At 66.3% G+C, this 54,326-nt stretch carries 57 protein-coding genes (1 of these 57 running past the window's edge); 35 read left to right on the plus strand and 22 right to left on the minus strand.

The window, feature by feature from the left end; all coding sequences use genetic code 11:
- The first annotated feature begins 460 nt into the window (after window positions 1-460).
- From mnmG to MGN01_RS06810, 7 genes are all read left to right on the plus strand, one after another.
- Window positions 461-2,395, plus strand: a complete 1,935-nt coding sequence (gene mnmG, locus MGN01_RS06780; protein ID WP_147045848.1) for a tRNA uridine-5-carboxymethylaminomethyl(34) synthesis enzyme MnmG — start codon at window positions 461-463, stop codon at window positions 2,393-2,395.
- A gap of 66 nt (window positions 2,396-2,461) precedes the next feature.
- A complete protein-coding gene (gene rsmG / locus MGN01_RS06785) occupies window positions 2,462-3,097 on the plus strand; it encodes a 16S rRNA (guanine(527)-N(7))-methyltransferase RsmG (protein WP_147045849.1) in 636 nt (211 codons plus the stop codon).
- Window positions 3,094-3,918, plus strand: coding sequence for a ParA family protein (locus MGN01_RS06790; protein WP_147045850.1), 825 nt, complete (start codon window positions 3,094-3,096; stop codon window positions 3,916-3,918). Before rsmG ends, MGN01_RS06790 begins: the two co-directional genes overlap by 4 nt.
- A 33-nt stretch (window positions 3,919-3,951) precedes the next feature.
- Window positions 3,952-4,842: a ParB/RepB/Spo0J family partition protein gene (locus MGN01_RS06795; RefSeq protein ID WP_147046031.1), complete on the plus strand. Its 891-nt coding sequence runs from the start codon at window positions 3,952-3,954 to the stop codon at window positions 4,840-4,842.
- A 399-nt stretch (window positions 4,843-5,241) separates the two neighbouring features.
- Window positions 5,242-7,587: an Orn/Lys/Arg family decarboxylase gene (locus MGN01_RS06800; RefSeq protein ID WP_147045851.1), complete on the plus strand. Its 2,346-nt coding sequence runs from the start codon at window positions 5,242-5,244 to the stop codon at window positions 7,585-7,587.
- Entirely contained in the window at window positions 7,584-8,216 is a 633-nt protein-coding gene (locus MGN01_RS06805) for a GNAT family N-acetyltransferase (protein WP_147045852.1), read from the plus strand. The genes MGN01_RS06800 and MGN01_RS06805 overlap by 4 nt, the downstream gene beginning before the upstream one ends.
- Window positions 8,216-8,689, plus strand: coding sequence for a hypothetical protein (locus tag MGN01_RS06810; RefSeq protein ID WP_147045853.1), 474 nt, complete (start codon window positions 8,216-8,218; stop codon window positions 8,687-8,689). The genes MGN01_RS06805 and MGN01_RS06810 overlap by 1 nt, the downstream gene beginning before the upstream one ends.
- 105 nt (window positions 8,690-8,794) lie before the next feature.
- Here the strand turns inward: MGN01_RS06810 and MGN01_RS06815 are convergent, their stop codons facing one another.
- The 6 genes from MGN01_RS06815 to MGN01_RS06840 all read right to left on the minus strand — a co-directional run bounded on the left by MGN01_RS06815 (window position 8,795) and on the right by MGN01_RS06840 (window position 12,819).
- The gene (locus MGN01_RS06815) at window positions 8,795-9,457 is read right to left on the minus strand and encodes an NrsF family protein (protein WP_147045854.1); all 663 of its coding nucleotides are present in this window, start codon (window positions 9,455-9,457) and stop codon (window positions 8,795-8,797) included.
- Complete coding sequence (locus tag MGN01_RS06820; RefSeq protein ID WP_373319195.1) at window positions 9,450-9,992, minus strand: RNA polymerase sigma factor; 543 nt, start codon at window positions 9,990-9,992, stop codon at window positions 9,450-9,452. Before MGN01_RS06820 ends, MGN01_RS06815 begins: the two co-directional genes overlap by 8 nt.
- Before the next feature lie 180 nt (window positions 9,993-10,172).
- Window positions 10,173-10,409, minus strand: coding sequence for a hypothetical protein (locus MGN01_RS06825; protein ID WP_147045855.1), 237 nt, complete (start codon window positions 10,407-10,409; stop codon window positions 10,173-10,175).
- A 97-nt stretch (window positions 10,410-10,506) separates the two neighbouring features.
- Window positions 10,507-11,196 (minus strand): DUF1223 domain-containing protein, encoded by a 690-nt coding sequence (locus tag MGN01_RS06830; RefSeq protein WP_147045856.1) that lies wholly within the window; start codon window positions 11,194-11,196, stop codon window positions 10,507-10,509.
- Between the two features lie 53 nt (window positions 11,197-11,249).
- A complete protein-coding gene (locus MGN01_RS06835; RefSeq protein WP_147045857.1) occupies window positions 11,250-11,468 on the minus strand; it encodes a hypothetical protein in 219 nt (72 codons plus the stop codon).
- Window positions 11,469-11,595: 127 nt separating this feature from the next.
- Window positions 11,596-12,819: a cytochrome P450 gene (locus tag MGN01_RS06840; protein WP_238258187.1), complete on the minus strand. Its 1,224-nt coding sequence runs from the start codon at window positions 12,817-12,819 to the stop codon at window positions 11,596-11,598.
- A 245-nt stretch (window positions 12,820-13,064) separates the two neighbouring features.
- Here MGN01_RS06840 and MGN01_RS06845 point away from each other — a divergent pair, with 245 nt between their 5' ends.
- Genes MGN01_RS06845 through MGN01_RS06855 form a run of 3 tightly spaced genes read left to right on the plus strand, consistent with a single transcriptional unit; the run spans window position 13,065 to window position 16,064 of the window.
- Window positions 13,065-13,994: a glycine--tRNA ligase subunit alpha gene (locus MGN01_RS06845; protein ID WP_147045859.1), complete on the plus strand. Its 930-nt coding sequence runs from the start codon at window positions 13,065-13,067 to the stop codon at window positions 13,992-13,994.
- Between the two features lie 10 nt (window positions 13,995-14,004).
- Complete coding sequence (gene chrA, locus MGN01_RS06850; protein ID WP_147045860.1) at window positions 14,005-15,369, plus strand: chromate efflux transporter; 1,365 nt, start codon at window positions 14,005-14,007, stop codon at window positions 15,367-15,369.
- 20 nt (window positions 15,370-15,389) lie between these two features.
- Window positions 15,390-16,064, plus strand: coding sequence for a haloacid dehalogenase type II (locus MGN01_RS06855; protein WP_147045861.1), 675 nt, complete (start codon window positions 15,390-15,392; stop codon window positions 16,062-16,064).
- Between the two features lie 78 nt (window positions 16,065-16,142).
- Here the strand turns inward: MGN01_RS06855 and MGN01_RS06860 are convergent, their stop codons facing one another.
- Window positions 16,143-17,378 carry a YncE family protein gene (locus tag MGN01_RS06860; RefSeq protein ID WP_238258185.1) on the minus strand — a complete coding sequence of 412 codons (1,236 nt, stop codon included), beginning with the start codon at window positions 17,376-17,378 and terminating at the stop codon, window positions 16,143-16,145.
- Between the two features lie 321 nt (window positions 17,379-17,699).
- Between MGN01_RS06860 and MGN01_RS06865 the strand changes: the two genes are divergently transcribed.
- A complete protein-coding gene (locus MGN01_RS06865; protein ID WP_147045862.1) occupies window positions 17,700-18,035 on the plus strand; it encodes a hypothetical protein in 336 nt (111 codons plus the stop codon).
- Between the two features lie 36 nt (window positions 18,036-18,071).
- On the opposite strand, the gene nhaA is transcribed toward MGN01_RS06865, so the two are convergent.
- Both nhaA and tlpA read right to left on the minus strand, forming a co-directional pair.
- Complete coding sequence (gene nhaA / locus MGN01_RS06870; protein ID WP_147045863.1) at window positions 18,072-19,259, minus strand: Na+/H+ antiporter NhaA; 1,188 nt, start codon at window positions 19,257-19,259, stop codon at window positions 18,072-18,074.
- Between the two features lie 324 nt (window positions 19,260-19,583).
- On the minus strand, window positions 19,584-20,219 hold the full coding sequence (tlpA, locus tag MGN01_RS06880) for a thiol:disulfide interchange protein TlpA (protein ID WP_170245858.1): 636 nt from the start codon (window positions 20,217-20,219) through the stop codon (window positions 19,584-19,586).
- A 33-nt stretch (window positions 20,220-20,252) separates the two neighbouring features.
- On the opposite strand from tlpA, the gene argH reads away from it, so the two are divergent.
- From argH to MGN01_RS06895, 3 genes are all read left to right on the plus strand, one after another.
- Window positions 20,253-21,635: an argininosuccinate lyase gene (gene argH, locus MGN01_RS06885; protein WP_147045865.1), complete on the plus strand. Its 1,383-nt coding sequence runs from the start codon at window positions 20,253-20,255 to the stop codon at window positions 21,633-21,635.
- Between the two features lie 97 nt (window positions 21,636-21,732).
- On the plus strand, window positions 21,733-22,023 hold the full coding sequence (locus MGN01_RS06890) for a hypothetical protein (protein ID WP_147045866.1): 291 nt from the start codon (window positions 21,733-21,735) through the stop codon (window positions 22,021-22,023).
- A gap of 149 nt (window positions 22,024-22,172) precedes the next feature.
- Window positions 22,173-22,889 carry an invasion associated locus B family protein gene (locus MGN01_RS06895; RefSeq protein WP_238258183.1) on the plus strand — a complete coding sequence of 239 codons (717 nt, stop codon included), beginning with the start codon at window positions 22,173-22,175 and terminating at the stop codon, window positions 22,887-22,889.
- A 97-nt stretch (window positions 22,890-22,986) separates the two neighbouring features.
- Here MGN01_RS06895 and MGN01_RS06900 read toward each other — a convergent pair whose 3' ends face one another.
- Both MGN01_RS06900 and MGN01_RS06905 read right to left on the minus strand, forming a co-directional pair.
- Entirely contained in the window at window positions 22,987-23,202 is a 216-nt protein-coding gene (locus MGN01_RS06900; RefSeq protein ID WP_147046034.1) for a hypothetical protein, read from the minus strand.
- A gap of 530 nt (window positions 23,203-23,732) precedes the next feature.
- A complete protein-coding gene (locus MGN01_RS06905) occupies window positions 23,733-24,437 on the minus strand; it encodes an HAD family hydrolase (RefSeq protein WP_147045867.1) in 705 nt (234 codons plus the stop codon).
- 187 nt (window positions 24,438-24,624) lie between these two features.
- Between MGN01_RS06905 and MGN01_RS06910 the strand changes: the two genes are divergently transcribed.
- Window positions 24,625-25,491 (plus strand): MBL fold metallo-hydrolase, encoded by an 867-nt coding sequence (locus MGN01_RS06910; protein WP_147045868.1) that lies wholly within the window; start codon window positions 24,625-24,627, stop codon window positions 25,489-25,491.
- 123 nt (window positions 25,492-25,614) lie between these two features.
- On the opposite strand, the gene MGN01_RS06915 is transcribed toward MGN01_RS06910, so the two are convergent.
- The gene (locus MGN01_RS06915) at window positions 25,615-28,572 is read right to left on the minus strand and encodes a phosphoenolpyruvate carboxylase (protein WP_373319194.1); all 2,958 of its coding nucleotides are present in this window, start codon (window positions 28,570-28,572) and stop codon (window positions 25,615-25,617) included.
- A gap of 161 nt (window positions 28,573-28,733) precedes the next feature.
- Between MGN01_RS06915 and MGN01_RS06920 the strand changes: the two genes are divergently transcribed.
- Genes MGN01_RS06920 through MGN01_RS06935 form a run of 4 tightly spaced genes read left to right on the plus strand, consistent with a single transcriptional unit; the run spans window position 28,734 to window position 31,994 of the window.
- Window positions 28,734-29,078, plus strand: coding sequence for a hypothetical protein (locus tag MGN01_RS06920; RefSeq protein ID WP_147045869.1), 345 nt, complete (start codon window positions 28,734-28,736; stop codon window positions 29,076-29,078).
- A 2-nt stretch (window positions 29,079-29,080) separates the two neighbouring features.
- On the plus strand, window positions 29,081-29,872 hold the full coding sequence (locus MGN01_RS06925) for a hypothetical protein (protein ID WP_238258181.1): 792 nt from the start codon (window positions 29,081-29,083) through the stop codon (window positions 29,870-29,872).
- On the plus strand, window positions 29,869-31,557 hold the full coding sequence (locus MGN01_RS06930) for a saccharopine dehydrogenase family protein (protein WP_238258178.1): 1,689 nt from the start codon (window positions 29,869-29,871) through the stop codon (window positions 31,555-31,557). The genes MGN01_RS06925 and MGN01_RS06930 overlap by 4 nt, the downstream gene beginning before the upstream one ends.
- Window positions 31,554-31,994 carry a cupin domain-containing protein gene (locus tag MGN01_RS06935; protein ID WP_147045870.1) on the plus strand — a complete coding sequence of 147 codons (441 nt, stop codon included), beginning with the start codon at window positions 31,554-31,556 and terminating at the stop codon, window positions 31,992-31,994. Before MGN01_RS06930 ends, MGN01_RS06935 begins: the two co-directional genes overlap by 4 nt.
- 11 nt (window positions 31,995-32,005) lie before the next feature.
- On the opposite strand, the gene MGN01_RS06940 is transcribed toward MGN01_RS06935, so the two are convergent.
- Window positions 32,006-33,001 carry an aldo/keto reductase gene (locus MGN01_RS06940; RefSeq protein ID WP_147045871.1) on the minus strand — a complete coding sequence of 332 codons (996 nt, stop codon included), beginning with the start codon at window positions 32,999-33,001 and terminating at the stop codon, window positions 32,006-32,008.
- Window positions 33,002-33,112: 111 nt separating this feature from the next.
- Between MGN01_RS06940 and MGN01_RS06945 the strand changes: the two genes are divergently transcribed.
- Entirely contained in the window at window positions 33,113-34,009 is an 897-nt protein-coding gene (locus MGN01_RS06945) for a LysR family transcriptional regulator (RefSeq protein WP_147045872.1), read from the plus strand.
- Window positions 34,010-34,207: 198 nt separating this feature from the next.
- Here the strand turns inward: MGN01_RS06945 and phbB are convergent, their stop codons facing one another.
- Both phbB and MGN01_RS06955 read right to left on the minus strand, forming a co-directional pair.
- On the minus strand, window positions 34,208-34,936 hold the full coding sequence (gene phbB / locus MGN01_RS06950) for an acetoacetyl-CoA reductase (protein WP_147045873.1): 729 nt from the start codon (window positions 34,934-34,936) through the stop codon (window positions 34,208-34,210).
- Window positions 34,937-35,127: 191 nt separating this feature from the next.
- On the minus strand, window positions 35,128-36,309 hold the full coding sequence (locus MGN01_RS06955; RefSeq protein WP_147045874.1) for an acetyl-CoA C-acetyltransferase: 1,182 nt from the start codon (window positions 36,307-36,309) through the stop codon (window positions 35,128-35,130).
- A gap of 300 nt (window positions 36,310-36,609) precedes the next feature.
- Between MGN01_RS06955 and phaR the strand changes: the two genes are divergently transcribed.
- Window positions 36,610-37,215 (plus strand): polyhydroxyalkanoate synthesis repressor PhaR, encoded by a 606-nt coding sequence (phaR, locus tag MGN01_RS06960; RefSeq protein WP_147046038.1) that lies wholly within the window; start codon window positions 36,610-36,612, stop codon window positions 37,213-37,215.
- Window positions 37,216-37,317: 102 nt separating this feature from the next.
- The gene (locus tag MGN01_RS06965) at window positions 37,318-37,572 is read left to right on the plus strand and encodes a hypothetical protein (protein WP_147045875.1); all 255 of its coding nucleotides are present in this window, start codon (window positions 37,318-37,320) and stop codon (window positions 37,570-37,572) included.
- A 22-nt stretch (window positions 37,573-37,594) separates the two neighbouring features.
- Here MGN01_RS06965 and rpmF read toward each other — a convergent pair whose 3' ends face one another.
- Window positions 37,595-37,783 (minus strand): 50S ribosomal protein L32, encoded by a 189-nt coding sequence (gene rpmF, locus MGN01_RS06970; RefSeq protein WP_003601373.1) that lies wholly within the window; start codon window positions 37,781-37,783, stop codon window positions 37,595-37,597.
- A gap of 240 nt (window positions 37,784-38,023) precedes the next feature.
- Between rpmF and MGN01_RS06975 the strand changes: the two genes are divergently transcribed.
- The 9 genes from MGN01_RS06975 to MGN01_RS07015 all read left to right on the plus strand — a co-directional run bounded on the left by MGN01_RS06975 (window position 38,024) and on the right by MGN01_RS07015 (window position 45,432).
- Window positions 38,024-38,365, plus strand: a complete 342-nt coding sequence (locus MGN01_RS06975) for a ComEA family DNA-binding protein (RefSeq protein ID WP_147045876.1) — start codon at window positions 38,024-38,026, stop codon at window positions 38,363-38,365.
- 127 nt (window positions 38,366-38,492) lie between these two features.
- The gene (locus tag MGN01_RS06980) at window positions 38,493-39,119 is read left to right on the plus strand and encodes a ribonuclease D (protein WP_147046039.1); all 627 of its coding nucleotides are present in this window, start codon (window positions 38,493-38,495) and stop codon (window positions 39,117-39,119) included.
- Between the two features lie 191 nt (window positions 39,120-39,310).
- Entirely contained in the window at window positions 39,311-40,063 is a 753-nt protein-coding gene (gene lptC / locus MGN01_RS06985) for an LPS export ABC transporter periplasmic protein LptC (protein ID WP_147045877.1), read from the plus strand.
- Window positions 40,060-40,788, plus strand: a complete 729-nt coding sequence (locus tag MGN01_RS06990) for an LptA/OstA family protein (protein ID WP_147045878.1) — start codon at window positions 40,060-40,062, stop codon at window positions 40,786-40,788. Before lptC ends, MGN01_RS06990 begins: the two co-directional genes overlap by 4 nt.
- 32 nt (window positions 40,789-40,820) lie before the next feature.
- Complete coding sequence (gene lptB, locus MGN01_RS06995) at window positions 40,821-41,690, plus strand: LPS export ABC transporter ATP-binding protein (RefSeq protein WP_174804571.1); 870 nt, start codon at window positions 40,821-40,823, stop codon at window positions 41,688-41,690.
- Window positions 41,691-42,223: 533 nt separating this feature from the next.
- Window positions 42,224-43,765, plus strand: a complete 1,542-nt coding sequence (rpoN, locus tag MGN01_RS07000; RefSeq protein WP_147045879.1) for an RNA polymerase factor sigma-54 — start codon at window positions 42,224-42,226, stop codon at window positions 43,763-43,765.
- Between the two features lie 89 nt (window positions 43,766-43,854).
- Window positions 43,855-44,463 carry a ribosome hibernation-promoting factor, HPF/YfiA family gene (gene hpf / locus MGN01_RS07005; RefSeq protein WP_147045880.1) on the plus strand — a complete coding sequence of 203 codons (609 nt, stop codon included), beginning with the start codon at window positions 43,855-43,857 and terminating at the stop codon, window positions 44,461-44,463.
- A 137-nt stretch (window positions 44,464-44,600) separates the two neighbouring features.
- Window positions 44,601-45,068, plus strand: a complete 468-nt coding sequence (gene ptsN / locus MGN01_RS07010; protein WP_147045881.1) for a PTS IIA-like nitrogen regulatory protein PtsN — start codon at window positions 44,601-44,603, stop codon at window positions 45,066-45,068.
- A 70-nt stretch (window positions 45,069-45,138) separates the two neighbouring features.
- On the plus strand, window positions 45,139-45,432 hold the full coding sequence (locus MGN01_RS07015; protein WP_147046041.1) for a hypothetical protein: 294 nt from the start codon (window positions 45,139-45,141) through the stop codon (window positions 45,430-45,432).
- 9 nt (window positions 45,433-45,441) lie between these two features.
- Here the strand turns inward: MGN01_RS07015 and MGN01_RS07020 are convergent, their stop codons facing one another.
- The 3 genes from MGN01_RS07020 to ftsE form a co-directional block, all read right to left on the minus strand.
- Window positions 45,442-46,290, minus strand: a complete 849-nt coding sequence (locus MGN01_RS07020; RefSeq protein WP_147045882.1) for a YdcF family protein — start codon at window positions 46,288-46,290, stop codon at window positions 45,442-45,444.
- Window positions 46,291-46,425: 135 nt separating this feature from the next.
- A complete protein-coding gene (locus MGN01_RS07025) occupies window positions 46,426-47,403 on the minus strand; it encodes a cell division protein FtsX (RefSeq protein WP_147045883.1) in 978 nt (325 codons plus the stop codon).
- Window positions 47,403-48,038 carry a cell division ATP-binding protein FtsE gene (gene ftsE / locus MGN01_RS07030; protein WP_238257666.1) on the minus strand — a complete coding sequence of 212 codons (636 nt, stop codon included), beginning with the start codon at window positions 48,036-48,038 and terminating at the stop codon, window positions 47,403-47,405. Before ftsE ends, MGN01_RS07025 begins: the two co-directional genes overlap by 1 nt.
- Window positions 48,039-48,280: 242 nt before the next feature.
- Here ftsE and MGN01_RS07035 point away from each other — a divergent pair, with 242 nt between their 5' ends.
- The 3 genes from MGN01_RS07035 to MGN01_RS07045 all read left to right on the plus strand — a co-directional run bounded on the left by MGN01_RS07035 (window position 48,281) and on the right by MGN01_RS07045 (window position 50,204).
- A complete protein-coding gene (locus tag MGN01_RS07035) occupies window positions 48,281-49,033 on the plus strand; it encodes a zinc-ribbon domain-containing protein (RefSeq protein WP_147045885.1) in 753 nt (250 codons plus the stop codon).
- A gap of 68 nt (window positions 49,034-49,101) precedes the next feature.
- On the plus strand, window positions 49,102-49,671 hold the full coding sequence (hpt, locus tag MGN01_RS07040) for a hypoxanthine phosphoribosyltransferase (protein WP_147045886.1): 570 nt from the start codon (window positions 49,102-49,104) through the stop codon (window positions 49,669-49,671).
- A 167-nt stretch (window positions 49,672-49,838) separates the two neighbouring features.
- Window positions 49,839-50,204 (plus strand): response regulator, encoded by a 366-nt coding sequence (locus MGN01_RS07045; protein ID WP_147045887.1) that lies wholly within the window; start codon window positions 49,839-49,841, stop codon window positions 50,202-50,204.
- 44 nt (window positions 50,205-50,248) lie between these two features.
- Here the strand turns inward: MGN01_RS07045 and ggt are convergent, their stop codons facing one another.
- Genes ggt through rlmN form a run of 3 tightly spaced genes read right to left on the minus strand, consistent with a single transcriptional unit; the run spans window position 50,249 to window position 53,844 of the window.
- Window positions 50,249-51,997, minus strand: a complete 1,749-nt coding sequence (gene ggt / locus MGN01_RS07050) for a gamma-glutamyltransferase (RefSeq protein ID WP_147045888.1) — start codon at window positions 51,995-51,997, stop codon at window positions 50,249-50,251.
- A gap of 48 nt (window positions 51,998-52,045) precedes the next feature.
- Complete coding sequence (locus tag MGN01_RS07055) at window positions 52,046-52,552, minus strand: hypothetical protein (protein WP_147045889.1); 507 nt, start codon at window positions 52,550-52,552, stop codon at window positions 52,046-52,048.
- Window positions 52,552-53,844: a dual-specificity RNA methyltransferase RlmN gene (rlmN, locus tag MGN01_RS07060; RefSeq protein WP_147045890.1), complete on the minus strand. Its 1,293-nt coding sequence runs from the start codon at window positions 53,842-53,844 to the stop codon at window positions 52,552-52,554. Before rlmN ends, MGN01_RS07055 begins: the two co-directional genes overlap by 1 nt.
- A 206-nt stretch (window positions 53,845-54,050) precedes the next feature.
- On the opposite strand from rlmN, the gene MGN01_RS07065 reads away from it, so the two are divergent.
- Window positions 54,051-54,326: the 5' portion of a GGDEF domain-containing protein gene (locus tag MGN01_RS07065; protein WP_147045891.1), read on the plus strand. The gene runs 951 nt beyond the window's last position; the window shows 276 of its 1,227 coding nt (coding positions 1-276); its start codon is at window positions 54,051-54,053; its stop codon lies beyond the right edge, outside the window.

The raw sequence follows: 54,326 nt of genomic DNA on the forward strand, positions 1-54,326 counted from the left end.
ACCACAGGTCCATAACAGCCTCTAGAAGTGACCCGAGCGGGTCACGAACAATCCGACGAGCAGGAAACAGAAACCGCCGAGTGCCAGCAGCGTTTCCTTGTGCTGTCTCTTCTTTGAGAAATGCGCCACGGCCCCGCTACCGCAAAGCATTGCTCCAATGCCCACTGTCACTGCGCCCATCTGGCCACTGCCCCGTCATTAACCCGAAAACAGATCCCTCAGGTCCTTGCCGAATGTTGGCAAAGAGCAGGGGACCGCCCGAATATCGTTAGGCAATGACGGTGCCAGACGCCGCTCATCTCGACTGCGATCGCATCGGATCAATCATGGGAAGCACCGGCGACGCTTGGCGTATTCATGATGGTTTGCTTTGCTGCGTCCGCGATCACAGCCGCGAGCAGAGCCAGCCGACGCGTGTCGTTCCGTTGACGATTCACCTGCAGCGCGCCTAATCACGAACATGTTCCCGAACATATCCCAACACTTCGACGTCATCGTCGTCGGAGGCGGTCATGCCGGCGCCGAGGCGGCCTCCGCCGCGGCACGAACAGGTGCACGCACAGCTTTGGTGACGCACAAGGCGGCCACCATCGGTGCGATGTCCTGCAACCCTGCCATTGGCGGTCTCGGCAAGGGGCACCTCGTGCGCGAGGTGGATGCGCTCGACGGTTTGATGGGCCGTGTCGCCGACGCAGCGGGCATCCAGTTCCGCTTGCTCAACCGACGCAAGGGACCGGCCGTACGCGGCCCTCGCACGCAGGCTGATCGCAAGCTCTACGCCGCCGCGATGCAGGCTGCCATCGCCGAGACCGAGAACCTTGAGGTGATTGAAGGCGAGGCCGACGACCTGATCCTGTCCGACCATGCCGTCGCAGGTATCGTGCTGACCGATGGCCGCGCGCTCAGTGCCCGCGCTGTTGTCCTGACCACGGGCACATTTCTGCGCGGACTCATACATATCGGTGAGCGGAAGATCCCGGCGGGCCGCGTAGGCGAGGGGCCGGCCGTTGGTCTAGCGCGGACGCTTGAGCGACACGCGTTCGGTCTTGGTCGCCTGAAGACCGGCACGCCGCCGCGGCTCGATGGTACGACGATCGATTGGGCTGCGTTGGAGATGCAGCACGCGGATGAGGACCCAGTGCCGTTCTCTTCGCTGACGGAAAAAATCACGAACCCACAGATCGCCTGCGGCGTGACACGCACTACCGTACACGTCCACGACATCATCCGTGAGAACCTGCAGCGCTCGCCAATGTATTCCGGCGGCATCAGCAGCCGCGGGCCGCGTTATTGTCCCTCCATTGAGGACAAAGTCGTACGCTTCGGCGACCGTGAGGGGCACCAGATTTTCCTCGAGCCCGAAGGTCTCGACGACAGCACAGTTTATCCGAACGGCATCTCGACAGCGTTGCCGGAAGAGGTTCAGGCAGCAATCATCGCGGCGATCCCCGGTCTAGAAAACACGCGGATCGTGCGACCGGGCTACGCCATCGAATATGACTATGTCGATCCGCGCGAACTCGATCCAATGCTACAGACTCGCCGCCTGCCGGGCTTGTTTCTCGCCGGCCAGATCAATGGGACGACGGGTTACGAGGAAGCGGCAGCGCAGGGGTTAGTCGCTGGATTAAACGCTGCGCGGCTCGCCGGCAGCTCGGACCTTGCGGTGTTCGATCGCGCCGAGTCATACCTAGGCGTTATGATCGATGATCTCGTCACGCATGGCGTGAGTGAGCCGTATCGAATGTTCACCTCGCGCTCGGAGTACCGGCTCTCACTCCGCATCGATAATGCCGACGATCGGCTAACTGGGAGGGGTCTCGCACTAGGTTGCATTGGCGCGCGCCGGAGCGCGCATTTCGCGCAATCGCAGGCCGCGCTGACGGAGGCACGCGAACGGCTCAATGCGCTGAGCCTGACGCCGAACGAGGCTGCTACACACGGCATTGCGCTCAATCGCGACGGCCTTCGTCGTAGTGCCTTCCAGCTCCTGTCCCATCCGGAGATCGATTGGGAGCAACTGGCGACAGTTTGGCCGGAACTGGCCAAGGTGCCGTGTCGGGTTGCTGAGCGGCTGACGACAGACGCAACCTACGCAGTCTATCTTGACCGGCAGAGCGCCGACATTGCTGCTTTTCGCCGCGATGAGGCGGTGAGGCTGCCGGCTCACCTGGCTTATGAGGCCATTGCTGGGCTTTCAAACGAGATGCGAGCGAAGCTGGAAGCTGTGCGCCCGGCCACGCTCGGACAGGCCGCACGCATTGAGGGTGTAACGCCGGCAGCGCTGACCCTACTCGTCGCACATGCCAAGCGGGTTAAGGGCGCTGGGGCCGAGCTTTCAGAAGACAGCACAAGAGAGGCAAGGAGAAGCGAGACGGTTCGAGCTATGCTATGAGGCTTGCGATCCGATCCATGCGCATGCTGAACAAGCGGCGTCGTTAACGAGTCTAGTCGAGAACCAATGGGAGCCGACGATCGCGATCGTATCCTTGCCGAGCATAATGTTTCACGTGAAACAGCTCGGCTGCTCGACATTTACGTCCAGCAGCTCACCCGCTGGCAAAGGGTAAAAAATCTCGTTGGTCCAGCGACTCTGTCTGAGGTGTGGACGCGCCATGTCGCCGATGCGCTGCAGCTACTCGCGATCATGCCGAATGCAACACGCTGGCTCGACCTCGGCTCGGGGGCAGGCATTCCTGGCCTGATCCTCGGTATCGCTGGCCGCGAGCGCGAAATGTTTCACGTGAAACTTATTGAGAGCAACGCACGGAAGTGCGCCTTTCTCACCGAGACTGCCCGGCTTACCGGCGCACCGGTGACTATCATAAACGCACGCATCGAAACCGTGATCGCCGAGCAGCGTGAAACCGATGTGATCTGCGCCCGCGCCCTAGCCTCCCTGAACCAACTTCTCGATTGGACTGAACCTTTGTTGAAAAGTGGGATAATGGGGCTGTTTCCCAAGGGACGTGATGCATCTGCGGAATTGACCGATGCTGTGCGTAAGTGGAGTCTGACTTACGATTCGATCCCGAGCCGGACGGACCCGCAGGCCCAGATTTTGCGCGTCACGGCCCTCTCTCGTGTGGACTCATGAACGATCCCAGACGGCCTTTGCGCATCCTGGCCCTTGCCAACCAGAAAGGCGGCGTCGGCAAGACGACGACGGCTATCAACCTCGGCACGGCTTTGGCAGCCATCGGCGAGACCGTGCTCGTTATCGACCTTGATCCGCAGGGCAACGCGTCGACAGGCCTAGGTATCGATCGTCGTAGTCGCGAGATCTCGACCTATCACGTCATGGCCGGCGAAGCCTCGCTTGCACAATCGGTCGTGCCGACGGCGGTGCCGCGTCTTTCAGTTGCGCCGTCAACGATGGACCTTCTCGGTCTCGAGTTGGAATTGGCGAATTTGCCGGACCGTGCCCACCGCCTCCGCAGCGTTCTCCAGGGCCTTCACACCCATCCGGCGACGCAGAACATCACCTACATTCTGATTGACTGCCCGCCTTCGTTAAACCTGCTCACCATCAATGCGCTGGCGGCAGCGGATGCTGTGCTGGTGCCACTACAATGCGAGTTCTTCGCACTGGAGGGCTTGAGCCAATTGCTGCGCACCGTCGATCAGGTGAAGACCGCGCTTAACCCGCGCCTGGAAATCCAAGGTGTGGTGCTCACCATGTACGACCCGCGCAACAACCTCTCGACCCAAGTCGAGGCAGACGTGCGCGGCTTCCTCGGCGACAAGGTCTACGGCACGACGATCCCGCGCAACGTGCGCGTCTCTGAGGCCCCCTCGCACGGCAAACCGGTGCTGCTCTACGATCTTAAATGTGCGGGTGCGCAGGCCTATCTGCGCCTGGCCTCCGAGGTCATCCAGCGTGAGGGCCGTATGCCACCGCCGGCTGCAGCTGCCTGACCCCTCGTAGCGTAACGGAGTTTCCCTATGGCAATGCCGGATGATGCGGCCCGCCCTCGTCTTGGACGCGGCCTCGCCGCCTTGATCGGTGACTTCCCGACCGAGCGCAGCAGCTATGATCGCGAGCAGCGCAAGGTGGCCGTAGAGTTCTTGCGGCCCAACCCGCGCAATCCGCGCCGCAGCTTCTCGGAAACCGAGCTGAAGGAACTCGCCGAGTCGATCCGCATGCGCGGTGTCATTCAGCCGGTGGTGGTGCGTCCGTTGCCGGGCGTGCCCGGCACCTACGAGATCGTCGCGGGAGAGCGCCGTTGGCGCGCCGCACAGATCGCGGGTCATACCGAGATCCCGATCGTCGTGCTCCATCTCGACGAGAAGGCCTCGCTCGAATACGCGATCCTTGAGAACGTTCAACGCTCGGACCTGAATGCCATCGAGGAGGCCTCGGGCTACGAGCGCCTGATGAACGAGTTCAAGTACACCCAGCGCGAGCTCGCCGAGATCTTGGGCAAGAGCCGCAGCCACCTCGCCAACACGCTGCGTCTTCTGCAGCTGCCACCAGCAATACAGGATCGCGTGATCAATGCTGAGATCAGCGCCGGTCATGCGCGTGCGCTACTCTCAGTGCGCAATCCTGAAGCCGTCGCCAAGCGCATTGTCACCGAGGGTCTATCGGTCCGCGAAATCGAGGCGATCGCTACTGCAGAGGCCGAAGCTAGCTCTGCCGAAAAACCGGAGTTGACCCGCACCCGCCGTGTCGTCGAGAAGAATGCCGAGATCCGCACCCTAGAGCAGACCCTGGCTCGCGTTCTTGGCTTCGGCGTTGCTGTAAAGGCCAAGCCGTCTGGAGAGGGCGAAATCCGTATCCGCTATAGCAACGCGGACGAGTTCGAGGCGCTGTGTAAGAAGCTCGACACCGCGGCGTGACGGTGGACGTCCAAGTCTACCGTCACTGCGGGCACAGCTACGATCAGACTGCTTTAAACCATTGATTTAAAACGTTTTTGTTCGTTTTCATTGGGCAGCAGGCGGGACTGTAGATCAGCATTTTCCCAAGACATGGGCGCGGCCGTCGCGACGTGGGGGGGACTGACTCGGCCAGGGACCGTGAGGCCGTAAGCAACGCAAGAAGGACACGCCATCCGGAGGCCGCTTGCATGGCACGTCATGAAACATTTCGATCCCGTTGGCTTCGTGATCGGGCCGATCACGTCCTTCGCTTTCCTCGGAAGTGAACCCTGGAAAGTATTCTTCGCTCCGTCATTGCATCGTCATCGTGAGACGGGCATCTGTCCGCCTCCCCAAAAAAGCGGAGCCGCCTCGTCCATGGACTTTCATCGCCGTTTCACGGTGCTGATGTGCACGCCGGCCTTCGATCCGGATGATCTTGAGGGCGCCCGCGTCGCGCAGATTGTCGCCGCCGTGGAGAAGCGCGGCTTTGAGGTGGTCCGTGCCCGTCGCGTCGAGGACGCCGCCATTGCGGTCCAGACCGACGCGGCGGTGGGCTGCCTCGTGGTGGACTGGGGCAAGCGCGGTCTTGATGGCAAGGCGGCAGCCCTCATCGACATGATGAGGAAGCGCGGCCTCGAAATGCCGATCGTCATCATGGTCCGCCGCAAGCGGCTCGAGGACATCCCGGTCGAGCTCCTGGACTTCATCGACGGCTATATCTTCCTGGCGGAAGAGACCCCGGAATTCATCGCCCGCGGCCTCGTCAGCCGCGTCACGCAATATGCCGAGACGCTGAAGACGCCGTTCTTCGGCGCGCTGGTCGATTACGCGGAGGAGGGCAACCAGCTCTGGACCTGCCCGGGGCACAATGGCGGCATCTTCTACAACCGCTCGCCCATCGGCCGGATCTTCGTCGAGCATCTCGGCGAAGCCGTCTTCCGCGATGACCTCGACAACTCCGTCCTCGATCTCGGCGACCTGCTGACCCACGAGGGTCCGGCGCTGAAGGCCCAGAAGGAAGCCGCGCAGATCTTCGGCGCGGAGAAGACCTACTTCGTCCTCAACGGCACCTCGGCCTCGAACAAGGTGGTGCTCGGCTCACTGGTGGCCGAGGGCGACCTCGTTCTGTTCGATCGCAACAACCACAAGGCCGCCCATCACGGCGCCCTGATGCTGGCCGGCGGCATCCCGATCTTTCTGGAGACCGACCGCAACGCCTACGGTCTGATCGGCCCGATCTTCCACGATGCCCTCGACGAGACCAAGATCCGCGAGAAGATCCGGAATAACCCGCTCGTGACGGACCCCGAGGCCTGGAGCCGCGAGCGCCCGTTCCGCGTCGCCGTCATCGAGCAGTGCACCTATGACGGCACGATCTACGACGCGCGGATGATCGTCGAGAAGATCGGTCACCTCTGCGACTACATCCTGTTCGACGAGGCCTGGGCGGGCTTCATGAAGTTCCACCCGCTCTTCGCCGGCCATTTCGCCATGGGCCTGACCGGGCTCGACGAGACCTCGCCCGGCATCATCGCCACGCAATCGACCCACAAGCAGCTCGCGAGCTTCTCCCAAGCTTCGCAGATCCACACCAAGGACAGCCACATCCGCGGCCAGACACGCCGCGTCGAGCATCGCCGGCTCAACGAGAGCTTCCTGGTCCACGCCTCGACCTCGCCCTTCTATCCGCTCTTCGCCTCGCTCGACGTCGGCGCGCAGATGATGAAGGGCCGCTCGGGCATGATCCTGTGGGACGACACGATCCGGCTCGGCATCGAGTGGCGCAAGAAGGTGCGCGCTATCCGCAAGGAGTTCGAGGAGAAGGAGGGCGACAAGAAGCGTCGCTGGTTCTTCGACGCCTTCGTGCCCGATGTCGCCATCGATGCCGATGGCCAGGAGGTGCCTTGGGAGAGCCTGCCGACCGACGTACTCGCCTCCGAGGTCAAGCATTGGGAGCTGAAGCCGGGCGCGCGCTGGCACGGCTTCACCAAGGTCGCCCCCGGCTACGCCATCACCGACCCGAACAAGCTCACCGTGCTCACCCCCGGCTTCGACCGGAAGACCGGCGAGTATGCCGAGCACGGCATTCCGGCGCCGATCGTCGCGCAGTACCTGCGCGAGAACCGCATCGTCGCCGAGAAGAACGATCTCAACTCGTTGCTCTTCCTGCTGACGCCGGGCGTCGAGTCATCGAAGGCCGGTACATTGATCTCGGGCCTCGTCGCCTTCAAGCGGCTGCACGACGACAACGTGCCGTTGGAGGAAGCCATGCCGGAATTCGTCCGGCGCCGGATGCAGCGCTACCAGGGTGTACGCCTGCGCGACCTCTGCGCGGACTTTCACGCCTTCCACCGCGAGCACGGCACTTCAACGCTCCAGCGCAGGCAATTCATGCCCGAGCACCTGCCCGAGATGGTGATGCCGCCCAAGGCCGCAGCCCAGATGCTCACGCGCAACAAGGTCGACTTCGTGCCGATTGCCGAAGCGGAAGGGCGTATCGCGACGACTTTTCTCCTGGTCTACCCGCCCGGAATCGGCACTGTGCTGCCGGGTGAGCGGATCGACGAGCGGGCCAAGCCGATGCTCGACTATTTCAAGATGTTCGAGCGCTCAGCGAACCTGTTCCCCGGCTTTGAGGCCGAGATCCAAGGCGTCTACCGCCAAGTTGAGCCGGACGGGCGCATCCGGTTCTTCACCTACGTGCTGCGCGAGGGGGCATGACGGCGGAAGCCTCGGCCGCGCGGCCGAAACCCGCCGCCTTGCCGAACATCGTGATCCGGCCCTCCACGGATGCCGACGTGACGGCAATGGTGGCGATCTATGAGCACCACATTCGCCGCGGCGTCGGCGATGTCGGCGACTTCGAGGAGGAGCGGCTGCTGCCGGATGACCTCAAGCGCCGGCGCAAGACCATGCGCAAGAAGCGCCTGCCGCACCTCGTCGCCGAGTGCGAAGGCTTGGTGGCCGGCTACGCCTACGCCGTGCCGTTCCGCAAGCGCCCGGCCTATCGCTACACGCTGAAGCACTCGATCTATGTGCATCCCGACTACCTGCATTCCGGCATCGGGCGCCGACTGTTGCCAGCGTTGATCGAAGCTTGCGCGGCTGGCGGCTACCGCCAGATGATCGGCTATATCGACGCCAAGAATGAGCCATCCCTGCGCCTTCACGAGGCCTGCGGCTTCGCGCGCGTCGGCCTGCTGCCGGCGATCGGCTACAAGTATGGGCGCTGGAGCGACAGCGTGATGGTCCAGTGCCCGCTGGGCACCGGATCGGACGATCAGCCCGGCGCCTGGTACCGGCCGCCGAAACCGGTGCTGATGACGGGTGATCCCTTCCAGGAACCCTGATGCGTTTCACGACGACAACACGCCGGTACGCCGTCTCGCTGCTGTTGGCGGCCTTCGCCCTATCCGCCTGTAGCGAGGCTCCTGCCGTCCTGCCGCCCGACGCCCCGGGGGTGACGATCGCCAAGGATGACGCCTTCACGGACGCGGTGCGCACGGCCGACAAGCAATCCCAGAAGGACGTTCTCGACCAGCTTGCCTCGCGCTTCGGACGGGACTTGCGCATCCTGCCCCGCCGGGTCGACAGCGATGCCGAGCCGCTTCCGATCAAGGAGCATTACGAAAAAGAGCTGGCAGGCGCGCGAGGCTGGAAAGAATTTCCGCTGACTGATTACGGCAGCACTTGGTCCTTCGCGTATATCAGCCCGGACAATCGCCAAGTATTCGCCGCCGTGGTGCTGAACCCGCGTTTCGCCCCGGAGGGCGGAGGAGACGTGCCGCTGACGATCCTGACGAATCTACCCGACGCGCGCTGAGCAGGGCCAGTCGACCATCTAGGCTTCACGACACACCACGTCCCGGATCACCTTCTGCGCCTCTCCGGGCGTCCGGGAAGGGGCGCCGCTTTCGATCGAGGTCTCTCAGCCGCCGGACACCCCACGATCGAGCAGGCGCCCGCCGGCGAGCCCATTCAGCCCGATGATCAGACCGACGGCGATCGCGTGCATCGCCAGATCACTCGCCGTGGCATCATGCGGATGGAAAGGCACCAGCAGGGCCGCGGCCGCGCCTGCTGCGGCGAGGCCGGCAAGAGCGGCGGTGAGGTTCGGACGCATCGGGGCGGCACGGCGCAGCATCAGCACGATCAGCACCGAGAGTGGCAGCGAGGCCCCGAGCAGGAAGTACAGGCAGCCGCGCATCTCCGCGCCGTCGGCGATATTGGAATCCGGCGCGATCCAGGCCCGCAGGCAGCCGAGACTGCTCGCACCGATCCAGAGCGCCAACGGCGGCAGCGGCAGCAACGCCCAGACCTGGGAGCGGCCGGGCACGCTGGTCTGGAAGGCTGCGATGGCGGCACAGAGTGCTGTCAGGACCGCGCCAACCGCAGCGACGCAGAGGTCAGGCACGTGCAGCCGCTCGGCCATTGCATGCCAGTCAGCGAAGGGCATCAGCAGCAGGCCGAGCCCCGGCAGCAGGCAGAACCAAGCAAGCGCCCGCAGCGACGGCGCGGGGAGGCGACGCACCGGCTCCAGATCGGTGGCGAGATGATCGACGAGACTGTCGAGACGACCGAATTCAGACATGGCCGTCCTTCCGATCCTGCGCGAGCGCCGCGCGAAGGGTCTTTAAAGCGCGGTGTAGGTTCACCTTGAGTGCGCCCGTGCTGCGTCCAGTGAGAACGGAGGCTTCCGCCAGAGAATTCTCACGCAATCCGAGCTGCTCGACAGCCTGGCGTTGGCCCTTGGGCAGCGTGGCGATCGCTTGAGCCAGCCGGGCCTCGCGCTCTCGCGTCATGAGTCCTTGGCCGGCCTCGGGAAGGCCATCATCCGCATGCGCCTCGTAGGCGATGGGATCATCCACCTCCTTCGGCCGTCGGCTCTGGCACCGCAGCAGGTCGATCGTGCGCCTCTGCGCGATGGCGCGTAGCCAAGGCAGGAACGGGCGTGCCGGATCGTAGCTCGCCCGTGCCCGGTGCATTGTCAGAAGGGTTTCCTGGACCACGTCTTCGACTGCATCGCCGCGTGCACCCTTTGCACGCGCCGCCGCCGCGATGACCGGCATGCAGTCGCGCAGCAGCCTCCGATAGGCCTCGGCATCGCCGGCCTGGGCCGCCGCCATAGTCGCGGAAAGCGTTTCTTCGAGCACGATCGCCGACCTGCCGTGCCTCTCCAATCCGGATACCCGGGACGCCCCGAGCCCGATGGACAGCGGCTTTGTGGCGGGACGGTAGCTGTCGCTACCAAATCCCGCAAAGGCCGTCGAGGCGAACGACATGTCGGCGCTCCGTTCCGCGAGCGGTCAGTGCTTGCTCATCGAATCCTTCTTCTCCATCGAGTCCTTCTTCATCATCGCACCGCCGTCCTTCTTCATTGCGCCGTCGCTCTTCATGGAATCGGTATGGCCCGAGCCGGACTTCATGTGGTCGGCTTTCATGCTCTCGGTGGCGGCGCCGGCCGGCTTGGCCTCTTCGGCGAAGGCCGGGGCGGAGAGGGCGAGGAACGCGGCGCAGGCGGCGGTGGCGAGGGAATGGCGCATGGTTGGACTCCTGGTTGGGCTGTTTCCGAAAAGGGTCGCCGTTCCGACGCCCTGCTGCTAATTCGCAGCACATCCGTCAGCGGTTACGTTCGCGCGTTCAGAGGCGGGCGGCGCCGAGGATGCGGCCGTCCGGCGCCTGGAGGATCAGGGCAGCGTCCTCCCCGGCCGGCGCGGCTTCGGCGAGCGTCAGCGCCGCGCCTCTCCAGGAGCCGACCTCGCGCAGTGAGCGCACGATGTTCGCTTCCGTGAGCCGACGGCCGCCGTTCTCGCCGCGGCCGATCGCAGTCGTATGCTCGCGATCAAAGCCGATGAGCAGCAGGCGGCCTTGGCCCGAGCCGGCGCCCACGGTGAGGTTCAACCCGGCACCCGCGCGGTGGATCGCGAGCGGCACGGCCGTCCTCACCTGAGATTTGGCTTCGGCGATCGCGGCATCGACCTCGCTGCGGCGCGAGCCGATGAGGCTGGTGCGCCCATCGACGATGGCCTGCGGCGTGAAGGACGTCTCGCCGAGGCGGGAGCCGTAGGCCGCCTGACGCTCGGTGGCGGCAGCGAGGGAGTAGGGATCACGCCAGCCGAGGCTGTTCCAGTAGGTCACGTGGAAGGCGAGCGGCAGCACGTCGCGCCGCTCTTGAGCCAGCTGCCGGAGATGGGCATCCGCCGGTGGGCAGGACGAGCAGCCCTGCGAGGTGAACAGTTCGACAACGACCGGACGTTCGGCGGCCTGAGCGGACGGGAGGCTGGTAAGGGGCGCCGCGAGAAGGGCGGCAGCAACGAGAAGCGTGCGCATGGAAGGCTCCTTGGATGGTCGTACATCCAGGTTCGCCACGGCACCCGTTTCCGTTACGGGCGCCCGGTGTCGCGCCCCTTCGCCAGCTTCTCCACGCGCCTCAGGACTTTCACACCGAAGCCAGTGTGGTGCTTACCCGGTCCACCGGCCAGCGCCTTGGCGACGACTGGAGCGTTGGCGCCGTGCCGCGCAATCAGCCTCCGGGCTTCGGCCTCAACGGAGGCCCGTTCGGTTCGTAGGTCGGAGATCCAGGTTCGCAGCGACATCACCATGGTGGGTCAATCGAACCCACCGCCGCTCGGTCCCGCCATCGACGATCAGACCGGGCAGCAGAGTTAACAAAGGGTATTATCGGCTGGCCTGTCAGCGATACGTCTTCGAAGCGAGGGTCTGCTGCGATCAGGTCGGTCTGACGTTGCTGACGACGAAGCCGCTGCGGGGACGGGCCGGGATGTTGCTGAGATCGATGGTCAGGTCCTGCTGCGGGACGTCATAGCGCATCGAGGCCGTCAGGAGCCGGGCAGCCGTGACCAGCAGTGTCTGAGTGATCCCCTCCCCCGGGCAGCGATGCCCGTCCGGCGCCGAACCGCCTCCGTGGGAAATCAGGTTGAAGGCTTCGATGGCCTCACCGCGGAGGCGGTAGCGATCGGGATCGAACCGCTCCGGTGCATGCCATAGGCGCGGATCGTGGTTCGTGCCGTAGAGATCCATGAGCACCCAATCACCTGCCTTGAAGTCATGGCCACGCCACGCGAAGGGCTCGCGCACCCGGCCACCGATGAAGGGGATGAACGGAAACACCCGCCGCACCTCCCAGGCAAAACGGTCGAGCGTGCTGTCATCTCCGCGACGTAAGGCTTCGGCCCATTGTGGGTGATCGTGGAGCGCCATGGCGGCGAAGACGATATAGCGGGCGTTGGCAACTGTCGGGCGCAGGATGTTGATGAGTTCGACCCCTGCCGTCCTGACGTCGAGAAGTTGGCCTTGACCGTCACGGTAGGTCGCTATGGTTCGAGCGGCACCCTCTGGTACCGCCCGCCGCCCTGCCCGAGTCTCCTCGATCACGCGCCGCGCCCAGCGTTCGGTACGGGCGCGAAGGAGATGGCCGCCCCAGTTCCGGGGTCCGATCGCGCCGGTGCCCGCGATCATCGCCGCGAACTCGGCCGCGCGTGCGTCGACCTCCCTCCCATCGAGAGGCAGGCCTACCCACTCGCATACCGCCGCCGTGATGACCCGATGGGCTTCGTCGAGGAGCACGCTGCTCTCCTGCCCGGCCCATCGCGTCACCGCCTCCTGCCAGTGGCGGGTGAATAGGTCGGCTAGGCGCCGGAGCGCGTCAGGACCGACAAGCGATAGAAACATTGCCTTGCGGTGGCGATGCGCCTCGCCATCCATCACCATCACGCTGCCATGGTCTTGAATCAGAGCGAAGCTCGTCCGCGGCAGGGCGTGCCGACGCGTGAAGCGATGGCGATCGTAGAACTGCTCGGCCGCCTCCCGGCCAGACATGCAGACGACACGGCTCAGCATCAGCCGCGCTGCGAAGACGTCCGATCCGTAGTGCCGGCAGCGGTTGGGGATAAATGCATACCCTTCCGAGAGAAGCGCCAGCGTCGCGTCCAACGAGTGATCCCGAGGGATGGCTGAGCCGGCTCCCCGCATCGCGTTCATCTCGGCTCTATCCCGAAAGCCGGCGGAACGCCTTCCGCCCAGTCCGGAGAACCGCCTCAGCACGACCTGGTTCACGTCTTGGCGGAGAGGCCGAGGGTCGCGCTGCCGTGCCGCTGCGCAGGACGGGGGCAGCCTTGCTTGACAGCCCCTGCCCTGCCCGTAAACCGGCGCCGTCTTCCGAAACACCCGGACCCCGCATGTCGAGCGACGCCGATCTCTCGCCCAAGACCTCGTTCCAGGGCCTGATCCTGACGCTCCAGCGCTTCTGGGCGGCGAAGGGCTGCGTGATCCTGCAACCCTACGACATGGAGGTCGGCGCCGGCACCTTCCATCCGGCGACAACCCTGCGCGCCCTCGGACCGCGTCCCTGGAAGGCGGCCTACGTTCAGCCCTCGCGCCGACCGAAGGACGGCCGCTACGGCGAGAACCCCAACCGGCTGCAGCACTATTACCAGTTCCAGGTCATCCTGAAGCCAAACCCGCCGAATCTGCAGGAGCTTTACCTCGGGTCGCTCGCCGCCATCGGCGTGGACCTCAAGCTCCACGACATCCGCTTCGTCGAGGACGACTGGGAGAGTCCAACGCTCGGCGCCTGGGGCCTCGGCTGGGAATGCTGGTGCGATGGGATGGAGGTGAGCCAATTCACCTACTTCCAGCAGGTCGCCGGCTTCGAATGCGCGCCGGTTGCCGGGGAGCTAACCTACGGCCTTGAGCGACTGGCCATGTACGTGCAGGGCGTCGAGAACGTCTACGATCTGAACTTCAACGGCGGCCAGGGCGACGACAAGGTCACCTACGGCGATGTCTTCCTGCAGGCCGAGCAGGAATATTCGCGTCACAATTTCGAGGCTGCCGACACGGCGATGCTGTTTCGGCAGTTCACGGACGCGGAGAAGGCCTGCCGCAGCTATCTTGAAGCCGGCGATCCCGGCGAAGGCCAGCGGCATAGAATGGCGCAGCCGGCCTACGACCAGTGCATCAAGGCGAGCCACGTCTTCAACCTGCTCGATGCACGCGGCGTGATTTCGGTGACCGAGCGCCAGAGCTACATCCTGCGGGTGCGCGAACTCGCAAAGGCCTGCGGTGCAGCCTTCCTCAGGACGGAAGCCGGCGGCCTGGCGGCCTGAGCCGCCCTCCATGCGCCCGCCCCACGGCGTTACGCTTGCTGAGGCGACCCGCATTTGGGCGCGGATCGCGCTCCTGAGCTTCGGCGGCCCAGCCGGTCAGATCGCTGTGATGCACCGCATCCTCGTCGACGAGCGGCGCTGGATCGGCGAGGCGCGCTTCCTCCACGCCCTTTCGTATTGCACGTTGCTGCCCGGCCCCGAGGCCCAGCAGCTCGCCACCTATATCGGCTGGCTGATGCACCGGACAGTGGGCGGCCTGATCGCCGGCAGCTTGTTCGTGCTGCCGGGCGCCGTCTCGATCATGGCGCTGAGTCTGATCTACGTCGCCTTCGGCCAGACCGGCGTGGTGGCTGGGCTCTTCTTCGGGCTGAAATGTGCAGTGCTCGCGGTCGTGCTGCAGGCGGTCGTCCGCGTTGGGTCGCGGGCGCTGCGCAACCGCGTGATGCAATCGATCGCCGCATTGGCGTTCGTCGCGATCTTCGTCCTGTCGGTACCGTTTCCGCTGATCGTGCTCGCCGCCGGCATCGCCGGCTATGCCGCCGTGCGCCTCGGCTCGGCTGCTTTTGGGTCTGCCAGCCATCGTGCAGCCGGCACTCAGGGAGCTTCCGACGCGGACAGCTTGCTCGCCGAGACCATTCCCGAGCATGCCCGGCCCGATGCCGCTTGGTCGCTACGTATCGCCGCCGTGCTCGCCCTGCTCTGGCTCGTGCCGGTAGCACTCCTCGTGATCTTCGCCTCCGGCAGCGCCTTCGCCGACATTGCCGTGTTCTTCTCGAAGATGGCGGTAGTAACCTTCGGGGGCGCCTATGCGGCCCTCGCCTATGTCGCACAGGCCGGAGTCGAGACCTATGGCTGGCTCAGGCCCGGCGAGATGCTCGATGGGCTCGGCATGGCCGAGACCACGCCCGGTCCGTTGATCATGGTCACGCAGTTCGTCGGCTTCCTCGGTGCCTTCCGCGCGCCGGGCGGCCTGAACCCGTATCTCGCTGGGGTGCTCGGTGGCCTGCTCACCACCTGGGTAACCTTCGTCCCCTGCTTCCTCTGGATCTTTGCCGGCGCTCCCTACGTCGAAGCCCTGCGTGGAAACCAGGCCTTGTCTGGAGCTCTCGCCGCGATCACCGCGGCGGTCGTCGGCGTCATCCTGAACCTCGCCGTCTGGTTTGCCCTGCACACGCTGTTCGCAGACGTGCAGACACTCCATCCCGGGATCGGCTTGGCGATCGAGTGGCCGGTGCTCGCGAGCGTGAACCTCCCCGCCCTGCTCCTGACGACGGCCGCGGTATTCGCGGTGTTCCGGCTCAATCTCGGCATGATCCCGACTTTGTTCGCCTGCTCCTGCGCCGGGATCGCGCTACATCTCGCCGGCATCGTTTGAGCGGCTACAGAGTGTGAACCATGCCCGACGCCATCTCATTCACCGGCAAATCTTGCGTGGTGTTTGACGCCTACGGCACACTCCTTGACGTGCATTCAGCTGTCCAGCGCCATGCGGACGGGATCGGCCCCGAGGCCAGCTCGCTGTCGGCGCTGTGGCGAGTGAAGCAGCTTGAATACAGCTGGGTGCTCTCACTGATCGGCGGCTATCAAACCTTCTGGTCGCTCACCGAGCAGGCGCTCGACTATGCTCTTGCCCGGCATCCGACGGTGGACCCGGCCCTGCGCCAGCCGCTGCTCGACGCCTATCGCGCGCTTGATGCCTATCCGGAGGTGCCGGACGTTCTCTTGCGGCTTCGCGAAGCGGGCCTGCGCACCGCGATCCTGTCCAACGGAAACCAAGACATGCTCGACATCGCGGTGGCCTCTGCCAGCCTCGCTGATCGGCTCGATGCGGTGCTCTCGGTCGATGCCGTGCAGGTCTTCAAAACCTCGCCCAAAGCCTACCAGCTCGTGCTCGATCGCTTCAGCGGCACCCCCGCAGAGGTCGTGTTCTGTTCCTCGAACCGCTGGGACATCGCGGGGGCAGCCGCCTTCGGCTTCACTGCGGTTTGGGTAAACCGCCAGGGGCTGCCCGACGAGTATCCCGACCTAGCGCCGACCGCGGTCGTAAAGGATCTCAGCGCGCTGCTGTGAAAAGCAACACTATACCCGCATTGGTCGGCGGCTTGGCCCTAAGCTGCTACGGCTTCGCCTCGCAAGGATGGTGGTGAGTCACCCCCGTGCGCGTCCGCGCAACGAGGCCGGCTGTCCCGGTAGCTGCAGCTTGATGCCTGTGGCGACGAGCGCATCGCTCTCAACGCGAAACACCTGCAGCGTCCGGTCGACGTAATTGCCGACATAGACGAACCGGCCCGAGGGCGAGAAGGCGACGCCCTGCGGCACCGCTCCGGCTTCGGCGGCACCGGTCACATGCACCGACCCATCGGAATCGATAGTGAGAAGCACCGTGAGCCCCTTCGGGCCGTAATTCGGGCTCGATTGCGGAGCGGCGGAGCCGCGCACCACCGCGAGGGCCGCATGGCGACCGTCCGGGGCGATGTCGATGGATTCCGGTGTGTCGCCGACGCCCAGCCAGTCCACCACCTTCGGCGTGCCGAGATTGGCGTCGATCACGCTGACGCTGTCGGCATTGCCGTCGGATGGCGTGGCGCCCGTATTAGCAGTGAGCGCGAGGCGGGCATCCGGCGTCACTTCGATGCCGTAGACGCCAGCCCCCACGGGCATGTCCTGCGCCGGATCGTAGGTCACCGTCGTGCCCTCGATCTTGAGCACGCCGATCTTGCCGGCCTTGTTCTTTGCGACGAAGGCCCGCTGGCCGTTCGGCGAGATCGCCACCGCGGCCGCCTCGTCGCCGACATCCACCGTGCCAATGGGCATCACCTTGTTGCCCGCAATCGAGAGCACGGTGACGCTCTTGCCCTCGCGATTGGCCACCAATGCGAGATCCCCGGCCCCGTTGATCGCAAGCCCCGAGGGCTGGCGTCCGACCGTGATGGTCTCGACGAGTTGAGGCGGATCGCTCGTCAGGTCGAGGACGTGCAGGCGGTCGTCGGGTTGCGCGTACCAAGGACGGTCCGAGCCCTCGCTGTCTTTGGCCTCGCCCTCCTTCGGCTCCTCCTGACGCATGGTCACCGAACTCGCCACAAGGCCGAGCCGGCCATCCGGTGTGATCTGCAGGTTGGTCGGCGGTCCGTAGACGGAGTTGTCGAGCAGCATCGTGGTGGCGACCTGCGGATGCGCCTCGTCACGCACGTCGATGAAGGCGATGGCATCGCCCCCGTTCGGGCCGTTGCGACCGCCGGCGGGGTCGAAGAAGGTCTTTCCGTCGAGGCCGACCAGCATGAAGGCCGGAGCCTGCGCTGCCCGAAGCGGGCTCACTCCCAGCAGCAGGACCGCGAGAAGCACGACACGACCGACCCCGAATCCCGTCATCGCGCGTCCTTCCATGGCGGACCTCTCCTCCCGTCGTGGCGACGAACCCGACGGGTCCAATCCCTCGCTCACCACATCGACCGCCCACACCTGCATCTTGAAGGTGTGGGCGGGACAACGCGGTGGGCATGACTGGGAGAAAGAAGAGCAATCCAATCAATGCTTGGCACTGCCTATGGCGCAAGCAGCGGCGGTTTCGCGTGCTGTCCGGCACACCGAGAACGTCATCGAGCCCCTTCCCAGCTTGATGAATTGGCGCTGCGAGCGGGTCTCGTTTTCCGATTTTTAAGGGCGATGCCGCTTAAGTCGGCGCTACGTCATCGGGAGATTGCGATCGTGCGAGCCTCTACATCCTTCGGACTCGTCCATCATGGATTCCGCGCCGCGATCGTCGGCGCGCTGACCCTCGTCGCCGTCGGTCATGCCGATGCGCGTGATAATACCGGGGCGGTGATCGGCGGCGCAGCCGCCGGCCTGCTCGGCGGCGTGGCGCTCGGCGCCATGCTCAACAACCCGCCTCCCCCGCGTCCGCGCCCGGTCTATGTCGAGGAAGAGGCTGCTCCGGTCTACGTCGCTCCGCGACGCCGCGACCCGATCTGCCACTACGAGCGCCGCAAGGTGTGGCTCGACGAGGGCGAGTTCACCTACAAGCGCGTCGAAGTCTGCGAGTAGGCGGCGGTCGCGAAGGACACCATCATCGGGCGCCCCTCACACGGGCGCCTTTTTTGTTCCGACTCCGCTTGCGAGCGCGAGCACCGCGGCGCCCGTCACCCCTGAGAGCAGCGAGCCGGCGAGCACGCCGAGCTTCACCTCGGTCTCGTGCGCCCCTTGGCCGAAGGCCAGGCCGCCGATGAACAGGCTCATGGTAAAGCCGATGCCGCAGAGCAGTGCGACACCGTAGATCTGACCCCAATTCGCGCCGCGGGGCTTTGCAGCGAGTCCTGTCACCACGGCGAGCCAAACGCTCGCGAGCACTCCCGTTTGCTTGCCGAGTAACAGCCCGAAAGCCACGCCGAGCGTCACCGGATCAACCCATGCATCGAGCGGCAGCCCAATCAGCCGGACGCCTGCATTGGCAAAGCCAAAGATCGGCACGATCAAAAAAGCGACCCAAGGCGCGAGGCTATGCTCGAGCCGGAGCAGCGGCGCGGTCTCGCCAGGCGCCGCGCGGATCGGAATGAACAGGGCCAACAGCACGCCGGCCACCGTGGCATGGATGCCTGAACGCAGCACCAGCCCCCACAGCAGAAGCCCGAGCGCAAGATAGGGCCAAAGAGCCCGCACGCCACGCCGGTTGAGCGCGAACAGCGCCAGCAGGACGGCGCCCGCACAGGTCAGCATCATCGCGTCGAGGCTGCCGGTATAGAACAGCGCGATCACCACCACCGCGCCGAGATCGTCCACGATGGCGACGGCGCTGAGGAAGATTTTGAGCGAGACCGGAACCCTCGGCCCGAGCAGCGCCAGCACGCCGAGCGCGAAGGCGATGTCGGTGGCGGCAGGGATTGCCCAACCCCGCGCCGTGCCGCCCCCGATGTTGAAGGCGAGATAGACGAGGGCCGGCACCGTCATGCCGGCCGCCGCCGCGAGACCGGGCAGTACCCGGTCCGGCCAGGTCCGCAGCTGACCTTTGAGCGCCTCGCGTTTGATTTCGAGGCCGACCAGCAGGAAGAACACGACCATCAAGCCATCGTTGATCCAGTGCTGCACGCTCAGCGGCCCGAGATGGACGTGCAGTGCGTGGGCATAGACCTCGCCCAACGTCGAGTTCGCCACGATCAGGGCCGCTGCGGCCGCCATCATCAGCGCGATCCCCCCAGCCGCCTCGCTGGCAAGGAAGGTGCGCAGAGCGGAGAAAGGTCGGCGGGCGCGGTCAGTCTGAGGCTGTGGCTTCATGATAGGACGACCTGCCGGCTGATCGTCCGGCGGACAAGCCCGCGAACCGCGAAATCGATGTCTCGCCGTCCTCTCGTCTCGTCTGAACCAATGACGAGGCCGTGAACGGCGCCGTCACCATCGTGACCTTCGCAGAAAAGGACGGCGGAAGCCGGCTGGTTCTGCGGGAGCCCTATCCGTCGAAGGAACCCCCTCGACGACTCTTACGTCGCGATGGAAGACGTGACGCCCGAGCAGTTCGAGCCGCTGGACGAACTTCTCGCTACTTCGAGTACGGAGCACGATGGCGCCTGCCTACGACGCAATCGACCCGTGGCAGGCGCCCTAGGTCGCGCCGCCGATCAACGCTCGGATCAGCGTCTTGCCATCGTCGCTCGCCCACTCCGCCGGCCCCTTCATCACGCCGACTTCGCAGCCGTCCGCATCGATCAGCATTGTCGTCGGCAGGCCAGTCGATCCGGTCTGTTGCTGGACAGCAGGGAGCACCTTGCCGGCCGGGTCACCGTAATAGGCCAGCGCCTTGATGCCATTGTCGGCAAGCCATTTCCGCGGCTTGTCAAGATTGCGGGTCTCGACGTTGATCGTCACGACCTGGAAGCGCGCTCCGCCGAACTCGGCCTGGAGCCGGTCGAGCGCCGGCATCTCGGCCTTGCAGGGGGCGCACCAGGTTGCCCAGAGATTCACCAGCAGCGCCTTGCCCTTGAGCGCAGCGAGGTCGGTGTCCGTCCCATCTGGCCGCTTAAAGTGTAGGGAGGCTGCCGTCTTCGGCTCGCCCTTGGTATCGAGAGCGGCGACCTCGCCGCGCGACAGCGGGGCGATGCGCGATACGGTCGAGCTCGCGCTCGCGCAGGGTTTGGTTGCCGCGAGGTTGCCGATCTTCGAGCCGGTCCCGTATAGGGCGAGCCCAGCGAGGATCGCGGCAGCGGCCGCACCGGCGGCGAGGAGCGTGCGGCTCGCCATCAGGTCCGCCCCGGCAGGAAGGTTTCGTCAGACATGAGCAACCGGATGTGGGGCGGGCGCTTTGCGAGCGGACCCGCCGAGATCATGGAGGAGATCAACGCCTCCATTGGATTCGACAAGCGGCTCGCCCCCCAGGACATTCGCGGCTCGCTGGCGCATGTCGCGATGTTGGGCGAGGCCGGGATCCTGCCGAAGGACGATGTGGCAGCGATCCAGGCCGGGCTCAAGACGGTGGAATCCGAGATCGAGCGCGGCGAATTCGTCTTTGACCGTGCGCTCGAGGACATTCACATGGCGGTGGAAAACCGCCTGACACAGATCGTCGGCCCTGCCGCCGGCCGCCTGCATACCGCCCGCTCGCGCAACGACCAGGTCGCCACCGACATGCGGCTCTGGGTGCGCGACACCCTCGACGCCCTCGACCTCCAGGCCGCCGACCTGCAGCGCGCGCTCGCCGAGACTGCGCTGAAGCATGCCGGCACGGTGATGCCCGGCTTCACGCATCTGCAATCGGCCCAGCCGGTGACCTTCGGCCACCATTGCCTCGCCTATGTCGAGATGCTGGGCCGCGACCGCGGCCGTTTTCGCGATGCCCGCGCGCGGCTGAACGAATGCCCGCTCGGCGCCGCGGCGCTCGCCGGAACGTCCTTCCCGATCGACCGGCACGCGACGGCGGCGGCGCTCGGTTTCGACCGGCCGACGGCGAACTCGCTCGATTCCGTCGCCGATCGTGACTTCGCGCTGGAATCGCTCTCCTCGGCCTCGATCTGCGCGATTCACTTGTCGCGTCTCGCAGAGGAGTTGGTGGTCTGGACCTCGGCCCAGTTCAACTTCGTGAAGCTCTCGGACGGCTACACGACCGGTTCCTCGATCATGCCGCAGAAGCGCAACCCGGATGCAGCGGAGCTGATCCGCGCCAAGTCCGGCCGCATCATCGGTGCACTCACCGGCCTGATGATCGTGATGAAGGGGCTGCCGCTCGCCTATTCGAAGGACATGCAGGAGGACAAGGAGGGCACATTCGATGCCCTGCAGTCGCTCTCGCTCTGCCTCGCCGCCATGGCCGGCATGGTCCGCGACCTTGAGCCGGTGGCGGAGGTGATGAAGCGTGCGGCCGGCTCCGGCTACGCCACGGCGACCGATCTCGCCGATTGGCTGGTACGAGAACTGAACATGCCGTTTCGCGAGGCGCACCACGTCACGGGCCGTCTCGTCGGGTTGGCGTCGGGGCAGGGCATCGGGCTCGAAGAGCTCTCGCTTTCCGCGATGCAGGAGGTCGAGCCGCGTCTCACCGATGCGATCTACGGCGTGCTCGGCGTTGAGAACTCGGTGAGGAGCCGCACCAGCTACGGCGGCACCTCGCCGGTCAACGTGCAGGCTCAGGCCGAGCGCTGGCTGAAGGAGCTTGGCATTTAAAAAATTGGCGCGGGCAACCGGTGAGCCGTGTGCGCGTTCATGGTTCAGCTAACTGACGCTTCGTATGGGTGGCGAAAGCGTAGCGGAGACCATGTCCATGGCCATCGAGAGTTGGATCACCCCTGAAGAGACCCCGGCTCTCGCCGAAGCTGCCATGGCCGTCATCGAGGGCCGACTGAGCCGGTTCTCGGCCTTGGAGCGTGAGGCCTATTGGGCCTCGATCCGCAAGGCATACAACACGCCCTACAACCCTCCGGTCAGCAAGCGCACGGCCAAGGCCGCTCAGGTCCCGGTGATCGCGATCTCGACCCATGCCCTGCCTGCGATCGAGCTGCAGGCTGCGGCCCTGGTCTCCGGCGCCCTCGCGGCCGAGATGCACACGGTCTGAAGGCTGCCGTCTCGCAGCTCGAGATCTGGCCATCCTGACGGCCGACTTGGATAATTTCCCCGTGACGAACACAGTCCGGCGTTTCGCCGTAAAATCGTACGGTTGCGCAGGTTCCGCTGCGTGATCGTTCGCGTTCCGGGATTGTGCCGATGTCTCTTCTTCACCACCGCGTGACTGCCAGCCTTCTCGGGCTCGCCCTGCCGGGCCTGCTCGCCGTCGCCGGTCTCGGTGCGACCGCGCCGATCGAGGGCGCACGGGCACAGGAGGCGGCTCCCGCAGCAGCTGAGGACGCACCGAGCCGCGGCCAGCGTCGCGGGCGCGGCCGGCACAGCCGGACCGAGAAGCCAGAGGCTGCTGCGAAGAGCACCGCCCTGCCGCCGGGCATGCAGCAGGCTACCCCGGTGGTGACCTTTGGCGACTGGAATGTCTTCACCAACGGCCAGCAGGGCAAGGCTCGCGTCTGCTACGCCATCGCCCAGCCGCAGACCCGCTCCCCCAAAACTCTTGCGCGTGACACGGCCTACCTCTTCGTCACGATCCGCAAGGGCGAGAACATCCAGAATGAGATTGCGGTGATGTTCGGCTTCAAGCCGAAGCCGGCTGCGGCCCAAATGAAACCGGGGGCGAGCGCGGCCAAGACCGATCCCTATATCGCGTTCGGCAACACCCGCTTCGGCCTGGTCGTCAAGGACGAGAATGCATGGGTGCAGAATCAGGCCGAGGAGGCCCGCATCGTCAGCGAGATGGGTAAGTCCCAGACCGCTACGGTGCGGACGATCTCGATGCGCGGCAAGCCGACGAACGATGAATACGCCCTGGGCGGCTTCGCCGACGCGGTGAAACGTGCTCGCGAGGAGTGCAAGTAGACGCAGCGGACACGCGCGCAAAAAGGAGGCCGCCGGACCCGATGGACAGGTCTGGCGGCCTCTTTCGTTTCAGCCTGCCATTGCAGGAGGCTCCAGCTCACACCGCGGCGAGGCGCGGTGCCTGCTGGCGAAGGGAACGGGCGCCGGGCCGCGACCGTTCGCGGGCGGCACGGGTGGCCTGCTCGAAGCTGCGGAACAAGGTGCCGTCGAGCGCGTCGAAGCTGCGCTCGGACGAATAGAAGCGCACGCCGCCATGCTCTGGCACGGCGATGCCGGCGGTGGTCTCGCCGACTTCAATGACGCGCGCGGTCATGCGGTCGTGCGGGGTCGGATCGGTGATGGCTTCTAAGGCAGGCTTGAGGGGAGTTGTAGCAAACGCTGTCATCGGATCAGAAATCTCCGGCGGCCGAGTCTTGGCCGAGAACGACGAGAAGAGTTTTTCGAGATCTGGGATCTCGTGAAGCTTCAGCGTCGACAGCGTTGCCCCAGTCGGCGGGGCCTCGTCGCGAAAGGTCCCAGGCGCGATAACGAGAGCATGAAAAGTCCTCCTCGATGAAGGACCACGAAGCGCAGGCGCCTCGTGATGCTTTAGCGTTTGATGACGCGGCGCAAGCTATCCACTTCAAATCACCGCGGTATGACGATCTCACACAACAACAGGGTGCTCACTCCGGTTCCCGCGGTCAACGGAATGTTCTTTCGAAGTTTGTTGCAACCGCGGAAGGAATCCCGTGTCTTGCTTCCGCAGAACAGATTTATCCATTGCTTGACCACACAAGGTCTAGAATCACACTAATCCTGAAGAGTGCACACGTTGCTGATGCGCTCTCAACTAACTGACGATTAGACCTGCGCCGGCAATCCACCGAGCAGTGCGTCAAGCTGCCCGTAATTCCCGAAGATCTGGTCCGCACCAGCCTCCGCAAGATCCTTGCCATTGCGGTCGTGGCCCCAATGGCCGCCGCCCGTGAAGCCGAGTACGCGCATCCCGGCGGCGCGAGCTGCCCTCACTCCTGGGACGCTGTCCTCGATCACGAGACAGCTCTCGGGTACGGCGCCCATCTCGGCGGCGGCATAGAGGAACAGGTCAGGAAACGGCTTCCCGCGCCGGACCATGGCCGAGGAGTAGAGCCGGCCATCGAAGAGTGGCAGCAGGCCGGTGAGGGTCAGCGAGTGGCGCAGGCGCACGGGGTCGCTGCTCGACGCCACACAGGTCGGGATATCGAGCGTCTGGACGGCAGCCGCTACCCCGGCCATGGCGCGCAGCTCCCGATCGAACACACCGAGCGTCTCTACCTTCACCGCCTCGACGAAATCCTCCGGCACGCGCACCGCAGGATAGTCGTTGGCGATGTGCTCCATGATCGAGGTCATGGAAGTGCCCGCGAAACGCGTGCGCACGGTCTCGACCTCGATCGCGACGCCGATGCGGTTGAGGGCGGCTGTCAGCGTGCCGAGGCTGAGGGGTTCGGAATCGACGAGCACGCCATCGCAATCGAAGATCACCAGGGCCGGGCGCTTCAACCCTGTTGCATCATGTGCGCTCATTCGGTTCCCTGGTGGTCACTGGTCTCGACCTGGGCACACGCCGACAGACGAGCCTTCAGGCCGGCTCCTGGCATGGCGACCAATCGGTGGCAACGCGGCGCATCGGGCGCTACGGTGCGGCGCTTTGCGACGGCGGCAGCGCCCGGACTACGCTTCCCCTCTTCTGTCACGACGGAAATCAAGAGACGTGCCCGGCTACTTGCCCTTTGCGGGAGCGCTCAAACTCCCTGGCTTCACCTGCGACAATTGTGGCTTCTGGCAGCGTCATTTCGCGACGCCGCCATCCTGCCCCATGTGCCTAGATGCCCGCCACGTCGTGCCGCCAAAGGGCTGGCGTTTCCTCACCGAAGCGCAGGCGCAAGCAGAATTCCCTTGCCATTGGCAGGAGCTAGAGCCGGGCGTCTGGCGCTTCTGGAACGATCCGGTCAGCGGCATCGGGCCGAGCGCCTATCTCATTCAGACGGAAGCCGGGAACATGGGCTTCGAGGGCTGCCCGGTCTTCAGTGAGGCGGCGTTGGATCAGATCGCGCGGCTCGGCGGCATGCAGGTACTTTCTGCCTCGCATCCGCATTCTTATGGGGCACTGGCCCAGTTACAGGACCGCTTCGATCCCGAGCTTTGCCTGCCGGCCGCCGACTTCACTTGGAGCGCGGCGCTCCAGGTCTCATGGCCCTACGACGACTTTCTGGAGCCACTGCCGGGGTTGGAGTTGCACCGGACAGCCGGGCATTTCGACGGGCACGCCGTGCTGTTCGACCGCGAGCGAAAAATCTGCTTCTGCGGAGACGCCTTCAAGTTCGAGCTTGACCCTGAGGATTTCCGCCGGGCGGTCACGATCTCGGCCCACAAGGCATTCGTACGCGGAGTGCCGCTGACGCCGAATGAGCTCAGGCGCTATCGCGACGTGTTCGAGCGGCTCGACTTCACCCAGACCTGGACGCCGTTCGAGCCTGCCGACAATTGCGGGCGGGCCGAGGTGCTGGCGCTGCTCGACCGTTTGCTCCAGGGGCGCTCGCATGCAGCGCCGGTGCCGCTCGAAGACCTCAAAGTCTGATCTCGTCGCTTCAGGCTACGAAGCGGAACCAAGAGGCCACGCTTGATGCGCGGCTGAGAACCAGACCATCGGGGCCCGTCGTGGGCTCCGGGTTCGCCTCCGGCGCCCCGGAACCACGCTGATTCATCCGAACGCCCCGACCTCGTGCTGGATCATTCCCGAGATTTCCCGCACGCGCAGAAACAGCCGGCGGATCGGCTGGAAAAGCGTGGCGTGTTCGCTCTCGTAGGTGCCGACATCGCGCGGGCCCGGGGGCTCCCCGAAATTCAGGCCGAGGGTCGGATCGGGAGTGATCGGGAACACCTCGTCCAGCAGCGTGAGGCAGCCATCGATGTCGAGGCGCAGGAAGCGCTCGAGCAAACCCTCCCGCGTGATCCCCGATTGCGGCCGGAAGCTCGGGATATGTACGGCGAGGAACCAGATCCGGTGAATCAGGGCGAGCCGGATCGCGTGGAGCAGAGTCAATCGCACCGGCATCGTGGCGAGGTCCGGTGCAGCGGTCTGCAGCGAGAGCCAATCGCAGGTCAGCCGGCCGAACAGACGGCGCAGATCCGGTGCGAGGTTCAGGCGTTCGAGCGCATCGGCGACGACGATTAACTCGTCGCGACGGGCATCCCGGCGGGTGCGGCGGGCACGCTCCAGCCAGACGGCCGGATCGAGGGTATCAATATAGGCGCGCAGCACGTCGAGATCGCCGACGCTCGCGGCATGCTGCACCAGACGGAAGGCGCGGCTGAAGCGTACCGAGTCCTCTCGCATCTGCCGGAAGAGGTCGGGTGAGCGCGAGGCTGCTCGGCCGATCCCGTGCAACGAGTTCGCCAGGAAGCCGAGCTGGTGCAGGATCGCGTTGTTGGGGATTGCCCTGAGCTGGCGCGGATGTGTGATCATCGCCGGACCCCCGCTGTCGGACTGCCGTGCGGCAGGGCGCGAGCCGGTTTTGTCGATCAGCCCGGGCCCGAAGGTGCCGAGCAAGGCCGCGTAGCCTGGATCCTCAACCAATTCTTCCATCGACTGGCGTGCCGCGCGAAAGAATTCGGCGGCGAAGTCGGGCTCCGCATAGATCGGATCGCGGCCAGCGCCCGTGGCCTTCGGCGCATCGTTCATGACGTAGTCGGCGAAGGCATCCTCGTCCGTCAGTGCGTCGGCAAAGACATGCTCGGCGATGCGGGCGACACTGGCGCGGGCGAGATCGGCCGAGCCGAACATCAGGTAGCCGTCCGAGCCCTGGAAGCTCGATTCGAGCCGCACCCTGATGCCGTCGGCTTGGCTCTTCTCGCGGGCACCTTCCGGTGCGAGGTAGGCGAGGCGGTCGGCGAGGCTGGTCGGATGGGCGCCGCGCCCGATCGATTCGCCATGTGTGTCGAAGATCACGAGCTCGACGTCGGTCAGCTCGTTCTGCACCATCAGCTCGGTGATGCGCAGGCGCAGCCGCTCGATCCAGAACGTCGCGGCGAGCTGGCCGACATAGCGGCCGGAATCCGAGTAGCCGAACTGAACGCAGAGCCGGCCGAGCCGCTTGAGATGACGGCGCCAATGCGGGTTGCGCAGGGCATCATCGAGAACGCGGATGCCCTGCTCCAGGGCGCTGGCGGTCTCGAAGAGCGGCGTAATCTCGAGCCGGTCGGCGATGCCGTAATGGCGGGCAAGCCAGAGCGCGGAGAGCAGGGTGTAGCCGGTCTCGGTCTCGGCGATCAGGAAGCGGACGGGATGCGTGCCGTCGACGTGCTTCAGGATCTGCGCGATCGTCATCATCAGCCGTGCAGCCGAGGCGCGCTCGGCGGCGAGCGCCCCGAAATCCACAGCGACCGGCTGCACGTCGTTGAGCAGCGTGTTGATCGTCGCAAGATGCGAGCGGCGATGCGCGGCATCGGTCGGCTCGCCTTCGAGATCGATCACGCGGCGCACGGCGTTGTGGATCTGGCTGGCGTTGAGCCGGAAATGCGGAAGGGCGTTCGACAGACCGTGGGCGGCGATGCCCGAGCGCAGCACGGCGATGGCACGCCGGTCCTCGTCCGACTCGGCCGCACTGATGGCCGCGGTGAGACCAGCCAGGAGCGGTCCGGAATCGACCTGCGCACGCTCGCGCTCGATGATCAGGGCCAACGCGAAGCGGTGCACGGCTTCCAGTGAGGGCTTCGTGCCGAGCAGCGGGGCGCCGGCGAGCTGGCGCTTCACGGAATCAAGGGCGCCTGCCGTCAGCTCGCGCACCACGCGCGTCGCCGGCACTTCCGGCAAATCGCGCATGACGCGGTCAAGCTGCATGCGCTTGGAGATCAGCCGGTAGCGCAGCGTGTCCCACCAGCCGATATCGGTGCGCCCGTCGGTGTCGCAGCCGACCCATGAAGCGATGGCGAGCGGTTTCGGGACGATCTCGGTCCAGCGGTCAGGCCAGCGTTCGCGGGCGGCGTCGAGGAGAGCGCCGTTGAAGCGGTCCAGCGCGCTGCGGCCGTGATTGGCCGCGATGCAGGCCTGGTCGAACTCGTCGTCGAGGCTGATATTCGCGTCGGGCCGCGACGAGACGCCGGCGGCCTTTGCGACGAGCGAGGCGCGGGCCACTGCGTCGGTGGTCGAGGCGGCTTCCGCAATGGCGGCCGCGACGGCTTTCGGCATGCCGAAGGTGGGATGCGCAGTGAACACGGCCGCGAAGGCCGTGCGGCCGACGAGATCGCGAAACGCCTCCAGATCGCCGTCGCGCCGGGCAATCCCTGCTACGAGCCGCCCGGCGAGATCTGCCTCGCTGCCGCCGGCCGCATCTGGCCCGAGCCCAACATAGGCGCGAAGCCGGCCGGCCCGCGCGTCGAGCGCTTGGCGCCGCAGATGCTCGAAGAGGGCATCGAGATCGCTCTCGCCGATCTCCGCGCTGTCGAGCCGCCGCGTGATCGCCAGGGTCACGGCGAGCACCGGATTGCGGAACGGATCGTCGACGGACTGGGCACGCGATTGCGTCACCAGCGCCAAAAGCTCCGCCTCTAGTGCCTCGGCAGCGGGAGGCGTGCGCACGGGGGAGCGATCGTCGAGCATCGCGGTCACCGGGTCTTCGCTGAGAGAGGGGCCGCACGGCAGACGGTCATCGAGTGGCATCGGCTCATCCATCCGCTCCAACCGGCCCCGCGCATCGCAGGGCGGCGGTGTTCTCATCGTCGGGCCTGTGACGCAAGGACCGTTCCGCGATCGCGGCCAAGCTTCCTGTGACGATCTGCTGGTGCAACGGCTGCCGAGGTGGGGTAACGCTCGCATTGGCCATGGAAACGCTCTTGATCCTCGGCGCGGTTGCGGTTGCCGGTCTTGCCTTGGCCTTCGCCTCGGTGGTGTCCGCACGGTCGCGCCGTCCTCCCCTGCGGATGCAACGGGAGGACGACTTGGCCGAGGGCGACGAGGACTTCCTGATCCGAACCCTGCGTCCGGCCCCGCGCAGCCCGATCGACCGCAGCCAGCCGATCGTCGATGCCGAGTGGAGCGAGGTCCGGGAGAAGGATGGTCACGTGATCGATGCGGCATCCATCGAGGCAGAGATGATCGAAGCCAAGCTCATCGACGATTCAACGAAGGCGAGACCGGACGCATTGCGCGGGCGCCGGGGGCAGTGATCGTGCGCATTCCCCTGAACGCCGCGCTTGTCGCGGCATACCTGTCGCTGGCGTGTGCAGCCATGGCGCAGGAGCCCGAGGCTGCCGCTCCGCCGGCCGGCGAGCCGGCGCAGCCCAAGCCCGCGAAACCAAAGCCGCGCTCAGCACCCAAACCGAAGCCCAAACCCGCTCCCCAGGCGGCGCCTGCTGCTAGCAAGCCGGAACTTCGCCCGGTACGCGAGGAGCCGCAGGGCATGGCCCCTGCCTCTCCGGCCCCGCCTCCGCCGGCGACGTTCGCGGCGCCCCCCGTCGCCTGCGACCCCGGTCAGTCCGTGCTCTATGACGGGCCGAAGGATTTCCTGGTCTGGGTGACGCGGACCGGCGCCGTCACGATCGACAACCCGCTGCGGCCGCTCACCCCGGACGTGACCCGCGTGGTCCAGCTCGTGATCGGCGACAAGATCGCCACCGCCTATGGCCGCGATCTGACCTCACTGCGACGCGGGGCCTCCCCGGCCGCGTTGGAGAGCCTGCTCGGCGGACCCATCCGCTGGGATGCCCGGCTCGCTACCCTTCCGGATTCCTTCGAGATCGTATCCGACGCGAACGCCCCACTCGCGCAGATGCGTTTCAAGGAGTGCGGCATTGCTCCCGAGGCCAAGGCGCTTCCCATGCCGGTGGCGAAGAAGGAGAAAAAGCCAAAGGCATCGCGCAAGGAGCCAGCCGGCGCGACCGCTGGTGCAACGGCACCCGCCGGGCGTGCCGCCGCGCCGCCGCGTCAGTTCAACATGCCGCAGGGCGCCATTCCCGAGTGAGCGAGAGGTTCAGCGAGCCGGCGGTGCTGATCGTCGGCGGTAGCGGTGCCTTCGGCTCGCGCCTCGTCGCCGGCCTCGTCGAGACGACCACGCTTCCGGTAATCATAGCCGGACGCAACCTCGCTCGGGCGGAAGCGACGGCACGGCTTCACCCGCCCAGCCGGGTGCAGGCCATCCGGCTCGATGCGGCCACAGTCGCAGCGTGCGAGCTGACAGCCCTCGGCCTCCGCCTCGTCGTGGATGCGGCCGGCCCGTTTCAGGGCGCGGAGCCTCGTCTCGCCCGCGCGGCTATCGCTGCTGGCCTGCCCTATCTCGACCTCGCCGATGCCCGCGATTTCGTCTCGCGTTTCGGCAGGCTCGACGCAGAGGCGCGGGCCGCCGTTGTCGTCGCTCTGACTGGTGCCAGCTCGACACCCGCCCTGTCGAACGCTGCGCTCGATGCCATCACCGCCGGCTGGCGCCGCGTCGAGGCCATCTCCGTGGCCATCGTTCCAGGCAACCGCGCGCCGCGCGGGCTCTCGGTGATGAAGGCGATCCTGTCCTATGCCGGGCGGCCGGTCCGTGTGTTTCGCGACGGCGCCTGGGAGCGTGAAGCCGGGTGGAGCCTGCTCTCGCGACTGAGCGTGCACGGTCTCGGCCGCCGGTGGGCCTCGCTCTGCGAGACGCCGGATCTCGACATCCTGCCGGCACGCTTCCCCGAGGCGCGCAGCGCGATTTTTCGGGCCGGCCTCGAACTGAGCGTCCTGCATCTCGGACTCTGGCTCGCCAGCCTGCCGGTGAGGTTGCGGCTGCTGCCTTCGCTCGTGCCTTTCGCAAAGCCCTTTCTCGCCGTGACGGGATGGCTGGAGCGCTTTGGTAGCGACCGCGGTGGCATGGTCGTCGAGGCGTTGGGGCGGGATGCCGATGATCGTCCCACGCGTGCGCGCTGGAGCCTCGTGGCGGAGGCCGGCGACGGCCCCTACGTCCCCACGCTTCCCGCCCTGGCGATGATCCGGCGCATGACCGATCCCGCCGCCGAGCCAGTCCCGCCCGGCGCCCGCGCCTATGTCGACCTCCTGTCACTCACCGCTATCGAAGCGGAGATGCGCCGGCTACGGATTGAGACCCGGATCGTGAGCGATCACCCCACACCCCTGCTCGTGCGGGCACTTGGTGCAGGGTTCGCGACCATGCCGGCGCCGATCCAAACGCTGCACGGTGCGACGGGCGGGCTGTCGTTTTCGGGCGAAGCTGAGGTGCAGCGCGGGATGGGCATGACGGTCGCGCCGCTCGCGGCACTCTTTCGGCTGCCGCATGCGATGACGGCCTGCCCGGTGCGCGTCGCGATCCGGCCAGGGAAGGGCACAGAGCGCTGGACGCGACGCTTTGGCGGCGAGCGCTTTTCGAGCGTCATGAGTCTCGCGCCAGGCGGCGAGGGGCGCGGTATGCTTCGCGAACGCTTCGGCCCGTTCTCAATGGATCTCGCGGTCATCGCCCATGCGGAGGGTCTGGACATGGCCATCACGGGGTGGCGGATCGGCCTGCTGCGGCTGCCGCGTGCCCTCAGTCCAGCTACGCGGGCGAGCGAACGTGTGGATGAGCGTGGCCGCTTCCGCTTCGATGTCGCCCTGTTCCTGCCCCTCGTCGGGCTGCTCGTGCATTACAGGGGCTGGCTGCTGCCGGAATGGGAGGAGAAGCACGGATGATGGACGATCTCCGCGCCATCGACGTCATCACGGCGCTCGGCCTGAAGCCGCATCCCGAGGGTGGGCATTATCGCGAGACGTTTCGCGATTCCCGCGAGGTCGACGGCCGCTCGGTCGGCACGGCGATCTACTACCTGCTCGACGTCGGTGAGGTCTCGGCCTGGCACCGCGTCGACGCCGCCGAGATCTGGCACTGGTATGCCGGCGCGCCGATGGTGATCACCATCAGCGGCAACGGCCATGATGCCGAGGCACACCATCTCGGCCCCGACATCCTGCGCCGGCAGCGCCCGCAGCTCGTGGTGCCGGCCGGTCATTGGCAAACGGCAGCGAGCCTCGGCGCCTGGACGCTGGTCGGCTGCACGGTCTCACCCGGCTTCGATTTCGCCGGTTTCGAGATGGCACCACCGGACTGGCGGCCCATGCCCCGCCGGTGACGCCGGACGGCTCAGTGCCGTCCAGCTTCGCTGTCGAGATGAGCCATCTGCGCCTGCGCGTAGCGGGACCCTGCCGCGGCGCCCTTCGGCACGGCCCGTTCGATCGCCGCAAGGTCGTCCGCGCCGAGGCTGACATGCGTCGAGGCGAGTGCCTCCTGCAGGCGGTCGCGCCGGCGGGCGCCGACGAGCGGCACGATGTCGTCGCCCTGGGCTGCGACCCAAGCGATGGCGATCTGCGCGACGCTCACATCCTTTGCCTGGGCGATCGCGCGCAGGGCGTCGACGAGGGCGAGGTTCGCATCGAGGTTCTCGCCCTGGAAGCGTGGGCTCATGCCGCGGAAGTCGCCCTGGCCCTGCCCCTTCTGCCAATGCCCGCTGATCAGCCCGCGCGAGAGCACACCATAGGCAGTGATGCCGATGCCGAGCTCCCGGCAGGTATGGAGGATATCGTCCTCGATGCCGCGGGAGATCAGCGAGTACTCGATCTGCAGGTCGCTGATCGGATGGACGGCCGCCGCCCGCCGGATCGTGTCCGAGCCGACCTCCGAAAGGCCGATATGCCGGACGCGGCCGGCCTTTACCTCGTCCGCGATGGCACCGACCGTCTCCTCGATCGGCACATTCGGGTCGAGGCGGGCTGGGCGGTAGATGTCGACATGGTCTGTGCCGAGCCGTTGCAGCGTGTAGGCGAGGAAGTTCTTCACCGCCGCCGGGCGGCAGTCGTAGCCGCTCCAGCCACGGTTGGCGTCTCGTAGGGCGCCAAATTTCACGCTGATCAGGACCTCATCGCGCCGGCCCTTGAGTGCTTCGCCGATCAGTATCTCGTTGTGGCCCATGCCGTAGAAGTCACCGGTATCGATCAGCGCGATGCCGGCTTCGAGGGCCGCGTGGATCGTCGCGATGCTCTCTGCGCGGTCGGACGGGCCGTAGAAATCCGACATACCCATCGCGCCAAGTCCGAGGGCTGAGACGCTGGGGCCTGTCTTGCCGAGTTGCCTGTGCTTCATGATCGTTCTCCGCTGGCTCAAGCCTCGGTGAGGCGTTGCAGCGGATATGCATCGGCACAAGTCGTGCGATAAGCCGGTCTCAACTGTACGACTTGTCCGGGATTTCGCACAATGGCCGATCCGAACCTAGCGGATCTCGACGCCTTCGTCGCCGTCGCGCGCGCTCGCAGCTTTCGTGGCGCAGCCAGGCTCAAGGGCGTTTCAGCCTCGGCGTTGAGTGAGGCACTCCGCCGGCTCGAGGCACGGCTCGGGTCCCGGCTCCTCAACCGGACAACACGAAGTGTGACGCCGACCGAAGCAGGGGCTCAACTGCTCGAACGGCTCGGACCGGCGATCCGCGAGATCGAGAGCGCGCTCGACGCTGTCAACGACTCGTCCGATACCCCAGCCGGGACGCTACGACTCAACGCGCCGACCGTCGTCGCCCGCCACATCCTGCCCGCGATCGTAAACCGGTTCCTTCTGACCTACCCCCGGATCAGCCTGGAAGTGGAGAACAACGATAGCTTCATCGACGTGCTGGCCGAGGGCTTCGATGCAGGCATCCGCTACGAGGAGAGCCTTGAGCGCGACATGGTTGCGGTGCCCATCGGCCCTCGTCTGCAGCGCTACGTGCTGGCCGGCGCGCCAGCTTATCTTGCGACGAGAGGGACACCCCGACACCCGCGCGAACTGCTGGCCCATGCCTGCATCCGGCATCGCTTCGCCAGTCGGGTGACCGCGCAGTGGGATTTCGAGAAGGACGGTGAGGTCGTTCGCATCGCGGCGGCAGGACCGCTCATCGCGACCTCGGCCGAATTGGAGGCCCAGGCTGCCATCGCTGGCCTCGGCCTCATCTGCACTTTCGAGGAATATCTGGCGGAGGGCCTGGCGACGGGCGCCCTGGTGCCGCTGCTCGAAGACTGGCTGCCGCCCTTCTCGGGCCCGCGCCTCTATTACGCCCAGCGCCAGCATATGCCGCCACCGCTGAGGGCCTTCATCGATTTTATCAAGACGGACAATGGGTAGGGCCCGCGATCATGATCGCAGCGACGTAACCCAGAGCCCCGCCCGCAACGTCAGCGCATTGACCTAGGATTGTTTCGCTGTTGCTCGCATTGATGGCTGAGCCCTCTAGCGGGGAAAGCGCAAAGGCAAGCGCGACTGAGGGCAGCTGCTCGTCTGGCGGACGCCGCTGGCCGGGACGGCCAGCGGCAACTCATCAGATCAGGTAATGTACTGCGCGCCGTTGATGGTCAGCGTCGAGCCGGTGATGAAGCCAGAGGAATCGTCGGCGAGGTACTCGACCGCGCGGGCGATTTCTTCTGCCTCGCCGAGGCGACCGACGGGGATCGTCGAGATGATCTTGTTGCGGATGTCCTCCGGCACGGCCATCACCATATCGGTGGCGATGTAGCCCGGTGCGATCACGTTGACCGTAATGCCCTTGGAGGCACTCTCCTGGGCCAGCGCCTTGGCGAAGCCGATCACGCCGGCCTTGGCGGCCGAGTAGTTGGTCTGGCCGGCCTGACCCTTCTGGCCATTGATCGACGAGATCAGGATGATGCGACCGAAGTTGCGCGAACGCATGCCCTCGATCAGCGGGCGCGTGCAGGTGAACATCGAGTCGAGGTTGGTCTTGATGACCGCCTGCCACTTCTCGAAGGTCATTTTGTGGAAGGCGCCATCGCGGGTGATGCCGGCATTGTTCACGAGGATGTCGATCGGGCCGACCTCCGACTCGATCTGCTTGATGCCGGCCTCGCAGGCCGCATAGTCGCCGACGTCGAACTTGAAGACCGGGATGCCGGTCTCGGCCTTGAAGGCGTTGGCGGCCTCGTCGTTGCCACCGTAATTTGCGGCCACCTTGTAGCCCTTGGCCTGAAGGCCCTTCGAGATGGCGGCGCCGATGCCGCGCGTACCGCCCGTGACGAGGGCGACGCGTCCACTAGCCATGGTTTCCTCCGTCGTTTTTGATTGAATTCGTCGGATCTGTCCGGTGCGTCACGCGCACCGAGAACTGCCGATCTCTTGCCCGGGACCGCCGTCGTCCGCACGCCATTTAAATTTCAGCGGGCTTCAAAGCGTTTTGCGTCAAGTTTTCTTTGATGCCTGGAGGAGGCCGAAGCCTCCTCCGTTGGGCCAGTTCAGGGGCGCTCGACACACATCGCGACGCCCATGCCGCCGCCGATGCACAGCGTGGCGAGGCCCTTCTTGGCGTCGCGGCGCTTCAGCTCGTGCAGGAGGGTGATGAGCACGCGGGCGCCCGACGCGCCGATCGGGTGGCCAATGGCGATGGCGCCGCCGTTGACGTTCACCTTCGACTCGTCCCAGCCCATGTCCTTGTTCACCGCCAGGGCTTGGGCGGCGAAGGCCTCGTTGGCCTCGATCAGGTCGAGGTCGGACGGCTTCCAGCCGGCCTTGTCCAGCGCCTTGCGCGAGGCCGGGATCGGGCCGGTGCCCATGACCTTCGGGTCGACGCCGGCGGTGGCCCAGGACACGATCTTGGCGAGCGGCTGGAGGCCACGCTTCTCGGCCTCGGAGGCCGACATCAACACCAGAGCGGCGGCGCCGTCATTGAGGCCCGAGGCGTTGGCGGCCGTCACGGTTCCATCCTTGGTGAAGGCCGGCTTGAGCTTGGCCATCGCTTCCACGGTGGCGCCGTCGCGGATGTACTCGTCTTCCTCGACGATGATGTCGCCCTTACGGCCCTTCACGGTCACCGGGACGATCTCTTCCTTGAAGCGGCCCTCCTTGCGGGCCGCCTCGGCCTTGTTCTGGGAGGCGGTGGCGAACTTGTCCTGCTCCTCGCGGGTGAGCTGGAAGGCCTGAGCCACGTTCTCGGCAGTCTGGCCCATGTGGTAGCCGTTGAAGGCGTCCCACAGGCCGTCCTTGATCATGGTGTCGACGAGCTTGAGATCGCCCATCTTCTGGCCGCCGCGCAGGTACTGCGCATGCGGCGCGAGCGACATGGATTCCTGGCCACCCGCGACGATGATCTTGGCGTCGCCGTTGGCGATCTGCTGCATGCCGACGGCGACGGTGCGCAGGCCCGAGCCGCAGACTTGGTTGAGGCCCCACGCGGTGGCCTTCTCTGGGATGCCGGCGCCAATGGCGGCCTGGCGGGCGGGATTCTGGCCGGCGGCAGCGGTGAGCACCTGACCGAAGATCACCTCGTCGACCTCGTCTGGCGAGACCTTGGCGCGTTCGAGCGCGGCCTTGATGGCGATCGCACCGAGTTCGTGGGCCGGCGTCGTGCCGAAGGCGCCCGCGAACGAACCTACGGGGGTCCGCGCCGCTCCGACGATGACGATATCTTCGCTGGCCATCTCGATTGTCTCCTCATCGCGGCGCGTTTTGCTTCGAGTACTGATACGCCTGCCAATCCCTGAGGAAAAAGGGCTTCGTTCCTGCGATGTCAAGGAGACTTACGGGCAGAACCGGCAGTCGAATTGAATACAATTCCGCCTCGGTGATATTGTGCGGGAAAGCCTGTCAGTTTGCTGTTTTCGCCGCCGCGAGAGTGCCTTAAGGTTCCGCATTGCGGGAAAGCCGGTGCAGGCCCGCAGATTTTTCGGGGCAATGGGTCGATGCGCGCCATGGCGAACGGAGCGGGGAGTGCTGCGGGAATGGCGGAGAGCGGCAAGTCTCACCAGACCGTCATCAAGAAATACGCCAATCGCCGGCTCTATCACACCGGCACCTCGACTTATGTCACACTGGAAGATCTAGCCGGCATGGTGCAGAGCGGCGAGGACTTCGTCGTCTACGATGCACGCTCGGGCGACGACATCACCCGCTCCGTGCTGACGCAGATCATCTTCGAGCAGGAGAACAAAGCTGGCGAGGACAACCTGCTGCCGGTGGCCTTCCTACGTCAGCTGATCCGCTTCTACGGCGACAGCATGCGTATCATGGTGCCGAGCTTTCTCGAATTCTCCATGGCGAACTTCGCCAAGGACCAGGACGGCCTGCGCGAAAAGTTCTCGCAGAGTTTCCAGAGCTTCGGCCCAGGCACCTTCCAGCAGGCACTGCAGGAGCAGGTCCGCACCAATATGAGCTTCTTCGGCGACGCCATGAAGATGTTCACGGGCAGCTTCACGCCATCCGACGCCAAGCCTGAAGGCAGCACCGCGACGCCCGCAGCCTCCTCGGCAGGCGCCTCCGACATCGACGAACTCAAGCGTCAGATGCTCGAGATGCAGGCACGGCTCGATGCCCTTGCCAAGAAGTAGCCAGCGCCGCCGGTAACCTTTTCGCAAGGATGCCTAAAGAATCCTTGCGACTGGCCTCAGCCTTGCGCAGTTGTCTCCGTGCGGCGCGCAGAGGCGACGGCGATGAGCCAGGGTAAGACGGAAGAGCAGGATATCGCGGACAAGATGTGCCGCGCCCTCGTCGTCGTCCATTCACAGGACAGCACAGAGGAGCCTGCCCGGCGTATCGCGGCCGGTAGGCCGATGGCAGGCTTTCTGGCACAGCTGATCGTCGATACGGATCCGGCGCTGCGCGTTGCACGCTCGGAACGGACGCGCGCGGCGGCGGCGCTCTATGCGCGGGCGGCCGGCGTCTTCGGTGGGAGGCGGTGCGCCTGACGCACCAGCCTCCGAAGAGACCTCAGGCCTCGGCCGACTTCACCTTGAGAACCTGGCGACCGCGGTACATGCCGGTCTTCAGGTCGATGTGGTGCGGACGGCGCAGCTCGCCCGAGTCCTTGTCCTCGACATAGGTCGGCGCCTTCAGGGCGTCGGCCGAGCGGCGCATGCCGCGTCGGGAGGGGGAGGTTTTACGCTTCGGAACGGCCATCGGGGTCTTCTCAAGGCAAAAAGCGGCGCCTTGGCGACCCACCTTCGTCGAGGCGGACAGCCGGCACCGCGAATGGAATTCGGGGTTCGAGGCGCGGCTTATACGCGCGACAGCTCCAACTGGCTAGATGGGTTCTCGCATCAGCGAAAGTGCCGATCCGTTCAAGCAGGGTTCAAGCGCGATTAGCCAACATCATGCCGCACGGCGCGGATGACTATGCCGGCCGTCGGGAGACTTTCCATGCTGTCCACATCTCTGCGCGCCCTGGCCGTTCTCGCCTGCCTCGCGGCTACCCCCGTGCTCGCCCAGTCGGCGGCCCCCGCCACGCCGATGAAGGCGGCCCCTGCACCAGCAGCGGCTCCCGCCAAGGAAGCCCCGAAAGAGGCAAAGGCTCCGCTGATCGACCTGAACAGCGCCAGCGCGGAGGAGCTGAGCAAGCTCAAGGGCATTGGCGAGGCCCGCTCGGCGGCGATTATCAAGGGCCGCCCCTACAAGGGCAAGGATGAGCTGGTCCAGAAGAAGATCATCCCCGAAGGCGTCTATGCGGGGATCAAAGACCAGATCATCGCCAAGCAGAAATAAACCGTGGCAACGGCCGGCGCGGAGTCAAAAGCCCCGCGCCCCTGCCGCTAGCACCTTGTCCGGCCGATCCCCCGGGTGATAGGCGCGGGGGATGCGCATGCCGCGCACCACCGACCGTCGACCGAACATGCCAGCCCAGCCGACCATCCGCTTTCATCGCGGTGACCTGCCCGCGGATTTCGATCCCGGCCCGGCCATCGCGATCGATACCGAAACGCTCGGGCTCAACCCGCATCGCGACCGACTCTGTGTCGTGCAGATCTCGCGTGGCGACGGCAATGCCGAGGTGGTGCAGATCGTGCCCGGCGGCCCGGAGCCCGTGAACCTCAAGCGCGTGCTCGGCGATCCTGCCGTTCAGACAATCTTCCACTTTGCGCGGTTCGACCTTGCCGTCCTCTACCGCGCCTTCGGCGTGATGCCGGGTCCGGTCTACTGCACCAAGATCGCCTCGAAACTGGCTCGCACCTATACCGACCGGCACGGGCTCAAGGACGTGGTCCGCGAGATGGTTGGCGTCGAGTTGTCGAAGCAACAGCAATCCTCGGATTGGGGGGCGGACACGCTGAGCCAGGCCCAGCTCGACTACGCGGCCTCCGACGTGCTGTACCTGCACGCCGCTCGCGACCGGCTGAACACGATGCTTGCCCGCGAGGGCCGCACCGACCTTGCCCAGGCTTGCTTCGACTTCCTGCCGACTCGTGCACGTCTCGACCTCGCCGGCTGGGCCGAGGCTGATATTTTCGCGCATACCTAGCGGCTCGAGACCTTCGCCTCGAAACACAGAGCGGCGCGCGTATGTGCTTCCGCGCACTTTGTCGAGATTGATTATTGGTCGGTGCGGAGGCCATAACTTCGCCACCGCCCGTCGGCATGCCCCTATCCGTGCCCCGACCCGTCGGTGTGGGAGAGGACGCACTCCCCCGGACGGAGCCTCCCAGGAAACCGATGCAGGCGGCCGACACCCTCGACATCCAAGCGAGCGCGGCAAATGAGAATGCCCGTCGCACGCAGGCGCATGGCCGCGCCGTGCGCCACTCGGCGCGCGTCCGTTTACTGCGTCGGGTGATCCCGATCACAGCCGGCGTCGCCATCCTCGCCATCATCGGCGTGGTCATCTGGAACCCGCTCTCGGGCAGCATCCCCGACGTCAGCGTCGGTCCGGTCAGCGTGCAGGGCACCAAGGTGACAATGGAGAACCCGCGGCTGTCCGGCTTCAAGAAGGGCGAGCGCGGTTACGAGGTCACGGCCGATTCCGCGCTGCAGGACGTCCGCAAACCGTCGCTGATCGAACTCCAGGCCATGAAGGGCCACATCGCTACAGACGACAAGGGCGGCCTCGCCTATCTCGAGGCGAAGGGTGGCCTTTTCGATTCGAGCAAGGAATCCCTGACCCTGCATGACAACATTCGCCTCTGGACCGATAAGGGCGAGGAGGCACGGCTCAAATCTGCCGCGGTCGATTTCAAGGCGGGCTCGGTCAAGTCGTCCGAGACGGTGACTGTCTCCGTCCCCACGGGCTCCGTCACTGCCGATAGCCTGGACGTGATCGAGAACGGCAAGGTGATCTCCTTCATCGGCAACGTCCACGCGGAATTTCAGGGAGGCAGGAAGCCGCCTGCCGAGGACGGAGAGGCCGCCGAGCGCGTGCACACCTCCTCCGCGGAAGGCCCGAAGGATTCGGCGGAGGCTGGGCGATGAGCGTGCGCGTAATCTCCCTGATGTTGGCCCTCGGCCTCGCGGTCTCACCGCTGACAGCGCCGGCAATGGCGAAGGACAAGGCCGATTCGCCGCTGGGCGCACTGGGCGGCAGCGGCAAGGAGCCGATCAAGATCGACGCCGACCGGCTCGACGTGTTCGACAAGGAGAGCAAGGCCATCTTCGCGGGCAACGTCGTCGCCGTACAGGGCGATGCCACCATCCGCTGCTCGGCGCTGACGGTGTTCTACAAGCGCGGCAAGAACGACGCCAAGGACGGCTCGGATTCGGCCGGAAAGACCCAGGCCGAGATGGCCGAAAATGGCATCCGCAAGGTCGATTGCGCTGGTCCGGTCACCGTCGTGCAGAAGGACCAGGTAGCCACCGGCGACAACGCCACCTTCGATCAGGTGGCCCGGCGCATCGTGCTGACCGGCAACGTCGTCCTCAGCCAGTGCCGCAACGTCACCCGCGGCTCGCGGCTGGTCTACGACATGGATTCGGGCCGCGCGAACATGGATCCGGGCAGCAACGGCCGCGTCTCCGCGATGTTCGTGCCGGGCGAGAAACCCGATGCCAACGGCGCCGGCAAGAGCAGTTCCAAGGGCTGCCAGCAACCACCGGCCGCAACGGCTGGCAAGCCGAAGCAGGCAGAGGCTGCGGCCCCGCCGCCGGAGCGGCCGGCGGGCGACAAACCCGCTCCGAAATCGCGAGCGCAGGCGAATTGAGCGTGACGGGACTGTCGACAGTTCCGGCCGTACTGCCGCTGCGCGCCGCTTCCGGAGAGGGCTCCCTGCCGAAGGCGGGATCCTTCGTACGGCGCCTGTTCGGACGCGGGCAGGACCGCGCCGTCAGCGCCCCGTCCGACGCCGAGTCGCGGCAGGACGGTGCCGATCAGATCGGCGGCCCCGGCATCCTTCACGTCACCGGACTGCGCAAGAGCTACGGCGCCCGCACTGTCGTGCACGAGGCTGGACTCACGGTCCGCAACGGCGAGGCCGTCGGCCTGCTCGGCCCGAATGGCGCTGGCAAGACCACGATCTTCTATATGATCACTGGGCTGGTGGTGGCCGATCGCGGCCATATCAGCCTCGACGGCATGGAGATCACGCATCTCCCGATGTACCAGCGCGCGCGCCTTGGCATCGGCTACCTGCCGCAGGAGGCCTCGATCTTCCGGGGGCTCACCGTCGAGGACAACATCCGCGCCGTGCTGGAAGTGGCCGAGCCCGACCGCAAGGAGCGCGCTCGCAAGCTCGACTCGCTGCTGGAGGAATTCGACATCGCGCGGCTGCGCAAGTCACCCTCGATCGCGCTCTCGGGTGGTGAGCGGCGGCGCTGCGAGATCGCCCGTGCGCTGGCATCCTCGCCGAGCTTCATCCTGCTCGACGAGCCTTTCGCCGGCATCGATCCGATCGCGGTGGGCGACATCCAGGATCTCGTCGGTCATCTCAAGCGCCGCGGCATTGGCGTGCTGATCACCGACCACAACGTGCGCGAGACGCTCGGCCTGATCGACCGCGCCTACATCGCCCATTCCGGCCGTATCCTCACCGAGGGAACGCCTGAGCAGATCGTGGCGGATCCGGAGGCGCGCCGCCTGTATCTCGGCGAAGATTTCCGCCTGTAGGCACGACATCAAGGTGGCCTGGGATGATGGCAGCGATAAGCTGCCCGCGACCCCGGCCAGGACGATCAACCTCGATGAGGCCCGCCGTTCTAGTCCGACGGACACAGCTGCAGAGGAATGTCCTCGGCATGATCGGGACGGCGTTCGGTATCGCAGCGGATTCTCATCGCTTCGCGCGTTGACCTTCACGCTCTGGTAGCCTGCGAGCGATATCGGTCTTGTCACGCAGATCGCGGCGAGGCTCATTGAGGCTTGCGGGTCAAAACTCGCGCCGTTGCCTGCGCTGCGAAGTTTCGAAACTCCTTACCCGGAGCTCGTAGCCGAGGCTGACATCTGCTGCGCAAGATCGGGTCTGTGGCTGCTTTGCTGCGCTGCACGCCATTCGCGCGCCACTCCGCAATCACGCTTTGACGCGCGATCCGGTTGAGGCTAAGCCTTGGAGAACTGAACGAAGCAAGAATTGTGCCGATAATAGATCCGGCCTCGTGCTGACTGGATCTTGATCGCTCACCAACGGAGAATCAGGCCTCACGATGAGTCTGCTTCAACGGCTTGAGATGCGCCAGGGCCAAGCCCTGGTTATGACGCCTCAGCTTCTGCAGGCAATCAAGCTCCTGCAGCTCTCCCATCTCGATCTTACCGCCTATGTGGATGCCGAGCTGGAGCGCAATCCGCTGCTGGAGCGCGTCGAGGGCGATCCGACGGGCGATGTGGCCGAGCGCGGGCAGGACACGGGATCGGAGGCAGGAGAGGGCGGCGAGACGGAGTCCTGGCTCAAGGACGACATGGCGCCGGACCGGGCCACCATGGAGAGCGCCCTCGATACACGCCTCGACAACGTCTTCGCCGACGAGACCCCTATGCCGCGCGAGCAGGGAGGAGGCGACACCCTCTCGCTCACGCCGGCTCCCTACGGCAGCACCGGCGGCAGCTTCGATGGCGAACTTCCGGATTTCGAGGCGAGCCTCACCGCCGAGATCTCATTGCGCGAGCATCTGGCTGCGCAGCTCGACCTCGCCACCCGCGACCCGCAGGACCGGCTGATCGGCGGCTTCCTGATCGATGCGGTGGACGAGGCTGGCTATTGCCGCGAATCGCTCGATCTCGTCGCCGACCGCCTCGGTGCAGACCTCGACCAGGTCGCGCGGGTGCTCAAGCTGGTGCAGACCTTCGATCCGCCGGGCGTCGCCGCTCGCGATCTCGCGGAGTGCCTGGCGATCCAGCTGCGCGAACAGGACCGGTTCGATCCGGCGATGCAGGCGCTGGTCTCGCGGTTGGACCTCGTCGCCAAGCGCGATTTCTCTGCCTTGCGAAAACTCTGCGGCGTCGACGACGAGGATCTCGTCGAGATGCTCGCCGAGATCCGCCGGCTCGATCCGAAGCCCGGCCGGGCCTTCGGCACGAGCGCGGTCGAGGTGCTGGTGCCGGACGTGTTCGTACGCGCCGCGCCGGACGGATCGTGGCTGATCGAGCTGAACTCCGAGGCGCTGCCGCGAGTCCTGGTCAATCAGAGCTACTACTCCCGCGTCTCGAAGGGCGCCGTAGCCGACGGCGACAAGAGCTTCCTCTCGGAATGCCTGCAGAACGCCAATTGGTTGACCCGCTCCCTGGAGCAGCGCGCCCGCACCATCCTGAAGGTCGCCACAGAGATCGTGCGCCAGCAGGACGCCTTCTTCGTCCACGGCGTCGCGCATCTGCGCCCGCTCAACCTGAAGACGGTGGCCGAGGCGATCGGCATGCACGAGTCGACGGTCTCGCGCGTCACCTCCAATAAGTCGATCGGCACCAGCCGCGGCACGCTGGAGATGAAATACTTCTTCACTGCCGCGATTCCCGGCGCAGCGGGCGCGGCCTCGCACTCCTCCGAAGCCGTCCGCTACCGGATCAAGCAGCTCGTCGATGCCGAGGCGAACGACGTGCTGTCCGATGACGCCCTCGTGCAGCGCCTGCACGACGAGGGCATCGAGATCGCCCGCCGCACCGTTGCGAAATACCGCGAGTCCCTGCGGATCCCCTCGTCCATCGAGCGCCGCCGCGAGCGTTCCGCACAGGCTGGAGCTGGGCTCGGCGCCTGACCGGCGCCGTTCGGCCCGCCGGACCATCGCGTTGACTTCGGCTTCGGCGCGTCCTTAGTTTGCCCGTCTTTGATAAATCGGAGACGTCGATGGCAGGTCTGAGGGTTACGGGTCACGGCGTCGACCTCGGTGAGGCGCTGCGAAGCCGGGTCGACGACCGAATAGAGGCGACTGTCTCGAAGTACCTCGACAGCCACATGAGCAACTCGCTGTCCGGGCATGTGACGCTCCGGCGCGACGGCACCAGCTTCCGTACCGATTGCGTGGTGCATCTCGCCTCGGGACTCACCCTGGAGGCCTCCGGCTCGGCGCACGATCCGCATGCGAGCTTCGACCAGACCGCCGACAAGCTCGAGAAGCGGCTGCGCCGCTACAAGCATCGCCTGAAGGATCACGGTGCGGCGAGTCACAATGGCGGCCGCAGCCCCGAGGACATCGAGGCGGCCTATGCCGTCCTCGCCGCTCCGGCCGACGAAGACGAAGACGATTTCGATGCCCAGGAGGAGGCCCATCCGCCGGTGGTCGCCGAGAGCACCAAGACGCTGCGGCGGCAATCGGTGAGCGAGGCCGTGACCAGCCTCGATCTCACCGGCGCGCCGGTCGTCGTCTTCGTTCACGCTGGCACCGGCCGCATCAACGTCGTATATCGGCGGAGCGATGGCGCGATCGGTTGGGTCGATCCGCCGGAGCGTGCCTGACCGGAGCCCCGCCTCCGGTTTCTTTGGAACGCCGCTGCGAGGCGGTTGGAGATCGAGGTTCGGCATCTCGCGTGCCGGCCTCGCCGCCGGGATTGGGTTACCGATCCCGGATTTTGTCGATGGGACGAAGGTCCTTTATGCCAGTTCTGGAATTCCTAAGTCCGGATTCGGTGATCCCGGCTCTGAAGGCGCGGGCCAAGAAGCAGATCCTGTCGGAGCTGGCCGCGCAGGCCGCCCGCCAGCTTCCCGGCCTCGACGAGCGCGAGATCTTCGAAACGCTGCTCCAGCGCGAGCGTCTCGGCTCGACTGGGATCGGCGACGGCGTGGCAATTCCCCACGGCAAGCTCGCCCGCCTCGACCGGCTGTTCGGCATGGTGGCGCGCATCGAGAAGCCTGCGGATTTCGAGGCCCTCGACGGTCAGCCCGTCGACATCGTCTTTCTGCTGCTCGCGCCGGAGAATGCCGGCGCCGACCATCTCAAGGCTCTGGCTCAGGTGGCGCGCATCCTGCGCGAGCCGGGGCTGCTGGAGCGTGTCCGCGCCGCCCACGACGCCAGTGCGCTCTACGCGGTGCTGACGAACCGGCCGACTCCGCAGGCTGCGTGAGGCGAAGACGGGGGTGATCGTGGCAAGACGAGGCGGGCAGGGGATCGCGCAGCTCGCGGCGATCGGTCTCATGGTGACAGTCGCGGCAGCGACTGCCCGGGCCGAGAGCGATGCAGCCTGCGCGCGCGACGTGCTCGTCGCGAATTCGATGCAGCGCCAGGCGGGCGAACAGCTCGAGAGCGCAGGCGACGATCAGGCCAGCCAGTGCCGCGTCTGGCGCCGCCACGTCGACACCATGCGCCGCATCGCCGGGGTCTATGGCCGCTGCCTGTCCGGGCCGGAGCGCAAGGAGAAGCTCGCCCAGGCCCAGGGGCAGGAGAGCGAGTTCGGCGGCCTCATCCGCAGCCGCTGCAAGGGATTCTGACGCCGCTGCTCAGTTCGCCATGGGCAGCTGGGGCTCGGCCACCATCCTGACTGGCGCCTTGGACGGCTTGCCGCGGCCGACCAGCACCGCGAAACGGGACTGCTCCGGGTCACCCTCCACCCGGGTGCGCAGCCAAGCGGCGAGGAATTTGACGTATTCGGCGCCGACCAGGCGGGCCACGGCGGGATCCTGCCACCAGCGGCCGATCTCGAACCCGTCTGCGATCACCGGATAGGGCACGGCCGACTGGCCCTCGGCGAGAGCATGGCCGATCTCCACCAGCGTCCGCGGCATGTGATAATTCGAGGTCACTACCGCGATCGTCTCGAAATGGTGACGCCGCATCCAGCGCCGGGTCTCGATGGCGTTGCCGATGGTGTTGCGCGCCCGGTAGTCGAGATCGACGCAGCACTCGATCAAGCGGCCCTGGCTCGGATTCAGCCGGGCAATCTCCTCGCGGCTGGTGCGCTCGTTGACACCCGAGATCAGTAGCCGCCGCCCGTAGCCGCCGGCCAGCAGCTCGATCGCGTCGCCGACGCGTTGCGCGCCGCCGGTCAGCGCGACAATGCCGTCGGCTCGGCCGCTCGGCCGGCGCTCCATCCGCTCGATGGTCGAGACGAAGAGGAGAAAGCCGGCAAACAGGGCAAGTGCGCCAAGAGCGACCGTGCCCGCGAGGGCGAGCCTGACCAGACGAAGCAGAGGGCGAGGGGCGGAGGAGGCGGCGCGTCTGCCGTCACCTGCCCGGAACTGACAATCCTGCACACCAGCACTCTGCCATGCCCAGCCGAGAGCCTCCAGGGCTGCCAGCGGCGTGCCGATACCGAGGTCGCGCGTCCGTGTGAGCGTACGCAGGGTCATCCTCCCGAGCGTAGCCGCGATTGCGGCCGTGGAGAGGCGAAATTTTCCTCTTTCACGGGTTTACAAATGGTTAACGCGATCCGCGCGGATCGTCGCAAGCTTCGGTACGGATTCAGGAAACCGGCACGGCAGTGCCTACCATGACAGGAAGCGGCGGACCGTGATCCGCGAGACTACGGCGGTGACGACGGAGGCGATCACGCCGATCAGCACGATCAGGAAATATCCGCGCCAGCCGACCTGGAAGCTGCCGAACAAGGCCTCGATCTCGTCTCCGGCCGGGCCCGAGCGCGAGATCCGAGCCAGCACGCCGGCCAGCGCGAAGACGAGGAGCGCCGCGCCGGCCCCGACGGCACCACCGCGCAAGCCGAGACGGAAGAAGCGGCTCTGGAAGGCACGGGCGATGTAGTCGTCGTTCGCGCCGACGAAATGCAGCACCTCCACCACCTCCTTGTTGCCGGCCATGGCGCCGCGCGTGGCGAAGACCACGGCGAGGCCCGTCGCGGCCAGAACCAGCGCAACGATGCCGATGCCGATGCCGACGAACGTGTTGGCCATGGTCGAGAGACGCTGCAGCCAGAGGGCGTGATCGTCGAGGCTGGCAACACCGGGCAAAGCCTCGGTCAGTTTTTCGCGTAGGGCCTTCAGGTCGGGTGCGGGACTCGAGGCGAGCTTGACGGTGATGAGGCGCGGTACCGGCAGATCCGAGAGATCGAGGCCGCTGCCGAGCCAGGGTTCGAGCAGGCGCTCGGATTCCCCTTTCGAGAAGATCCGCGTCTCGGCGATCCCAGGTTCAGCCTTGGCGATCTCCTGAGCTCGCGTCACGTCCGCATCGATGTCGCGGCCGGGGCCGGGGCGAACCTGGACAGTGACCTCCTGCGCCACCGCGCCCTGCCACTGACCGGCGCTCGTCGCGACGATCTCGGCAGCGCCCGCGCAGAGCGCTGCGAGGAAGGTGAGGATCGCGATGACCGCGGCGAGCGCCCGGCTCGCGGCCGTATCGGTCGGCACCAGTGGCGCGTTGCGGCGGAGTGTCGCCGGCAGCGACGGCTCGGAGGCTGACGCAGGCGATGCGGCGGGGGCAGGGCGCGGCGGGGCGCCAGTCTCGGCCATCACTCTTCGATCCGGAGACGGCCGTCTCCGAGCACCAGCCGGCGCGCATCGATCAAATCCATCAGGCCAAAATCGTGGGTGGCGATCAACACGGAGGTGCCGAGCTTGTTCAGCTCCATGAACAGCCGGAGCAGACGCCGCGCCAGGGTTGGATCGACGTTGCCGGTGGGCTCGTCGGCGAGCAGCAGCTCTGGCCGGGCGATCAGTGCCCGCGCGATCGCCGCGCGCTGCTTCTCGCCGCCCGAGAGGAGAGGCGGCAGCACATGCATGCGCTCACCGAGGCCGACCCAGCGGAGCAGTTCCACGACCTCGGCCCGGTAATTCGTTTCGGAGCGGCCCTGTACACGCAAGGGGAGGGCGACGTTCTCGTAGGTGGTGAGGTGGTCGAGCAGGCGGAAATCCTGGAAGACCACGCCCATGCGGCGGCGCAGGCCCGTCAGCGCCTCGTTGGAGATGCCGCTCACCTCCTCGCCGAAGACCGAGACCAGGCCCCGCGTCGGGCGCACCGAGAGCAGGATCAACCGCAGCAGCGTCGTCTTGCCGGCGCCGGACGGGCCAGTGAGGAACTGGAAGGAGCGCGGCGCGATCTCGAAACTGACGTCGGACAGCACCTCCGGTCCCATGCCGTAGCGCATGCCGACATTCTCGAAGTGGACCGCCGGCGCCTCGGTGCCGGACAACAGGCTACCCGTCCTCGTCCCGCCCGCCACGTTCACTCCGCCAGCCAAAGCTCGCTCCGTCACGCGCAATTCGGAAGAGGATCGAAACAGCCGATCGAGGCCGTTTCACGGGCGGTTAACCCTGGTCGCGCAACAACCGTTTCGGTCCTTTTTCCGCGCGCGGCAACCCGCCGCCGGAAGCACCCAACCGATTTACCATGCTGATCTCCTGCCCTGCCTGCGCGAGCGAGTACGAGATCGAAGGCGTCCTCGTCGGCGCCGAGGGCCGCTCCGTGCGCTGCGCTGCCTGCAGCGAGACCTGGTTCGTCGGCCCGGAGACCCCGGATCCGGCGGAAACCGCCGAGATCGATGCGTGGGACGGCGCGTCGTTCGGCGACGAGCCGGAAGAGCCGGCGCCGGTCGTGATCGATCAGCCGATGCCACCGCCGCGTACGGCGAAGAGGGCCGAGCCGAAGCGGTTCGCGACGATCCCGCGCCCGTCGCCCGCCATCGCCGCCGGGCTCGCCCTGTTCGCGATCCTGCCGCTCGCCACTTTCGGGCGGGCAGCAGTGGTGCGGGTGATGCCGCAGAGCGCGGCGCTCTTCTCTGCCATTGGCTTGCCAGTGAACCTGCGCGGCGTCGATTTTCGCGAGGTCACGGCGTTCCGCAACACAGCCGAGGGATCGAACCCAGCCCAGCTCGTGGTCGAGGGCGATCTCGTGGGAGTGGCCCGCGAGCGCGTTGCGGTGTCCCCACTGGAGATTGAGCTGCGCGACGCGCGCGACCAGTCGCTCTATCGTTGGACCGTGCCGCCCTCGCGGGCCGCCCTGGAGCCGGGCGAAACGGCCCGCTTCCGCGCGAGCCTCTCGGCGCCCCCCGCACAGGCCAGTCAGGTGCTGGTCCGCTTCGCCGATGCCGGCGCGGCCGAGGCATCAGCTCCCGCTGGGGACGCACAGCACAGCGTTCACTGAGCCGCTGGCGCCTCGGCGCTCGCGTGGTATGAGGCGGGCATGACCATGAGGCTTGCTTGGAGGCTTGCATGACCTCCGCTTCCCGGCGCGTCCGCGTCCTGTTCGACGAAGCCGCCATCGCGCGGCGCAATGAAGAGCTGGCTACCGAGATTCTGGCGGCCAAGCCCGAGAACCTGCTCGTCGTCGCGGTGCTCAAGGGCAGCTTCATGTTCGCCGCCGACCTGTTGCGCGCCCTGCACCGGGTCGGGCTGTCGCCGCAGGTCGAGTTCGTGCACCTGTCGAGCTACCGCGACGCAACGATCTCCTCCGGCAAGGTCGAGATCCTGCGCGACGTCCAGAGCGAGGTGAGCGGCCGCGACGTGCTGCTCGTCGACGACATCCTCGAGTCGGGGCGCACCGTGGTGTTCGCCAAGGACCTCCTGATGGCCCGCGGCGCCCGGCGCGTGCTCACGGCCGTGCTCCTGGAAAAGCCCGGCAAGCGTGCGGTGACGATCGATGCCGATTTCGTCGGCTTCACCTGTCCCGACGTGTTCGTAGTCGGCTACGGCATGGACGCGGCACATGCCTTCCGGCAGCTCCCGTTCGTCGGCCTAGTCGACTACGAAAGCAACGATCCGGATCTGTTCGGCGGCGCCTGAGCAGTCGCGGGCGGCGCGGGCCTATGCTGGGGATTTGACGGAAAACGTTCCGAATAATGCTCAGGACTACGGTTCAAGGAACTCTGTGGCTTCAAGAATCTTGACTGCACGCCGTGGCGCTTGCGAGGTCGGCCGGCAGATTTGAGAGCGAAGCCGAGGCAGCCGACATGGCGCGCATCCTCCTCGTGGATGACGAGGACACAATACGCGGATTCCTGAAGCGCGGGCTGGAGCTCGACGGCCACTCCGTCGTGACGGCGATCGACGGCAGCGATGGGCTCGACCGTCTCACCGAGGCCTCCGGCGAATTCGACCTGATGCTCACCGACATCCGCATGCCGCTGATGGATGGGATCGCCCTCGCGCTGGCGGCCAAGCGCGACTATCCCGACCTCACCATCCTGCTCATGACGGGCTTCGCCGACCAGCGCGAGCGCGCCCGCGGTCTCGATGCCATCGTGCTCGACGTGCTGACGAAGCCCTTTTCGCTCGCCGATCTGCGCTCGACCGTGAAGCGCGCGCTGGCGGCTTAGGGCTGCGTTTCCCCTTCCGGTCGTGATTCCGGGGCCCCGCAGGCTCAGTAACCGTCCGCGAGAGTGCCGCGCTGGCGTTGATCCGACGCTCCGGCGAGCAAGCCGCCGTCCGAGATCACCGAATTGGCCGAGCCCGAGGGCGCGCCGACCTTCACCGTGTAGCCCTGCTGACGAAGCAGAGAGACGGTATCGGGTGAGATGCCCTCCTCCACCATCAGGACGTCCGGCTGCCACTGGTGATGAATGCGCGGCGCAGCGACGGCCTCCGCCAGATTCATTTTGAAATCCAGCACGTTGACGATCACCTGGAGTACCGTGGTGATGATGCGGCTGCCGCCGGGACTCCCGGTCACCAGAAACAGCCGTCCCCCGCGAAACACCATGGTTGGCGTCATGGAGGAGAGCGGTCTTGCGCCCGGCGCCACGGCATTGGCCTGCCCACCGACGAGCCCGTAGGCGTTGAGCGCCCCGGTCTTGGCGGAAAAGTCGTCCATCTCGTTGTTGAGCAGCACGCCGGTGCCCTCGGCCACCAGCCCGATGCCGTAGGAAAAGTTCAGGGTGTAGGTGTTGGCGACCGCATTGCCCTGGGCGTCGACCACCGAGAAATGCGTGGTCTGGTCGTGCTCGAAGGGCAGCGGGTTGCCGGCCTTCACCTCGGCGGCTGGGCGCGCGCGGTTCGGTTCGATCTGCTTGCGCAAAGTCTCGGCATAGGGCCTCGAGATCAGGCCCTCGACCGGGACCCTGGTGCGCGCCGGGTCGCCGAGCCAGGAAGCCCGGTCGGCATAGGCTGGCTTCATCGCCTCGGCGAGAAGATGGATGGCCTGCGCACTGCCGGCGCCCATCGCGGCGAGATCGTAGCCCTCGAGGATGTTGAGGATCTCGATGAGGTGGACGCCGCCAGAACTCGGCGGCGGCATCGAGACGATGTCGTAGCCGCGATAGGTTCCCCTCACGGGTTTGCGCGTTTCCGGCTTGTAAGTGGCCAGATCGGCGGCCGTCATGATGCCGCCGGCACCGCGCACGGCGGCGGCGATCCGCTCGGCGATCTCGCCCGTATAGAAGGCGTCCGGTCCTTGCTCCGCGATCGCGTGCAGCGTGCCGGCGAGATCCTTTTGGACGAGCGTGGCCCCGCGCGGCAGCACCCTGTCGCCGTCGAAGAAGATCGCACGGCTCGACGGCCATTGACCGAGAAGGCCAGAGGCACGGGGCAAGGAATCGGCGAGGCCGGATTCCACCGGGATGCCCTCGCGCGCCAGCTTCTCCGCCGGCGCGATCAGCTCGGCGAGCGTGAATTTCTCGGAGCCGTAGAGACGGTGCGCCTCGGCGAGACCGCGCACGGTGCCCGGGACGCCGACCGCCTTGCCGGTACGGGTCGAGGCGGCCTTGTCTGGCTCGCCCTCGGCGTTGAGGAACATGTCCTCGGTGGCTGCGGCCGGAGCGGTCTCGCGGTAGTCGATCGCCACCGTCTCGTTGCGATCGGCGAGATGCACCAGCATGAAGCCGCCGCCGCCGAGATTGCCCGCGCGCGGCAGCGTCACGGCGAGGGCGAAACCCACCGCCACGGCCGCATCGACCGCGTTGCCGCCCCGCTTGAGGATGTCGACGCCGATCCGCGTGGCGTGCTCCTCCTGAGAGGACACCATGCCATGGCTCGCCAGCACGGGCAGGATGCGGGCGTCTTCCGCCTGGAGCGGCGCCGTGCCGAGGGAGCCCGGTGTCGGGTCAGCCTGCGCGTGGGCCACACCCGGCAGCGCGAGGAGGAGGGCGAGGGCGGCGCGGATCATCGGCAGCATGCGCCCCGGTCTATCGGAAAACGCAGGATCGCGCTCGCTGGAAAGACGCTATCGCGACCGATCCATCGCCGGCCTTCCTTCGGCAGCGCTTCTTCCGGCGACCATCCAATAGACAAGCCCCGAGGCGGCGCCGGCCAGGAACAGCACCGCCATCACCCGGCCTTCGGCCACGAGCGCGTCTTGCCCGGATGGCGGTTTGACACCGCCGCGGGCGATCCAGGGGAGGGCGGCAGTGAGCAGGCCAGTGGCTCCACCGTACCAGGCGAGCGCCCGGAGCCGCAGCGTCTCGCCGATCAGGGCGACCAGGGCCGGCGGCAGCAGGAGGAGGATGGCGAGCGCCCTCAGGAAGGCGACCATCGCGCCGATGGCAACATCCGGCGGGAGCCCGGCGGCCATGTCGTCGATGCCTTCAATGATGCCGATCAGGCCGAGGGCGCCGACCGTGTCGCGCGAGACCGGGTCGAGCAGCACGCCGGCCGCGAGGACAAGCGCACCGCACGGAACGGCAAGGACCAGCGCGACGGAGCCGAGAACGAGCCGGCCGAGAAGCCGCATCAATCGTCCGCGTCGGCGCCGGCATAGACGGCTTCGGCGCCCATACCCTCTTCGAGCATCATGCGGGCGCGGGCGCGCAGCTTCTCCGTCTCGCTCTTGAGCTGGCCGCAGGCGGCGAGGATGTCGCGGCCGCGGGGCGTGCGCACCGGAGAGGCATAGCCGGCATCGAAGATGATCTGCGAGAAGCGCTCGATCCGGCTCCAGTCGGAGCAGGCATAGGCACTGCCGGGCCAGGGGTTGAACGGGATCAAGTTGATCTTGGCCGGGATGTCGCGGAGCAGCTCGACCAGCTCGTAGGCGTCGTCGTCGCTGTCGTTCACGTCCTTGAGCATGACGTATTCGAAAGTGATGCGGCGCGCGTTGCTGAGGCCCGGATAGTTGCGGCAGGCATTGAGCAGCTGGGCGATCGGGTATTTGCGGTTCAGCGGCACGAGCTCATTGCGCAGTTCGTCGCGCACGGCATGCAGCGAGATCGCCAGCGAGGCATGCGACTCGTCGCCGAGGCGGAACATCTGCGGCACGACGCCGGAGGTCGAGACGGTGACGCGCCGCCGCGAGAGGCCGATGCCTTCCTGGTCGGTCATGACCTGGACCGCGTCGATCACAGCATCGACGTTGTAGAGCGGCTCGCCCATGCCCATGAACACGACGTTCGTGATCAGGCGCCCGGCTTCGCCCGTGGAGCCGGCATTGCGCACCGGCTCCTGGCCCGGCCAGTCGCCGAGGCGGTCGCGGGCGAGGATCAGCTGCGAGACGATCTCGGCCGATGAAAGATTGCGCACGAGGCGCTGGGTGCCGGTGTGGCAGAAGGTGCAGGTGAGCGTGCAGCCGACCTGGGACGAGACGCAGAGCGTGCCGCGATCCGGGCCCGGAATGTAGACGCACTCGATCTCGGCGCCGCGATTGTGCTCCTGCACATTGGTGGGCGCCATGCGGAGCAGCCACTTGCGCGTGCCGTCGCGCGAGATCTGCTCGCTGACGACCTCCGGCCGGTCGAGGGTGAAGCGCTCGGCGAGCTGGGCCTTCAACCCCTTGCCTACATTGGTCATCTGGTCGAAGTCGGTGGCGCCGCGCAGGTAGATCCAGTGCCAGAGCTGACTGCCGCGCATGCGCGCCTCGCGCTCGGCCACGCCGATGCCGAGCAGGGCCTCCTTGAGGCCGGCGCGCGTCAGGCCGACGAGAGAGGTCTTGCCGCCGAGGGCGGCCGGCTCGGGGCGGAAGTCGGGCATCTTCTCGATTGCGGGAAGAACGCCGGGCTCGCGCCGGGCGCTGTCGAACGACGCCGTCGCCATGACTTGGATGTGACCTTGGGAAGGGAGGAATCGTGCCCCTATAGGCGCTTTCGGCCTCCAACGCGAATGCCGGCGGCTCGGGGCCGGGCCGCGCCTCGGTATGACCGCGGAGGCACGCCTCTCACGGCGCGAGGGTTAACTTGGCGGCAACACCGGATTTGTAAGGTTGCAACCTCGCTTCTCGCCCAGGAGCTGCCTGCCTCGCGATGCTACCTCTGATTGAAGAAGGTCTTGCGAGACCTTGGTATCGCCTGCGTCTGCCTGCCTCGCTCGAGGCCCGCTACGCCGCGCAGGGTCGCGCCGCCAGCGCGCGTCGCATCCGCTCCTGGCTCCTGGTCTTCATCGCCGTCAACGTGCTGTCGGTGAAGGTCGATTTCGACATGTTCGGGGCCGACGCCGTGGCCGTCCCAGCGGCGCTGACGCTCGGCCTGCTCGTGCCGGTGACGCTGCTTGCGGTTGTGTTGCTCCGGCGGGAGCCCTCG

Source organism: Methylobacterium gnaphalii (genome assembly GCF_007992215.1).
GTDB classification, from domain to species: domain Bacteria; phylum Pseudomonadota; class Alphaproteobacteria; order Rhizobiales; family Beijerinckiaceae; genus Methylobacterium; species Methylobacterium gnaphalii.

Excerpts from the sequence above, each read along its gene's own strand:
- MGN01_RS06905 (WP_147045867.1), bottom strand. The coding sequence starts at position 24,437 with ATGAGCGCACATGATGCAACAGGGTTGAAGCGCCCGGCCCTGGTGATC.
- ggt (WP_147045888.1), bottom strand. The coding sequence starts at position 51,997 with ATGCTGCCGATGATCCGCGCCGCCCTCGCCCTCCTCCTCGCGCTGCCG.
- MGN01_RS06935 (WP_147045870.1), top strand. The coding sequence starts at position 31,554 with ATGATGGACGATCTCCGCGCCATCGACGTCATCACGGCGCTCGGCCTG.
- hpt (WP_147045886.1), top strand. The coding sequence starts at position 49,102 with ATGACCTCCGCTTCCCGGCGCGTCCGCGTCCTGTTCGACGAAGCCGCC.
- phaR (WP_147046038.1), top strand. The coding sequence starts at position 36,610 with ATGGCGGAGAGCGGCAAGTCTCACCAGACCGTCATCAAGAAATACGCC.
- MGN01_RS06830 (WP_147045856.1), bottom strand. The coding sequence starts at position 11,196 with ATGCGCACGCTTCTCGTTGCTGCCGCCCTTCTCGCGGCGCCCCTTACC.
- ptsN (WP_147045881.1), top strand. The coding sequence starts at position 44,601 with ATGCCAGTTCTGGAATTCCTAAGTCCGGATTCGGTGATCCCGGCTCTG.
- MGN01_RS06815 (WP_147045854.1), bottom strand. The coding sequence starts at position 9,457 with ATGTCTGAATTCGGTCGTCTCGACAGTCTCGTCGATCATCTCGCCACC.
- MGN01_RS06965 (WP_147045875.1), top strand. The coding sequence starts at position 37,318 with ATGAGCCAGGGTAAGACGGAAGAGCAGGATATCGCGGACAAGATGTGC.
- MGN01_RS06895 (WP_238258183.1), top strand. The coding sequence starts at position 22,173 with ATGTCTCTTCTTCACCACCGCGTGACTGCCAGCCTTCTCGGGCTCGCC.
- MGN01_RS06820 (WP_373319195.1), bottom strand. The coding sequence starts at position 9,992 with ATGGCGGCGGCCCAGGCCGGCGATGCCGAGGCCTATCGGAGGCTGCTG.
- ftsE (WP_238257666.1), bottom strand. The coding sequence starts at position 48,038 with ATGCGCTACGGCATGGGACCGGAGGTGCTGTCCGACGTCAGTTTCGAG.
- MGN01_RS06810 (WP_147045853.1), top strand. The coding sequence starts at position 8,216 with ATGCGTTTCACGACGACAACACGCCGGTACGCCGTCTCGCTGCTGTTG.
- MGN01_RS06990 (WP_147045878.1), top strand. The coding sequence starts at position 40,060 with ATGAGCGTGCGCGTAATCTCCCTGATGTTGGCCCTCGGCCTCGCGGTC.
- MGN01_RS06860 (WP_238258185.1), bottom strand. The coding sequence starts at position 17,378 with ATGGAAGGACGCGCGATGACGGGATTCGGGGTCGGTCGTGTCGTGCTT.
- hpf (WP_147045880.1), top strand. The coding sequence starts at position 43,855 with ATGGCAGGTCTGAGGGTTACGGGTCACGGCGTCGACCTCGGTGAGGCG.
- MGN01_RS07025 (WP_147045883.1), bottom strand. The coding sequence starts at position 47,403 with ATGGCCGAGACTGGCGCCCCGCCGCGCCCTGCCCCCGCCGCATCGCCT.
- MGN01_RS06805 (WP_147045852.1), top strand. The coding sequence starts at position 7,584 with ATGACGGCGGAAGCCTCGGCCGCGCGGCCGAAACCCGCCGCCTTGCCG.
- MGN01_RS07055 (WP_147045889.1), bottom strand. The coding sequence starts at position 52,552 with ATGCGGCTTCTCGGCCGGCTCGTTCTCGGCTCCGTCGCGCTGGTCCTT.
- MGN01_RS07035 (WP_147045885.1), top strand. The coding sequence starts at position 48,281 with ATGCTGATCTCCTGCCCTGCCTGCGCGAGCGAGTACGAGATCGAAGGC.
- mnmG (WP_147045848.1), top strand. The coding sequence starts at position 461 with ATGTTCCCGAACATATCCCAACACTTCGACGTCATCGTCGTCGGAGGC.
- phbB (WP_147045873.1), bottom strand. The coding sequence starts at position 34,936 with ATGGCTAGTGGACGCGTCGCCCTCGTCACGGGCGGTACGCGCGGCATC.
- MGN01_RS07045 (WP_147045887.1), top strand. The coding sequence starts at position 49,839 with ATGGCGCGCATCCTCCTCGTGGATGACGAGGACACAATACGCGGATTC.
- MGN01_RS06945 (WP_147045872.1), top strand. The coding sequence starts at position 33,113 with ATGGCCGATCCGAACCTAGCGGATCTCGACGCCTTCGTCGCCGTCGCG.
- MGN01_RS06890 (WP_147045866.1), top strand. The coding sequence starts at position 21,733 with ATGGCCATCGAGAGTTGGATCACCCCTGAAGAGACCCCGGCTCTCGCC.
- argH (WP_147045865.1), top strand. The coding sequence starts at position 20,253 with ATGAGCAACCGGATGTGGGGCGGGCGCTTTGCGAGCGGACCCGCCGAG.
- tlpA (WP_170245858.1), bottom strand. The coding sequence starts at position 20,219 with ATGGCGAGCCGCACGCTCCTCGCCGCCGGTGCGGCCGCTGCCGCGATC.
- MGN01_RS06855 (WP_147045861.1), top strand. The coding sequence starts at position 15,390 with ATGCCCGACGCCATCTCATTCACCGGCAAATCTTGCGTGGTGTTTGAC.
- MGN01_RS06825 (WP_147045855.1), bottom strand. The coding sequence starts at position 10,409 with ATGCGCCATTCCCTCGCCACCGCCGCCTGCGCCGCGTTCCTCGCCCTC.
- MGN01_RS06920 (WP_147045869.1), top strand. The coding sequence starts at position 28,734 with ATGGAAACGCTCTTGATCCTCGGCGCGGTTGCGGTTGCCGGTCTTGCC.
- MGN01_RS06955 (WP_147045874.1), bottom strand. The coding sequence starts at position 36,309 with ATGGCCAGCGAAGATATCGTCATCGTCGGAGCGGCGCGGACCCCCGTA.
- lptC (WP_147045877.1), top strand. The coding sequence starts at position 39,311 with ATGCAGGCGGCCGACACCCTCGACATCCAAGCGAGCGCGGCAAATGAG.
- MGN01_RS06835 (WP_147045857.1), bottom strand. The coding sequence starts at position 11,468 with ATGGTGATGTCGCTGCGAACCTGGATCTCCGACCTACGAACCGAACGG.
- MGN01_RS06900 (WP_147046034.1), bottom strand. The coding sequence starts at position 23,202 with ATGACCGCGCGCGTCATTGAAGTCGGCGAGACCACCGCCGGCATCGCC.
- rpoN (WP_147045879.1), top strand. The coding sequence starts at position 42,224 with ATGAGTCTGCTTCAACGGCTTGAGATGCGCCAGGGCCAAGCCCTGGTT.
- MGN01_RS06980 (WP_147046039.1), top strand. The coding sequence starts at position 38,493 with ATGCCAGCCCAGCCGACCATCCGCTTTCATCGCGGTGACCTGCCCGCG.
- rpmF (WP_003601373.1), bottom strand. The coding sequence starts at position 37,783 with ATGGCCGTTCCGAAGCGTAAAACCTCCCCCTCCCGACGCGGCATGCGC.
- MGN01_RS06975 (WP_147045876.1), top strand. The coding sequence starts at position 38,024 with ATGCTGTCCACATCTCTGCGCGCCCTGGCCGTTCTCGCCTGCCTCGCG.
- MGN01_RS06915 (WP_373319194.1), bottom strand. The coding sequence starts at position 28,572 with ATGCCACTCGATGACCGTCTGCCGTGCGGCCCCTCTCTCAGCGAAGAC.
- rsmG (WP_147045849.1), top strand. The coding sequence starts at position 2,462 with ATGGGAGCCGACGATCGCGATCGTATCCTTGCCGAGCATAATGTTTCA.
- MGN01_RS06800 (WP_147045851.1), top strand. The coding sequence starts at position 5,242 with ATGGACTTTCATCGCCGTTTCACGGTGCTGATGTGCACGCCGGCCTTC.
- MGN01_RS06845 (WP_147045859.1), top strand. The coding sequence starts at position 13,065 with ATGTCGAGCGACGCCGATCTCTCGCCCAAGACCTCGTTCCAGGGCCTG.
- nhaA (WP_147045863.1), bottom strand. The coding sequence starts at position 19,259 with ATGAAGCCACAGCCTCAGACTGACCGCGCCCGCCGACCTTTCTCCGCT.
- MGN01_RS06790 (WP_147045850.1), top strand. The coding sequence starts at position 3,094 with ATGAACGATCCCAGACGGCCTTTGCGCATCCTGGCCCTTGCCAACCAG.
- MGN01_RS07020 (WP_147045882.1), bottom strand. The coding sequence starts at position 46,290 with ATGACCCTGCGTACGCTCACACGGACGCGCGACCTCGGTATCGGCACG.
- MGN01_RS07015 (WP_147046041.1), top strand. The coding sequence starts at position 45,139 with ATGGTGACAGTCGCGGCAGCGACTGCCCGGGCCGAGAGCGATGCAGCC.
- chrA (WP_147045860.1), top strand. The coding sequence starts at position 14,005 with ATGCGCCCGCCCCACGGCGTTACGCTTGCTGAGGCGACCCGCATTTGG.
- MGN01_RS06795 (WP_147046031.1), top strand. The coding sequence starts at position 3,952 with ATGCCGGATGATGCGGCCCGCCCTCGTCTTGGACGCGGCCTCGCCGCC.
- MGN01_RS06940 (WP_147045871.1), bottom strand. The coding sequence starts at position 33,001 with ATGAAGCACAGGCAACTCGGCAAGACAGGCCCCAGCGTCTCAGCCCTC.
- rlmN (WP_147045890.1), bottom strand. The coding sequence starts at position 53,844 with ATGGCGACGGCGTCGTTCGACAGCGCCCGGCGCGAGCCCGGCGTTCTT.